54 protein-coding genes and 3 pseudogenes (1 of these 57 only partly in view) are annotated in these 54372 nt (G+C 74.8%); 29 read left to right on the forward strand and 28 right to left on the reverse strand.

Annotation, left to right across the window (positions count from 1 at the left end):
• On the forward strand, positions 1-252 hold a 252-nt coding region (locus tag ACZ7JZ_RS23605), incomplete at its 5' end, for a fasciclin domain-containing protein (protein ID WP_470942580.1).
• 117 nt (positions 253-369) lie between these two features.
• Here ACZ7JZ_RS23605 and ACZ7JZ_RS23610 read toward each other — a convergent pair.
• A complete protein-coding gene (locus ACZ7JZ_RS23610; RefSeq protein WP_470942581.1) occupies positions 370-1008 on the reverse strand; it encodes a carbonic anhydrase in 639 nt (212 codons plus the stop codon).
• Positions 1009-1277: 269 nt separating this feature from the next.
• Between ACZ7JZ_RS23610 and ACZ7JZ_RS23615 the strand changes: the two genes are divergently transcribed.
• Entirely contained in the window at positions 1278-4214 is a 2937-nt protein-coding gene (locus tag ACZ7JZ_RS23615; protein WP_470942584.1) for an alpha/beta fold hydrolase, read from the forward strand.
• Positions 4211-5125, forward strand: a complete 915-nt coding sequence (locus tag ACZ7JZ_RS23620; RefSeq protein WP_470942586.1) for an ABC transporter permease — start codon at positions 4211-4213, stop codon at positions 5123-5125. Before ACZ7JZ_RS23615 ends, ACZ7JZ_RS23620 begins: the two co-directional genes overlap by 4 nt.
• A gap of 178 nt (positions 5126-5303) precedes the next feature.
• Here ACZ7JZ_RS23620 and ACZ7JZ_RS23625 read toward each other — a convergent pair whose 3' ends face one another.
• From ACZ7JZ_RS23625 to ACZ7JZ_RS23635, 3 genes are all read right to left on the reverse strand, one after another.
• Entirely contained in the window at positions 5304-5786 is a 483-nt protein-coding gene (locus ACZ7JZ_RS23625) for a phospholipase (RefSeq protein WP_470942589.1), read from the reverse strand.
• A 137-nt stretch (positions 5787-5923) separates the two neighbouring features.
• A complete protein-coding gene (locus ACZ7JZ_RS23630) occupies positions 5924-6598 on the reverse strand; it encodes a response regulator (RefSeq protein ID WP_470942590.1) in 675 nt (224 codons plus the stop codon).
• Positions 6595-7740, reverse strand: coding sequence for a sensor histidine kinase (locus ACZ7JZ_RS23635; protein ID WP_470942592.1), 1146 nt, complete (start codon positions 7738-7740; stop codon positions 6595-6597). The genes ACZ7JZ_RS23630 and ACZ7JZ_RS23635 overlap by 4 nt, the downstream gene beginning before the upstream one ends.
• Before the next feature lie 211 nt (positions 7741-7951).
• Here ACZ7JZ_RS23635 and ACZ7JZ_RS23640 point away from each other — a divergent pair, with 211 nt between their 5' ends.
• The 4 genes from ACZ7JZ_RS23640 to ACZ7JZ_RS23655 all read left to right on the forward strand — a co-directional run bounded on the left by ACZ7JZ_RS23640 (position 7952) and on the right by ACZ7JZ_RS23655 (position 10691).
• Positions 7952-8482 (forward strand): DUF6223 family protein, encoded by a 531-nt coding sequence (locus ACZ7JZ_RS23640; protein WP_470942594.1) that lies wholly within the window; start codon positions 7952-7954, stop codon positions 8480-8482.
• An 82-nt stretch (positions 8483-8564) separates the two neighbouring features.
• Positions 8565-8843 carry a hypothetical protein gene (locus ACZ7JZ_RS23645; protein ID WP_470942597.1) on the forward strand — a complete coding sequence of 93 codons (279 nt, stop codon included), beginning with the start codon at positions 8565-8567 and terminating at the stop codon, positions 8841-8843.
• A gap of 120 nt (positions 8844-8963) precedes the next feature.
• Positions 8964-9626: a HEAT repeat domain-containing protein gene (locus tag ACZ7JZ_RS23650; RefSeq protein ID WP_470942801.1), complete on the forward strand. Its 663-nt coding sequence runs from the start codon at positions 8964-8966 to the stop codon at positions 9624-9626.
• Between the two features lie 6 nt (positions 9627-9632).
• The gene (locus tag ACZ7JZ_RS23655) at positions 9633-10691 is read left to right on the forward strand and encodes a MerR family transcriptional regulator (protein WP_470942598.1); all 1059 of its coding nucleotides are present in this window, start codon (positions 9633-9635) and stop codon (positions 10689-10691) included.
• 203 nt (positions 10692-10894) lie between these two features.
• Here ACZ7JZ_RS23655 and ACZ7JZ_RS23660 read toward each other — a convergent pair whose 3' ends face one another.
• Entirely contained in the window at positions 10895-14443 is a 3549-nt protein-coding gene (locus tag ACZ7JZ_RS23660; protein WP_470942599.1) for a S8 family serine peptidase, read from the reverse strand.
• A 48-nt stretch (positions 14444-14491) separates the two neighbouring features.
• Between ACZ7JZ_RS23660 and ACZ7JZ_RS23665 the strand changes: the two genes are divergently transcribed.
• Positions 14492-14626: a hypothetical protein gene (locus ACZ7JZ_RS23665; protein WP_470942600.1), complete on the forward strand. Its 135-nt coding sequence runs from the start codon at positions 14492-14494 to the stop codon at positions 14624-14626.
• 91 nt (positions 14627-14717) lie between these two features.
• On the opposite strand, the gene ACZ7JZ_RS23670 is transcribed toward ACZ7JZ_RS23665, so the two are convergent.
• From ACZ7JZ_RS23670 to ACZ7JZ_RS23680, 3 genes are all read right to left on the reverse strand, one after another.
• Positions 14718-14981: a hypothetical protein gene (locus ACZ7JZ_RS23670; RefSeq protein WP_470942602.1), complete on the reverse strand. Its 264-nt coding sequence runs from the start codon at positions 14979-14981 to the stop codon at positions 14718-14720.
• A 94-nt stretch (positions 14982-15075) separates the two neighbouring features.
• On the reverse strand, positions 15076-15855 hold the full coding sequence (locus tag ACZ7JZ_RS23675; RefSeq protein ID WP_470942604.1) for a response regulator transcription factor: 780 nt from the start codon (positions 15853-15855) through the stop codon (positions 15076-15078).
• 10 nt (positions 15856-15865) lie between these two features.
• Entirely contained in the window at positions 15866-17080 is a 1215-nt protein-coding gene (locus ACZ7JZ_RS23680) for a sensor histidine kinase (RefSeq protein ID WP_470942607.1), read from the reverse strand.
• 137 nt (positions 17081-17217) lie between these two features.
• On the opposite strand from ACZ7JZ_RS23680, the gene ACZ7JZ_RS23685 reads away from it, so the two are divergent.
• The 7 genes from ACZ7JZ_RS23685 to ACZ7JZ_RS23715 all read left to right on the forward strand — a co-directional run bounded on the left by ACZ7JZ_RS23685 (position 17218) and on the right by ACZ7JZ_RS23715 (position 24884).
• Positions 17218-17424 (forward strand): hypothetical protein, encoded by a 207-nt coding sequence (locus tag ACZ7JZ_RS23685; protein ID WP_470942608.1) that lies wholly within the window; start codon positions 17218-17220, stop codon positions 17422-17424.
• Positions 17425-17694: 270 nt separating this feature from the next.
• Positions 17695-18732, forward strand: a complete 1038-nt coding sequence (locus ACZ7JZ_RS23690; protein WP_470942610.1) for an acyltransferase family protein — start codon at positions 17695-17697, stop codon at positions 18730-18732.
• A 243-nt stretch (positions 18733-18975) separates the two neighbouring features.
• A complete protein-coding gene (locus ACZ7JZ_RS23695) occupies positions 18976-20190 on the forward strand; it encodes a 4-hydroxybenzoate 3-monooxygenase (protein WP_470942802.1) in 1215 nt (404 codons plus the stop codon).
• Between the two features lie 109 nt (positions 20191-20299).
• Positions 20300-22345 carry a methyltransferase gene (locus ACZ7JZ_RS23700; RefSeq protein ID WP_470942612.1) on the forward strand — a complete coding sequence of 682 codons (2046 nt, stop codon included), beginning with the start codon at positions 20300-20302 and terminating at the stop codon, positions 22343-22345.
• Positions 22346-22464: 119 nt separating this feature from the next.
• Positions 22465-23382 (forward strand): AraC family transcriptional regulator, encoded by a 918-nt coding sequence (locus ACZ7JZ_RS23705; RefSeq protein ID WP_470942614.1) that lies wholly within the window; start codon positions 22465-22467, stop codon positions 23380-23382.
• A 181-nt stretch (positions 23383-23563) separates the two neighbouring features.
• Positions 23564-24439, forward strand: a complete 876-nt coding sequence (locus ACZ7JZ_RS23710; RefSeq protein WP_470942616.1) for a dioxygenase family protein — start codon at positions 23564-23566, stop codon at positions 24437-24439.
• Positions 24440-24644: 205 nt separating this feature from the next.
• Entirely contained in the window at positions 24645-24884 is a 240-nt protein-coding gene (locus tag ACZ7JZ_RS23715; RefSeq protein WP_470942618.1) for a hypothetical protein, read from the forward strand.
• A 238-nt stretch (positions 24885-25122) separates the two neighbouring features.
• On the opposite strand, the gene ACZ7JZ_RS23720 is transcribed toward ACZ7JZ_RS23715, so the two are convergent.
• Positions 25123-25935, reverse strand: a complete 813-nt coding sequence (locus ACZ7JZ_RS23720; RefSeq protein WP_470942803.1) for a TSUP family transporter — start codon at positions 25933-25935, stop codon at positions 25123-25125.
• A gap of 215 nt (positions 25936-26150) precedes the next feature.
• Here ACZ7JZ_RS23720 and ACZ7JZ_RS23725 point away from each other — a divergent pair, with 215 nt between their 5' ends.
• A complete protein-coding gene (locus tag ACZ7JZ_RS23725) occupies positions 26151-26591 on the forward strand; it encodes a VOC family protein (RefSeq protein ID WP_470942619.1) in 441 nt (146 codons plus the stop codon).
• An 89-nt stretch (positions 26592-26680) separates the two neighbouring features.
• Positions 26681-27193 carry a GNAT family N-acetyltransferase gene (locus ACZ7JZ_RS23730; protein ID WP_470942621.1) on the forward strand — a complete coding sequence of 171 codons (513 nt, stop codon included), beginning with the start codon at positions 26681-26683 and terminating at the stop codon, positions 27191-27193.
• Positions 27194-27221: 28 nt separating this feature from the next.
• On the opposite strand, the gene ACZ7JZ_RS23735 is transcribed toward ACZ7JZ_RS23730, so the two are convergent.
• From ACZ7JZ_RS23735 to ACZ7JZ_RS23765, 7 genes and pseudogenes are all read right to left on the reverse strand, one after another.
• The gene (locus tag ACZ7JZ_RS23735) at positions 27222-27632 is read right to left on the reverse strand and encodes a hypothetical protein (protein ID WP_470942623.1); all 411 of its coding nucleotides are present in this window, start codon (positions 27630-27632) and stop codon (positions 27222-27224) included.
• Between the two features lie 43 nt (positions 27633-27675).
• Positions 27676-27831 (reverse strand): annotated as a pseudogene (locus ACZ7JZ_RS23740) (amidase domain-containing protein); the annotation flags it as partial.
• Between the two features lie 54 nt (positions 27832-27885).
• Positions 27886-29067 (reverse strand): MFS transporter, encoded by a 1182-nt coding sequence (locus ACZ7JZ_RS23745; RefSeq protein WP_470942804.1) that lies wholly within the window; start codon positions 29065-29067, stop codon positions 27886-27888.
• Positions 29068-29132: 65 nt separating this feature from the next.
• Positions 29133-29729, reverse strand: coding sequence for a Chromate resistance protein ChrB (locus ACZ7JZ_RS23750; protein ID WP_470942625.1), 597 nt, complete (start codon positions 29727-29729; stop codon positions 29133-29135).
• Between the two features lie 85 nt (positions 29730-29814).
• A complete protein-coding gene (locus ACZ7JZ_RS23755) occupies positions 29815-30147 on the reverse strand; it encodes a hypothetical protein (RefSeq protein WP_470942627.1) in 333 nt (110 codons plus the stop codon).
• A gap of 47 nt (positions 30148-30194) precedes the next feature.
• Positions 30195-30977, reverse strand: a complete 783-nt coding sequence (locus ACZ7JZ_RS23760) for a maleylpyruvate isomerase family mycothiol-dependent enzyme (protein WP_470942628.1) — start codon at positions 30975-30977, stop codon at positions 30195-30197.
• Between the two features lie 263 nt (positions 30978-31240).
• Positions 31241-31543 (reverse strand): annotated as a pseudogene (locus ACZ7JZ_RS23765) (ATP-binding protein); the annotation flags it as partial.
• Here ACZ7JZ_RS23765 and ACZ7JZ_RS23770 point away from each other — a divergent pair.
• Positions 31532-31660 (forward strand): annotated as a pseudogene (locus ACZ7JZ_RS23770) (ABC transporter permease); the annotation flags it as partial. The pseudogenes ACZ7JZ_RS23765 and ACZ7JZ_RS23770 overlap by 12 nt on opposite strands.
• A 70-nt stretch (positions 31661-31730) precedes the next feature.
• On the opposite strand, the gene ACZ7JZ_RS23775 reads toward ACZ7JZ_RS23770, so the two are convergent.
• From ACZ7JZ_RS23775 to ACZ7JZ_RS23785, 3 genes are all read right to left on the reverse strand, one after another.
• The gene (locus ACZ7JZ_RS23775) at positions 31731-32294 is read right to left on the reverse strand and encodes a GNAT family N-acetyltransferase (RefSeq protein ID WP_470942630.1); all 564 of its coding nucleotides are present in this window, start codon (positions 32292-32294) and stop codon (positions 31731-31733) included.
• A gap of 191 nt (positions 32295-32485) precedes the next feature.
• Positions 32486-33916, reverse strand: a complete 1431-nt coding sequence (locus ACZ7JZ_RS23780; protein ID WP_470942631.1) for a pyridoxal phosphate-dependent decarboxylase family protein — start codon at positions 33914-33916, stop codon at positions 32486-32488.
• An 86-nt stretch (positions 33917-34002) separates the two neighbouring features.
• A complete protein-coding gene (locus tag ACZ7JZ_RS23785) occupies positions 34003-34440 on the reverse strand; it encodes a MarR family winged helix-turn-helix transcriptional regulator (RefSeq protein WP_470942633.1) in 438 nt (145 codons plus the stop codon).
• A gap of 142 nt (positions 34441-34582) precedes the next feature.
• On the opposite strand from ACZ7JZ_RS23785, the gene ACZ7JZ_RS23790 reads away from it, so the two are divergent.
• On the forward strand, positions 34583-36103 hold the full coding sequence (locus tag ACZ7JZ_RS23790) for an MFS transporter (protein ID WP_470942635.1): 1521 nt from the start codon (positions 34583-34585) through the stop codon (positions 36101-36103).
• A gap of 9 nt (positions 36104-36112) precedes the next feature.
• Here the strand turns inward: ACZ7JZ_RS23790 and ACZ7JZ_RS23795 are convergent, their stop codons facing one another.
• Positions 36113-36544: a hypothetical protein gene (locus ACZ7JZ_RS23795; RefSeq protein ID WP_470942636.1), complete on the reverse strand. Its 432-nt coding sequence runs from the start codon at positions 36542-36544 to the stop codon at positions 36113-36115.
• 317 nt (positions 36545-36861) lie between these two features.
• Between ACZ7JZ_RS23795 and ACZ7JZ_RS23800 the strand changes: the two genes are divergently transcribed.
• Complete coding sequence (locus ACZ7JZ_RS23800) at positions 36862-37533, forward strand: helix-turn-helix domain-containing protein (RefSeq protein ID WP_470942638.1); 672 nt, start codon at positions 36862-36864, stop codon at positions 37531-37533.
• 50 nt (positions 37534-37583) lie between these two features.
• On the opposite strand, the gene ACZ7JZ_RS23805 is transcribed toward ACZ7JZ_RS23800, so the two are convergent.
• The gene (locus tag ACZ7JZ_RS23805) at positions 37584-37730 is read right to left on the reverse strand and encodes a hypothetical protein (protein ID WP_470942639.1); all 147 of its coding nucleotides are present in this window, start codon (positions 37728-37730) and stop codon (positions 37584-37586) included.
• A gap of 45 nt (positions 37731-37775) precedes the next feature.
• Positions 37776-38414, reverse strand: coding sequence for a fasciclin domain-containing protein (locus tag ACZ7JZ_RS23810; protein ID WP_470942640.1), 639 nt, complete (start codon positions 38412-38414; stop codon positions 37776-37778).
• Positions 38415-38529: 115 nt separating this feature from the next.
• On the opposite strand from ACZ7JZ_RS23810, the gene ACZ7JZ_RS23815 reads away from it, so the two are divergent.
• Entirely contained in the window at positions 38530-39573 is a 1044-nt protein-coding gene (locus tag ACZ7JZ_RS23815; RefSeq protein WP_470942641.1) for a MerR family transcriptional regulator, read from the forward strand.
• Between the two features lie 44 nt (positions 39574-39617).
• Here ACZ7JZ_RS23815 and ACZ7JZ_RS23820 read toward each other — a convergent pair whose 3' ends face one another.
• Entirely contained in the window at positions 39618-40886 is a 1269-nt protein-coding gene (locus tag ACZ7JZ_RS23820; RefSeq protein WP_470942643.1) for an MFS transporter, read from the reverse strand.
• A 365-nt stretch (positions 40887-41251) separates the two neighbouring features.
• Here ACZ7JZ_RS23820 and ACZ7JZ_RS23825 point away from each other — a divergent pair, with 365 nt between their 5' ends.
• Positions 41252-42532 carry a GTP pyrophosphokinase gene (locus ACZ7JZ_RS23825; protein ID WP_470942644.1) on the forward strand — a complete coding sequence of 427 codons (1281 nt, stop codon included), beginning with the start codon at positions 41252-41254 and terminating at the stop codon, positions 42530-42532.
• On the opposite strand, the gene ACZ7JZ_RS23830 is transcribed toward ACZ7JZ_RS23825, so the two are convergent.
• From ACZ7JZ_RS23830 to ACZ7JZ_RS23850, 5 genes are all read right to left on the reverse strand, one after another.
• Positions 42504-43742 (reverse strand): NAD(P)-dependent oxidoreductase, encoded by a 1239-nt coding sequence (locus ACZ7JZ_RS23830; RefSeq protein ID WP_470942646.1) that lies wholly within the window; start codon positions 43740-43742, stop codon positions 42504-42506. The two genes, ACZ7JZ_RS23825 and ACZ7JZ_RS23830, sit on opposite strands and share 29 nt — an antisense overlap.
• Positions 43739-45370 carry a PE-PGRS family protein gene (locus ACZ7JZ_RS23835; protein ID WP_470942647.1) on the reverse strand — a complete coding sequence of 544 codons (1632 nt, stop codon included), beginning with the start codon at positions 45368-45370 and terminating at the stop codon, positions 43739-43741. Before ACZ7JZ_RS23835 ends, ACZ7JZ_RS23830 begins: the two co-directional genes overlap by 4 nt.
• Before the next feature lie 546 nt (positions 45371-45916).
• Positions 45917-46408 (reverse strand): hypothetical protein, encoded by a 492-nt coding sequence (locus ACZ7JZ_RS23840; protein ID WP_470942649.1) that lies wholly within the window; start codon positions 46406-46408, stop codon positions 45917-45919.
• Positions 46409-46525: 117 nt separating this feature from the next.
• Positions 46526-48871 (reverse strand): thioester reductase domain-containing protein, encoded by a 2346-nt coding sequence (locus ACZ7JZ_RS23845; RefSeq protein WP_470942650.1) that lies wholly within the window; start codon positions 48869-48871, stop codon positions 46526-46528.
• 219 nt (positions 48872-49090) lie between these two features.
• Positions 49091-49600: a hypothetical protein gene (locus tag ACZ7JZ_RS23850; RefSeq protein WP_470942651.1), complete on the reverse strand. Its 510-nt coding sequence runs from the start codon at positions 49598-49600 to the stop codon at positions 49091-49093.
• 170 nt (positions 49601-49770) lie between these two features.
• Between ACZ7JZ_RS23850 and ACZ7JZ_RS23855 the strand changes: the two genes are divergently transcribed.
• The 7 genes from ACZ7JZ_RS23855 to ACZ7JZ_RS23885 all read left to right on the forward strand — a co-directional run.
• Positions 49771-50028 carry a hypothetical protein gene (locus ACZ7JZ_RS23855; RefSeq protein ID WP_470942652.1) on the forward strand — a complete coding sequence of 86 codons (258 nt, stop codon included), beginning with the start codon at positions 49771-49773 and terminating at the stop codon, positions 50026-50028.
• A complete protein-coding gene (locus ACZ7JZ_RS23860; protein ID WP_470942654.1) occupies positions 49994-50347 on the forward strand; it encodes a hypothetical protein in 354 nt (117 codons plus the stop codon). Before ACZ7JZ_RS23855 ends, ACZ7JZ_RS23860 begins: the two co-directional genes overlap by 35 nt.
• Before the next feature lie 126 nt (positions 50348-50473).
• Positions 50474-50653, forward strand: a complete 180-nt coding sequence (locus ACZ7JZ_RS23865) for a hypothetical protein (protein ID WP_470942656.1) — start codon at positions 50474-50476, stop codon at positions 50651-50653.
• Positions 50654-50658: 5 nt separating this feature from the next.
• Positions 50659-50988, forward strand: coding sequence for a DUF6233 domain-containing protein (locus ACZ7JZ_RS23870; RefSeq protein ID WP_470942657.1), 330 nt, complete (start codon positions 50659-50661; stop codon positions 50986-50988).
• Positions 50985-51215, forward strand: coding sequence for a hypothetical protein (locus ACZ7JZ_RS23875; RefSeq protein ID WP_470942658.1), 231 nt, complete (start codon positions 50985-50987; stop codon positions 51213-51215). The genes ACZ7JZ_RS23870 and ACZ7JZ_RS23875 overlap by 4 nt, the downstream gene beginning before the upstream one ends.
• A 238-nt stretch (positions 51216-51453) precedes the next feature.
• Positions 51454-51807 (forward strand): hypothetical protein, encoded by a 354-nt coding sequence (locus tag ACZ7JZ_RS23880; RefSeq protein ID WP_470942660.1) that lies wholly within the window; start codon positions 51454-51456, stop codon positions 51805-51807.
• A 43-nt stretch (positions 51808-51850) separates the two neighbouring features.
• Positions 51851-54372, forward strand: partial view of a tetratricopeptide repeat protein gene (locus tag ACZ7JZ_RS23885; RefSeq protein ID WP_470942661.1) — the 5' portion only. The gene runs 538 nt beyond the window's last position; only the first 2522 of its 3060 coding nucleotides appear in the window; it begins with the start codon at positions 51851-51853; the stop codon falls past the right edge of the window.

Here is a 54372-nt window from a genome sequence, read left to right on the forward strand (position 1 = left end):
GCCGACCTCGACAAGGTCCTCGCCGACAAGGCCACCCTCACCAAGATCCTCACCTACCACGTCGTCGGCCAGAAGCTCACCCCCCAGCAGCTCGAAAGCGGCAGCTTCGAAACCCTCCAGAAGGGCATGGTCACCACCACCGGCTCCGGCGAGGCCTACAAGGTCAACGACACCGCCAACGTCGTCTGCGGCAACGTCAAGACCGCCAACGCCAACGTCTACATCATCGACACCGTCCTGATGCCGAAGTAGCCCCACAGCGGGAGCGGCAGCGGCTGCCGCCCCGTCCTGCGCATACGCCCGTGCCCGTACGCATCGACATCTGCGTACGGGCACGGGTGGCGTCGGGGCGCCCGGCGGGCCGGTGTGTCAGGCCGCGGCCTCCTGCGGGAGGCCGCGGAGGGTGACGACGCGGGCGCTGCCGTCGGTCAGCCGGTACGACAGGCCCACCACGGCCGTCCGCCCGGCGGCGACCTGGTCGGCGAGCACGCGGGAGCGGTCGAGGAGGAGGTCGACGGTGTGCCGGATGTGCTCGGCGATGATGTCGTCCTCGTCGGTGAGACCGGCCGCGCGGGCCGCCAGGACGCTGGGCGTGACGCGCTCGATGACGTCGCGCACGTAGCCGGTCGCGGCCACACCGTCGGCCAGGGCGCCGCGGGTCGCCGCGACCGCGCCGCAGGAGTCGTGGCCGAGGACGACGACCAGGGGGGCGCCCAGCACGCTGACGCCGTACTCGATGCTGCCGAGCACCTCCGCGCCCGTCACGTGCCCGGCCGTGCGGACGACGAACAGGTCGCCGAGGCCGCGGTCGAAGATGATCTCGGCGGCGAGACGGGAGTCGGAACAGCCGAACAGCACGGCGAACGGCGTCTGGCCCGGCGCGGTCTCGGCGCGGCGGGCGGCGTCCTGATTGGGGTGCTCGGAGGTGCCGGCGACGAACCGGTGGTTGCCTGCCAGCAGGAGGGCGAGCGCCTCGGACGGGGTGGGGTGGGAGGGTTCCAGGCTCATGGCCGCAGGCTACGGCCCCCGCCCGGCGCGGCGAAGGGCGGGGTCGGCGGGTCGCGGACGGCGGGTCGGGAAGCGGGCGGGGGGACGGGGTTGGGGGCGGGTCGGCAGCGGGGGATCCGGCGCGCTGGCCGGGTGCCGGCCGGGGGTGCCGGGTGCGGGCGCGGACGGTGGCGCGACCGCGTGTGTACCGCGTCCGCGGTATGCGGGGGCGGCGGGGATCAGTCTGAGGTCGCTCGGGTGGGGGCGGGCGGGCGTCTAGGGTGCGTGACATGAAGATCCGATCACCTCTGTTCCGCTTGCGGGGGCGCCGTGCGTGGGCGGCGGGCGCCGCCGCGCTGGCCCTGGCCGCGGGGGGCGTCACGGCGACGGCCGCCACTGCCGGGTCCGGCGGCGGCTCCGGCGACGTACGGCGCGAGGACCGGCGGTTCCCGATGCCGGGGGCCTCGGTCGACGCCTCGTACTTCACCGCCGGGGACCCGGCCGGGCGCCGGCCCGCGGTCCTGCTGGCCCACGGTTTCGGCGGTTCCAAGGAGGACCTGCGGGAGCAGGCCGAGGGGCTGGCGCGCTCCGGTTACGCCGTGCTGACCTGGTCGGCGCGCGGATTCGGCCGCTCGGGCGGGTCGATCGGCCTCAACGACCCGCGCTACGAGGTCGCGGACGTGTCGCGGCTGCTCGACTGGCTCGCGAAGCGGCCGGAGGTGCGGCTGGACGGGGCGGGCGACCCCCGCGTCGGGATCGCGGGAGCCTCGTACGGCGGGGCCGTGTCGCTGCTGGCGGCCGGGTACGACCGCCGGGTGGACGCCATCGCGCCGCAGATCACGTACTGGAACCTGGCCGACGCGCTGTTCCCGCAGGACGTGTTCAAGAAGCTGTGGGCCGGGATCTTCTTCACCACCGGGTCGGCGGGCGCCGGCGCGGGCGCGGGCATGGTCCCCGGTACGGATTCCGGTACGGGTACGGGTACGGAGCCCCGAGGTGCCGGGTCCGGTGCCGGGCGGGCGGCGGGTGCCGCGCCCGGGGCCGCCGGGCCGCCCGGGTGCGGGCGCTTCCAGCCCGAGCTGTGCGCGATGTACGACCGGGTGGCGGTGGCCGGGAAGCCGGACGCCGCGGCGCGGGCGCTCCTGGAGGCGCGCAGCCCCTCGGCGGTCGCGGACCGGATCAAGGTGCCCGCGCTGATCGTGCAGGGGCAGTCGGACTCGCTCTTCCCGCTGGACCAGGCCGATGCGATGGCGCGGGCGCTGGCGGCGAACGGCGCGCCGGTGGCGGTGGACTGGGCGGCCGGCGGCCACGACGGCGGTCCGGACGAGGCGGACCGGATCGGGGGCCGGGTCGAGGCCTGGTTCGACCGGTACCTCAAGACGGACGGGGCGAGCGGGGCGAAGGGGTCTTCGCAGGCCGGTCCCGGCGCCGCGGGCCCGGTGTTCCGGGTCAGCCGTACCGGCGGCATCGACTCCACGAACGGTGCCGTCGCCCTGCGCGGGGCGAGCGGTGACCGCTACCCGGGCCTGTCCGGTGACGGGGGCCCGGCGCGTGAGCTCGCGCTCGCGGGCCGCGAGCAGACCTTCGCCAATCCCGCGGGCGGCGCGCCTCCGGCGCTGTCGGCCCTGCCCGGGATCGGCGGCCAGCTGGCCGGCTTGGGCACCGGTTTCGCCTTGGACTTCCCCGGCCAGCACGCCCGGTTCGAATCGGAGCCGCTGGCCGCGGACCTGCGGCTGACGGGCAGCCCGAGCGTCGGCGTGCGGGTGCGCTCGACGGCGCGGGACGGCTCGGCGGTGCTGTTCGCCAAGGTGTACGACGTCTCGCCGGACGGGCGGCGGCAGCTGCTGCCGCGCCAGCTCGTCGCGCCCGTGCGGGTCGAGGGCGCGGGCGGGCCGGCCGGGAAGACGGTGACGGTGCGGCTGCCGGCCGTGGACCACTCCTTCGAGGCCGGGCACCGGCTGCGGCTGGTCCTCGCGGCCACCGACCTCGGTTACGCGAGCCCGGCGGCCCCCGCCGCGTACACCGTCGCGCTCGACGGGCCGCTGGCCGTCCCGGTGGCCGCCGGCCTGGAGACCACCGGCGACGGGCTGCCCACCTGGACCTGGGCCCTGCCCGCCGGGGCCGTCCTGCTCGCGGCCGCCCTGCTCGGCGTACGCCGCCGGCCGGGACGGCGTGGACACGGAGGAGGATCCGGGGCATCCACTACACCTGGTGCATCCGGCGCATCCGGCGGTGCGGAAGCCGGAGCTCCTGCGGAGGCCGACACGGGGCCGCAGGACGCGGGGCCGCAGGATCTGGGGCCGCCGGATCCGGAACTCCCCCTGGAGATCGTCGGGCTGACGAAGCGCTACGCGAAGGCGAAGGACCGGTACGCCGTGCGGGACCTGTCCTTCCGCGTGGAGCGCGGGCAGGTCCTGGGCCTGCTCGGGCCCAACGGCGCGGGCAAGACGACCACGCTGCGGATGCTGATGGGGCTCATCACCCCGGACGCGGGCGAGATCCGGGTGTTCGGTCAGCCGATCCGGCCGGGTGCCCCGGTGCTGTCGCGGGTCGGGGCCTTCGTGGAGGGCGCGGGCTTCCTGCCGCACCTCTCGGGCCGGGCCAACCTGGACCTGTACTGGCGGGCCACGGGCCGGCCGGCCGGGGACGCGCACCTGGACGAGGCCCTGGAGATCGCGGGCCTGGGCGATGCGCTGGAGCGGGCCGTGCGCACGTACTCGCAGGGCATGAGGCAGCGGCTGGCCATCGCGCAGGCGATGCTGGGGCTGCCGGACCTGCTGATCCTGGACGAGCCGACGAACGGGCTGGACCCGCCGCAGATCCGCGAGATGCGGGACGTGATGATCCGGTACGCCGCCGCCGGGCGGACCGTGATCGTTTCCAGTCACCTGCTGTCCGAGGTCGAGCAGTCCTGTACGGACCTGGTCGTCATGGACCGGGGTCGGCGGGTGGCGGCCGGGCCGGTCGCCGAGATCATCGGCGCGGGCGACACCGTGCTGGTGGCCACGGCGGAGCCGGTGGACGAGCTGCTGGCGGCGAAGATCTCGGACCTGCCGGGCGTGGAGTCGGCGGTGCCGGCGGAGGAGGGGCTGCTCGTGCGGCTGGACGGGACCGGCCCGGAGCAGCTGATCGTGGAACTGGTGCGCCTGGAGGTGCCGGTGCGCGGTGTGGGACCGCACCGCCGTCTGGAGGACGCCTTCCTCACCCTGATCGGAGGTACGGCATGAGCACGAGCACGAGCACGAGCGCGGGCACGCGGACGGCCCCCGGGCCGGGGACGGCCGGGTCCGCCGCGCCGGGCTACCGGGCCCGGCACACCCTTCCCGTCCGGGTGGAGGCGCTGCGGCAGTGGCGGCGGCGCCGGACCCTGGTGATGGGCGGGATCCTGGCCGCGCTGCCCTTCGTACTGATCATCGCCTTCGCGGTGGGCGGGGGCCCGGACGACGACCGGGGCGGTACGGGCCGGGTGTCGCTGATCGACACGGCCACGGCCTCCGGCGCGAACTTCGCGGCCACCTGCCTGTTCGTGTCGGCGGGCTTCCTGCTGGTGATCCCGGTGGCGCTGTTCTGCGGGGACACCGTGGCCTCGGAGGCGAACTGGTCCTCCCTGCGCTACCTGCTCGCCGCGCCGGTGCCGCGGGCGCGGCTGCTGTGGAGCAAGCTGGTGGTCGCCCTCGGCTTCAGCCTGGCGGCCCTGGTGCTGCTGCCCGTGGTCGCCCTGGCCGCGGGCACGGCGGCGTACGGCTGGGGCCCCCTGCAACTGCCCACCGGCGGCGCGCTGACCGGGGCGGGAACGATCCTGCCCCGGCTCGCGATCGCCGTGGCCTTCGTCTTCGTCTCGCAGCTGGTGACGGCGGGCCTGGCGTTCTGGCTGTCGACCCGCACGGACGCACCGCTGGGCGCGGTGGGCGGGGCGGTCGGCCTGACGATCGTGGGGAACGTCCTGGACGCCGTGACCGCCCTCGGCAACTGGCGCGAGATCCTCCCGGCCCACTGGCAGTTCGCCTGGGCGGACGCCCTCCAGCCGCAGATCGAATGGACCGGCATGGTCAAGGGCACCTCGGTCTCGCTCACCTTCGCGATCATCCTCTTCGCCCTCGCCTTCCGCGGCTTCGCCCACAAGGACGTGGTCTCCTGACCCACCGGTCAAACGGCGAAGGCGACGGCGCCCCGGGGCACTCCCCCGGGGCGCCGCCGTATGCGGGGCCACCGCTTACCGCCGGGGTCCGGCCCCCGGCGAACCGGTCGGAGTCCGCGGGAGGGGCGGTCTCCGGCCGGATCCGGTCAGCCGGGGGGTGGTGCGGGGGGGCGGACCGTCAGCTGTTGACGGAGGCCGTGCCGTCGACCGCGGAGGTGAAGCCGAAGGCCTTGACGGCCTGGTAGTAGGTCCAGGCCGTGGAGTCGCAGGAGGTCTTCTTCGCGCCCGAGTAGGCGGCGCACACCCGCTTGAGGTCGGCGTAGAACGCGTCGTCGAGGCGGGCCTTGTTGGAGCTGAAGGTGCCGGCGGCCTTGTAGTTGCGGTAGCCGAAGTCGTGGCGGGCGCAGGCGGTCTGGAAGGGGAAGCCGAAGGGGTTGTCGGGGGACGAGGAGCAGTAGTCGGTCGACCAGTCGAATCCGTACGCCGACCAGGCGCCCTTGTTGTTCTTCGCCGAGACCCAGGCGTTGTAGCTGGACGCGCTGGTCTGCGTCCAGCTGCTGAGGACCTGCGGCTTGTCCGAGGGGGCGGCGGAGGCGGGGGTGGCGAGGGCGAGGAGCGCCGCGGCGGGGGCGGCCACGAGAGCGGCAAGACGACTGCGCATGGGGGAACTCCCGGTTGAGGGGCGCCGGGACGGCCCCGGCGCGGTGCCTCACAGAGTGGGAGCGCACGATATCGCGCCGCTGTAGCGCCGCTGTACCCGCGGTTACAGCGGCGTGGCGGCTGCTTCTTGAGGGGGTGTCAGGGTTCGTGGAGGGGACCGCGCGGGACCACCAGGCCGGATGCGTAGGCGAAGACGACGAGCTGGGCGCGGTCGCGGGCGCGGAGCTTGGTCATGGCACGGTTGACGTGGGTCTTCGCGGTCATGGGGGTGATGACCATGGTGCCGGCGATCTCGTCGTTGGACAGGCCGCGGGCGGCGAGGGCCACCGCTTCGCGTTCCCGTGCGGTCAGTTCCGCGAGGGCGCCCGCGGCGGGTTCGGGGAGCTGCCGGCCGACGTACCGCTCGATCAGCCTGCGGGTGATCGCCGGGGCGAGCAGGGCGTCGCCGCGGGCCGCCACCCGCACGGCGTGCAGGAAGTCCTCCGGGAGCACGTCCTTGACCAGGAAGCCGGCCGCACCGGCGCGCAGGGCGTCCAGGACGTAGGAGTCCATGCCGTAGTTGGTGAGGATGACCACGTGGACCGCGGACAGCGCGGGGTCGGCCGCGATGCGGCGGGTGGCCTCGATGCCGTCGGTGCCGGGCATCTGGATGTCGAGGAGGACGACGTCGGGCAGGTGCTGCCGTGCCAGGTCCACCGCCTGGGCCCCGTCGGAAGCCTCGGCCACCACGCGGATGTCGTCCTCGAGGTCGAGGAGCGCGCGGAATCCGCTGCGGATCAGCGCCTGGTCGTCGGCCAGCAGGACGCGGATCATCCGGCGCGCTCCACGGGCAGGTCCGCGTGGACGGTGAACCCGCCGCCGGTGCGCGGTTCGGCGCGCAGCCGGCCGCCGAGGGCGGTGACCCTCTCGCGCATGCCGAGGAGTCCGACCCCGGGGGCGGGCACCGTGTCCGCTGCGGCCGTGCCGTCGTCGTCGATCCGGACGGAGAGGGCACCGGGCCGGGAGTCGATGCGCACGGACGCGGTCGCGGCCCCGGCGTGCCGGGCGACGTTGGTGAGCGACTCCTGCACGATCCGGTACACGGTCCGGGCCACGGCGGCGGGTACGTCCGGCAGCGGCCCGTCCACCGTCAGCGTCGCGTCCAGGCCGAACGTGCGTGCCCGCGCGACCAGTTCCGGTACCTCGTCCAGTCCGCGCGGCGGCGCCGTGTCGCGGTCCTCGTCGCGCAGCGCCTCGAGGGTGGCCCGCAGCTCCCGCGCCGCCTCCCGGCCGGCCTCCTGGATGGCGAGCAGGGCTTCCGGGACCGTCTCGCCGCGCTTGCGGGCCACGTGGACCGCGACCTCGGCCTGCACTTTGATCACGGATATCTGGTGGGTGAGCGAGTCGTGCAGCTCGCGCGCGATGCGCAGGCGCTCCTCGTCGGCGCGGCGGCGAGCGGTCTCCTCGCGGGTGCGCTCGGCCTCGTCGGCGCGGCGCTCGGCCTGCCGCAGGGCCTCCCCCGCGGCCCCGGCTGCAATCAGCCACGCTATTTCGAGGGCGCCGCGCGCCTGCGCGAAGGCCTGGCCGGTGTCGTGCAGTCCGGAGACGAGGGCCGCGAGGGGCAGGCAGGCGAGCACGGCCACGCTGACGGCGACCGCGACCGTACGCCGCCCCGCCCGCACGGCCGCGTACACCGCGAAGAGGTACCCGACGGCCGGTACGTCGAACCCGGCGGCCTGGTACCCGGCCGCGCAGGCCCCGGTGACGGCCAGCACCGCGACCGGGGCGCGGCGGCGCGCGGCCAGTACGAGCCCGCCGGCGGCCAGCAGCACGTACCCGAGCAGCTCGGCGCCCGGGGCGGCGGCCTCCGGCCGGCCCCCGGACCCGCCGGTCAGCAGCAGCGCCGCGGCCACACCCGCGGCGATCACCCAGTCCACGGCACCGGCCCGGACCGCGGGCCGCCCTCCAGTAGCCATGGATGCACGGTAGCCGGATCCGCGGGAGGACGACTCCTGCCTGTGGACGGTCTGTTGGCTACTGCATCCGCGGTACCCGGCGGGCCGGCTGCCGCAGGCGCGGCAGGGCGGACTGTCCACGCCCGGGGGACGACCGGCGGGCGGTCCCGCGGCGATGCTCGGAATGCGCCGCACCCCCGGCGCCGCCGCCGTCCACCCGAAGGAGCCCGCCGTGAACCCCGCGCCTGCCGTGCCCGCCACGCCCGACGTCTCTGCCGCGCCTGCCCGTCCGGTGCTCCGGTTCCGTTCCGTCCTCGCCGCGGCCGCGGGCGCCTCCCTCCTCCTCGCGTGCGGTGCAAGTGCCGCCGCCGCAGCGGCCGTTCCGGGGACGGACGGACACGCGCAGGTCGCCGCCGCCGGCGTGTACACCATGAGCGCTGGACGCATCGGGGCCGTCGTGGCCGCGCTGGCGGCTCTGGCCGGTGCGGTCGTCGGCGCCTCGGCGCTCGCCCGGGCCACTGGCCGCACCTCCTCCGGTCCGGGCCGCCGCGCCGCGGCCCGGGGCCTGGCGGCGGCGCTGTCCGGGACCCTCCTGGGCGGCGCGGTGACGGCCACCGCCTCGGGCGGCCTCGGTACGGGCAACGGCCTGGGGGGTGCCGTGGTCGCCGTGGTCCTGGGCTTGGCGGGCACCGCCCTCTGCGGTCTCGCGCTGCACCGGTCCCGGCCCCGGACCGGGCCCCGTTCCCGTACCCGTACCACCTGACCGATGGCCGGACCGGGGGCCGCCGTTTAAGGCGGGGCTACATCGTTTCGGCGGGGCCGGGGCCGGTGGCACGGTGCTCTGCATGAAGCCGAAGAAGATGCACCAGCAGAAGCCGCACGCGGCCCGTGTCGCCGCCGCCGTCGCCCTGACCGCCGCGGCCGTCCTCCTTCCCCTGTCCACCGCCCATGCCGCAGCCGCGGCGCCGTCCCCCGCCCCGGCCGCGGGCGCCGGGTGGGACGGACCCAGCAGTGCCGGTCTGGACGACATCATCTGGAGCGGGCCCGGCCGGACCGGCCTGGACGACGTCATCTGGAACGGGCCCGGCCGGACCGGGGTCCTGGGGGACATCGTCTGGAGTTAGCAAGCCCGCAGCCGTACGCCCCGGTCCCCCGGCCCGCTCCCCTGCGGGCCGGGGCGCCGGCGCTTGACCTTGACACCGTGGCAAGGGCTTCAGTGGGGGCCGGAGGTGGTCACGGTGATCATGACGGAAGAGCAGGTCGGGCGGGCGCTGGGGGACGGGAGGGCGTCGGTGCGGCTGCGGGCGGCCATGGCCGCGGGGGCGGCGCCGGACCCGGCGTACGTGGGGGTGCTGGTCGGGCGGTGCGGTGTGGAGCCGGACTTCTCCGTGCGCGAGATGCTGACCTGGGCGCTGATCCGGCACCCCGCGGACGCGGTGCTGCCGCTGCTGGTGGCCGAGGTGCGGTCCGGGCGGGCGCAGGCCCGCAGCCAGGCGCTGCACACGCTGTCCAAGATCGGGGACCGGTCGGCCTGGCCGGCGGTCACCGCGGAGCTGCTGGCCGACCCCGACGACGAGGTGGCCCGTACGGCGTGGCGGGCGGCCGTCGCGCTCGTGCCCGAGGGCGGGGAGCGGGCGCTGGCCGTAGGGTTGGCGGCGCAGCTCGGGCGGCGCGGGGCGTACGAGACGCAGTTGAGCCTGAGCCGGGCGCTGATCGCGCTCGGGGAGGCGGCGCTCGTGCCCGTACTGGAGGCCGGGGCCGCCGATCCCGATCCCCGGGTCCGCGCGCACGCGCTGGCGACCCGGCAGCTGTGGCTGGACCCGGATTCCGGTTCCGGGTCCGCGGTGGAGGAGGCGAAGCGGGTCGCCGTCGTGCGCGGCGGGCCCGCCGACACGGAGGGGCGGTAGGGGCGGTTGCTGATCGGCGAGGTGGCCCGGCGCTCGGGGGTCAGTGCCCGGATGCTGCGGCACTACGAGTCGCTGGGGCTGCTCCGGCCCTCGGAGCGCACGGGTTCCGGTTATCGGGAGTACTCGGGCGAGGACGTGCGGCGGATCTTCCACATCGAGAGCCTGCGGTCGCTGGGGCTGCCGCTGCGGGAGGTCGGGCGGGCCCTGGACGACCCCGGGTTCGCCCCCGCCGATCTCCTCGGCGAGCTGATCCGCGGGACGCGCGAGCGCATCGCGCAGGAGTCGGAGCTGCTGGCCCGGCTGGAGCGGATCGGGTCCGCGGAGCCCGCCGGCTGGGAGGAGGTCCTGCAGATCCTGCCGCTGCTGCGCGCGCTGGGCTCGGAGAGCGCCGGGGTGCGGCAGCAGGCGGCGCTGTCGGCGGGCGAGGAGGTGCCCGTACCGGTGGAGGCGCTGGTCGAGGCCGTGCTGGGCGAGTCCGAGCCGAGCGTGGCCGGGGCCCTGCGCTGGACCCTGGCCCGGTCGGCCGGGGACACGGCGGCGGCGCTGCTGGCGCAGGCGCTGGACGCGCCGGACGCCGGGGTGCGGGTGCGGGCGGTGCGGTCGCTGGCCGAGCTCCCGGGCCCGGGGGCGACCGCGCTGCTGCGGGACGCGCTCGCGCACCCCGACCCGGTGGTCGGCGGGTACGCGGCGCTGGCGCTCGGGGCGCGGGGGGTGGCGGAGGCGGTCCCGGTGCTCATCGACATGATCGTCGAGAACCGCAACGACGCCGATGCCTCGGACGCCCTGGGCCTCCTGGCGGGCGATCCCGCCGTGGCGGAGCGGATCGCGTCCGGGCTGGCCGGCCGCGCCGCCGTTCCGGTGGACCCCGGCGCTACAGGCACTCCCGGCACTGCGGCAGCGCCCGCCGCCGGGGCGGCCGCGCGGCTGCGGCTGACGCAGGCGCTCGCGGACGTACCGGGGGAGACGGCCGCACGGGCGCTCGCCGCCCTGTCCCGTGACCAGGACCGCGCGGTCGCGCTGACGGCCGCGTACGTCCTCACCCTCCGGGAGGGGGAGGGGGGCTGACCGTGCCCCCGTTCCGGTACGACAGTCGCTTCGGTCGCTTCGGTCGCTCGGGCCGGCCCGGGGATCCCGCCGCCGGACGGGTCGGCCCCCGCCCCCGGGGTCACCGGGAGCGGGGGCGGCCCGCCTCACTGCGGAGTGCGCCTCACTGCGACGTGCACCTCGCTGTGGAAGTGCGCCTCACGTCGCGAGGCCGGACGGACGGATCAGGTCCGGTCGGGGCGCTCCGTCACGCGGAGCAGGTTGACCAGCGGCTTGCCGTATCCGCTGCGGGCCACGAAGCGGACGTTGAGGACTCCGTCGGTGACGGTGACCGTGTACGTCCGGGACAGGGCCGTGTAGGTGCCGGCCTCCAGGGAGATGTCGAGGGCGGGCAGGACCTGTACGCCCTCGGCCAGCACGTCGAAGACGCGCTTGTTGGGGCGGGTGCTGGACAGTTCCGCGAAGCCGAGCTCCACGGTGTAGGTGCCGTTGGGCACGTTGTCGAAGCGGTACTCGTACATGCCCTCGCGGGCGTTGCGGTAGAGCCGCTGCTCCTCGGTGCCGTTGATGGTGGCGCCGGTGGCCTTGGTGGACGAGGTGCCCTGGTAGCCGTAGGAGCCGGGGGTGTACTTGCGGTCCGGGGACCAGGTGTCGCCGAGGACGTCCGTACCGGAGTAGTTCGATCCGGCGTCGAGGGCGGCCTGGTAGCGCGGGACGACGACCTTGACGGGCACGGTCAGCACCGGGGTGCGGCCGCTGGCCGAGGTGATCTTCAGATCGGCGGTGAGGACCGTGCCGGGGGCCAGGCCCGCCGTGTCGACGGCGAGGGCCAGGGCGGCCTTCCCGCCGGTGGGCAGTTCGCCCGCGGCGGGGGTGACGGACAGCCAGGCCGCGTCCTCGGCGACCGTGTACGCCGTGCCGAAGCCGGGGTTGGTCAGCTCCAGGGTGCGGGTGCGCTTCTGCTCCGGCGGGGCGACGACCTCCAGGGACTGCCGGGAGGCGGTGACCTTGCCGGTCTTCAGGAAGCGGGTGACGCCGGTGACCGCGTCGGCGTCGACCTGCACCGTGACCTGCTCGCTCTGGTAGGCGGGCGCGGTGACGGCGACCTGCTGGGACCCGGACGCGCTCTGGACGACGTACCCGCCGTCGGCCGCGGTGGTCGCCGTGACGGCGCCGGTTCCGGTGCCGACGGTGACGGTGGCCCCGGCGACGCCGTTGCCGTCGTTGGCGTCGAGCACCCGGCCGGTGACGACGCCGCTGCGGGTGGTGCGGAAGGAGACGGACAGGCCGTCGGAGAGGACGGCGGTGTTGTGGGAGTACTTGAAGGCGTCCGTGCCGGTCGCGTTCTCGACGCCGATGGTGGCGCTGGAGCCGCCCTTGATGCCGGTGCCGGTGGTGCCCTTGTAGTGGTAGGTCACGCGGCCGTCCTCGCCGATGGCGGCGGAGAAGGAGAACTTGTCGCTCTGTGCGGACCAGTGGGAGACCTGCCGCCACTCGACGGTGAAGACCCGGTGCGGGGCCTGGCCGGAGACCGAGGTGAAGATGCCGGAGCCGGTGCCGGCCGCGCCGACGACGAGGTCGTCCCACATCGGGTAGAGGGCGGCGTTCGGGGTGGCGGTGGAGGGCAGGTCGCCGTTGATGTCGCCGCCGTGGGCGCCGCCGAAGCTGACGGTGCCGTTGGTGCTCACCCAGGCGGCGCCGTACGTGGTGCCGTACAGCGGTACGGGGAAGGGCAGCGGGACGCGCTCGGTGGCGTTGTCGCCGGTGAGCGCGAGCTGCCGGTCGCCGGCGGCGTACGGCTGGTCGCCGGCGGCGCAGGCGTACCCGTAGCCGTCGGTGCGGTCGGGCAGGGTCACGGCGACGGTGGTGTCGGCGGCGACGGTGACCCGGGTGCTCCCGGCGGTGACGCAGCGGGAGGTGTGGCCGGCCCGGATCTCGTACGCGCCGTGGGGCAGGACCACCTCGAAGCGGCCCTGGGCGTCGGCGGTGGCCGTGACGGGGGTGTCGGCGACGGTGATGCTCGCGCCGGCGGCCGGGCCGGCTCCGGAAGAGACCGTTCCGGTCACGGTGGCGGAGGGCGCCTGCACCAGGGTGAAGTCCCCGGTGGCGGTGGCCCCTTCGGTGACGGTGGCGGCGGCGGTCTCCTGGCCGTAGCCGAACTTGCCCGCGGTGAGGTCGTACGCACCGACGGACAGGGCCGGGAAGGTGTACGTGCCGTCCGCGGCGGTGGTGGTCGTACGGTCGATCGGGCCGTCGGCGGTGACCTTGGCACCGGCGACGGGCTCGCCGCCGGAGCGGACGGTTCCGGCGAGGGCGCCGGTGGCTCCGCGCGGGGCGTTCGTCACGGCGGCGAGGGCGTCGAGGCGGCCTTCGCCGAAGACGTTGTTGTCGGCCGCGCTGCCGCCGCAGGTGGTGTTCGCGGTGTCCACGGCCGTGCCGTCGAGCAGCGCCTCGGTCGCCGCCACGTCGCCTTCGAGGGCGGGCGCGGCGGACCACACCAGGGCCACGGTGGCGGCGGTGTGCGGGGAGGCCATGGAGGTGCCCGAGAAGGAGTCGTAGCCGCCGGGCACGGAGGAGCGCACGTTGACGCCCGGGGCCGCGATGTTCGGCTTGACCGTGCCGTTCGGGGCGGCGCCGCGCGAGGAGAACGAGGCGATGTTGTTGTTGATGTCGAACGCGCCCGAGCTGTACGAGGCCGCGTAGTCGCCCGGGGAGCCGCTGGTGGCGCATCCGGGGCCGGAGTTGCCGTTGGAGAAGGCCGGGAAGATGCCCGCCGCCCGCCAGGCGGCGACGATCTCCTGGTACCACTCGTCGTGTGCCGAGCTGCCCCAGGAGTTGTTCACGATGTGGGGGGCGAGGTCGGGGCGCGGGTTGCGGCCGGCGAGGTCGGTCGGGGCGATGATCCACTGCCCGGAGGCCAGCAGGGAGGACTCGGAGCAGGAGCTGGACTCGCAGCCCTTGGCCGCGATCCACTTCGCGCCGGGGGCGACGCCCGTCTTGTTGGCCCCGCCGTCGTCGCCGACCATCGTGCCCATGGTGTGGGTGCCGTGGTCGTTGTTGTCGCAGGGCGCGGCGCCGGAGCAGACCCCGGCCGGGTCGAACCAGCTGTAGTTGTGGTCCAGCGAGCCGTCCGCGGCGCGGCCGCGGTACGCGGCGGCGAGCGCGGGGTGCGTGTGGTCGACGCCGCTGTCGATGTTGGCGACGACGATGCCCTCGCCGCGGACCCCGTACTGCTCCCACACCCGGGGGGCGTTGATGCGGTCGACGTTCCACTCGACGGCGTCGGCCGCGGCCTCCCGGCTGCCCTCCTTGGGCTTGGGCAGGCTCAGCTTGTCGTCGGTCTGGATGGTCGCGACCTCGGGGCGCTTGGCGAGGTTCTCGGCGAGCTTGCCGCTGCCGACGACGCGTACGGCGTTGACGATCCAGTACGAGGTGTGGTCGGCGCCGGCCCCTTCGAGGGCCTTGAGCAGCCCGGCCTGGGTGCGGGCGGCGTGGTCCTTCTTGGCCCTCATGACCGCCTCGGCCTTGCCGGCGCGGCTGCGCTGGCGGGTGGCGGAGGTCAGGTCGGCCTTGGTGTCGAGGTAGACCCAGAAGGCCGTCTTGCCCTCGTCCTCGAACTCGGCGCGCAGCTCGGCCTCGATCTTGAGCTGGGCCGCGGTGGGGGTCGGTCCGGGCTCGGGGGCGGCGGCCGCGACCCCGGCGCCGAGGGGTAAGAGGGCCGCGCTGGTGAGCGCGGCCAGGGTGGTGCGTAGTGCGGTTCTGCGTCGTGCCACGGGGTCTCCTCGTGCTTGGTGCGCGGGAAGGACAGGCGAGGTGCGGGGGTGCGGGTGGGACGAGAGCTGGTGGGACTGGTGGCGCGGGTGGGACTGGTGAGGCTGGTGGCGCCGGAGTGCTCGGGCGTGCGGGTGCTGTGCGTGAACGCCGCGGATGCCGTGGATGCTGTGGGGCACCTGTGAGCACGCGCCATGGTGAATCACCCGGTCGGGCCCTCACAAGACCGCCTCGGGGGAAGGGCGTCCGGCGGGCCGCGCGGGCGATCGTTTCCGGTCAGCCCTGGTACGGGCCGTCGTTCCCGCCCGCGAGGGCGCCGCGGCGCACGCCCGGGAGGCGCGAACCGAGGCGGCCGCGGAGCCGGCGGGCCGCGTCGCGGAGCTCGTCCGGCTGCCCGGCCACGTCCAGCTCCGCCAGCAGCACCATCACGGCCCGGGCCTCCCCCTCGCTCAGGAGCGCGTGGCGCGGCTGCCCGGTACCGGCTTCTTGGAGACCGTCCAGCAGCCCGTCGAGCAGTCCGTCCATCCTGTACGTGTCCATGCCGTACCAACCGTGCCGGGGGGCGCGACGTCACATCCGCACGTCGGAGGGCCGTCCGCGCGCCGGATCCGCCCCCTCCCGCAGGCGCGTCGCCCTACGGCGCCGACCCGTCCGCGCCGACCCTGCCGGGAGGATCCGCGTCGTGCACCACGAGGGCGATCTGCACCCGGTTGTTGAGGCCCAGCTTGGCCAGGATCCGCGAGACGTGCGTCTTGACCGTCGGTACGGACAGGTAGAGCGCGGCCGCGATCTCGGCATTGGTGCGGCCCTCGCCCACCGCGAGGGCCACCTCGCGCTCGCGGTCGCCGAGGAGGGCCAGTTGGGCGCGGGCCCGCTCGGCCCGGGGCGCCCGGCCCGCCGCCCCCTCCGTCCCCTGCGCGACCCGGGCGATCAACTGCCGTGCCACGGTGGGCGAGAGCACCGGCTCCCCCGCCACCACCTTGCGCACCGCGGCCACGATCTCCCCGGGCGGGGTGTCCTTCAGCAGGAAGCCGGCGGCGCCCGCGCGCAGGGCCCGCAGGACGTGCTCGTCGGTGTTGAAGGTGGTCAGGACCAGCACCTCGGGCGGGCCCTGGGGGGCAGGGCCCGCGGCAGATGCGGAACCGGACCCGGAGTCGGATGCGGAACCGGGTGATGGCGGGGATCCGGAGGCGGCGGAACGGCCGCGCAGGGCCTCCGTCGCGGCGAGGCCGTCCGTACCCGGCATCCGGATGTCCATGAGGACGACGTCGGGTGCGTGCGCGGCCACCAGCGCCGGCACCTCGGCCCCGTCCGCGGCCTCGGCGACCACCTCGATGTCCGGCGCCCCGCCCAGCATCAGCCGCAGTCCGGAGCGCACGAGCGGGTCGTCGTCGACCAGGAGTACTCGGATCATGCCGGCCACGTTAGCCGCCCGCCCGCGCCCCGGTGCCGCCCCGGGGCAGCCAGGCGTACAGGACGAAGGAGCCGTCGCGGGGCCCGTGCTCCAGCCGCCCGCCGGCCAGCGCGGCCCGTTCGGCGAGCCCGATCAGGCCCTGGCCGGAACCCGGAATGCCACTGCCGGAGGTACCGGAACCAGCGGAACCCGTCCCGCCGGGAAGGGGGTTGGCGACCGTGACCGACAGTCCCCCGCCCGGTCCCCCGGCGACCGTGACGGTGATGGCGGCGCCGGGCGCGTGCTTGCGGGCGTTCGTCAGGCCCTCCTGCACGATGCGGTAGGCGGTACGGCCGGCAGCGGCGGGGAGCCCGGCTCCCGCAGCCCCCGCCTCCTGCCGGTACGCGACCTCCATCCCCGCCTCCCGCGATTCCGCCACCAGCCGCTCCACGTCCGCCAGCGTCGGCTGCGGGCGCACCCCCTCGGCCACCGCCTCAGCCGCCCCCGCGACACCCCCCGCCTCCGCGGCCCCGACCGGCGCCCGCAGTACGCCGATCACCTCGCGCAGGTCCTGGAGCGCCTGGTGGGCGCTGTCGCGGATCACCCCGGCCGTCCGCCGCACGTCCGCCGGGGAGGCGCCCGGGTTGAACTCCAGCGCGCCCGCGTGGACGCTCAGCAGCGACAGCCGGTGCGCGAGCACGTCGTGCATCTCCCGGGCGATCTCCTCGCGCGCCTGCCGCCGCGCCTCCTGCGCGGCCCGCGCCGCCCGGTCCTCCAGGGAGGCGATCAGCGCCCGGCGGGAGCGCACGTACAGCCCCCAGCCGATGGCGCAGGCCACCAGCGCGAAGTAGGTGAGGGCCGAACCGGTGGCCTCGGGCCCGGCGCCGGTCCCGAGGACCAGGGCCACCAGGAAGACCAGGAACTGGACGAGGGCGACGCCCGCCACCCAGGCCGTGACCCGGCGCCTGCGGTGCACGGCGACCGTGAACAGCGCGACCAGCGTGGCCCCGGTCAGGAAGTGGAAGTACGAGCCGGCGAGCATGAGGCCGACGGCCAGCGGCACCGGCCGCCTCCGCCGCAGGAACACCGTGCCGCAGGCCAGGCCGCCGGCCACCTGCTCGGCGATCTGCCGCCCGGGGGACAGCTCCCCTTCGTCGATGTACACGGAGTTCGCCGTGGCCACGGTGAAGAGCACAGCGAAGAGGAAGAAGCAGAGGTCGACAAGCCAGTCGCGGCGGCTGCGCATACGGCCGAATCTACGCGCGCGGGAGCCCGGCCGGCCCGCGCGGGCCCGGGACCGATACTTTCGGACGACAAGCCGGACGCGTCCGTATACCGATGCCCGATCCCGGCGCTCGGCCCGCGCTTCCTACCGTGGGACCAATGAAGGCACTTCTCGGGTTCATCAGTTTCACCCTCATCGTCGGCGGCCTCCAGGGCCTGGTCCACGAATCCTTCGGCACGTGGATCCCGCTCATGGGCTTCATGAGGCACGTGTACGTCGACGGATATGAGATCTACATCGCAATCACGCTGGTCGTCCTCGGTATCGCCGCGGCCTCGGCTGCACAGAAGGCACCGAACTCGTAGCAGGCGCGCAACCACCGGATTCGGCAATTCGGCAGCTTCTCCCAGGAGTTCCCACACCTTCTCCCCAAAGGGCTGAACAGGCAGCTTTCGACGGAAGTGACGATTCCATCACACAGGGTATGCGCAATCGTTACCGAGGTGCGTACAACCGTTTGTCACGGGAAATTCCCGGGCTATGGTCCTCGAATGTTTTCCGTGGCGCACCAATTCAGAACGAGCCCTCCCGCGGCGGAGGGAGCGGCTCCGCCGCCGTCCGCCCCCGCCGCACCGGTGCAGCAGCGTTCCGCCTCGGCCGGGCGCCGGGACCCGTACTTCGACAACGCCAAGTACCTGGCCGTCCTGCTGGTGGCCCTCGGGCACGCCTGGCCCCTGGTGATCGAGGGCAGCCGGGCCACCCGGGCCCTCTACATGCTCGTGTACACCTTCCACATGCCGGTGTTCGTCCTCGTGTCCGGCTACCTCTCGCGCAGCTACACCGGCCGGCCCGACCAGGTGCGCCGGCTGCTGACCACGGTGGCGGTCCCGTACGTCGTCTTCGAGGTCGCCTACACGCTGTTCCACTGGTACGGGATCGACTACACGGGCCTGCCGATCAGCCTGCTCCAGCCCTTCTACCTGATGTGGTTCCTGCTCGCGCTGTTCATATGGCGGCTGACCACCCCGGTGTGGCACGCCCTGCGCAACCCGCTCGCCGTCTCCCTGGCGGTCGCGGCGCTCGCGCTGGTCACGCCGGGGCTGGGGGCGACGCTGAACCTCGTACGGGTGCTCCAGCTGCTGCCGTTCTTCGTACTGGGCCTGTGCATGAAGCCCGGGCACTTCGCACTCCTGCGCCGGCGCGGACCGCGCGCGCTGGCGGTGCTCGTCCTCGCCGGTGCGCTCCCCTTCACGTACTGGGTCACGCCCAGCATCCCGATGAACTGGGTCTACCGGTCGCGGAGCGTGCAGGAGATGGGGCACGCGTGGCTGCCGGGGCTGCTGCGGGCGGCGGTGCTCTTCGGCTGCACGCTGGTGCTGGTCGCGGCCTTCCTCGCGCTGGTGCCGCGGCGGAAGTACTGGTTCACGGTGCTCGGCTCCGGGACGATCTGCGGGTACCTGCTGCACGGGTTCGTGATCCGCACGGCGCAGTACAGCGGGTTCGTCGACAGCCACCCGTCGCTGGGCACGCCCGTCGGCCGGATCGCGGTGACGGTGGCGGTGCTCGTGCTGATGACCCTGCTGTGCGCCCCTCCCGTGCGCCGGGTCATGAAATGCGTGACGGAACCGGAACTCCGGTGGGCCTTCCGCCGGGACCCCGTCCGCCGCGCCTGAGGCGCATTCCGGTTCGTCCGGCCGTCAACCAGCGGCGGGCGGCGGGCACCCGGCCGCTGGCATGTGCCTGGGGAAAAGTACCGCCAGAGGGCTTGCGGAAGCCCGGATGACCTCAGCAGAATCCTTTTCGCGGAGCGAGCGCGCATACGGGTGATCTTCGGCCATTCGGAGTCTCGACGGTCTCTATGATCCTCCCTTGTGACAGAGAGTCAGTATGCCCGGGTCGTTGAAGACTCGGCCGATGTGGTGATCCTCGGCGCCGGTCCGGCGGGCCTCGTGCTGGGGAATCTCTTACTCCGTTCCGGGGTGGATTGCGTGATCCTGGAGCGCGCAGGGCGCGAGCGCCTTGTGAACCGGGCGCGCGCCGGATTCCTCGCGCCCCACACCGTACGGGTCCTGGCCCGCAACGGGCTCGACGGCGGACTGCGCCGCCGGGGGCGGGAGCACGGGATCTGCGAGTTCCGCAGCACCGAGGGGCGGTTCCGCCTCGAGTACCGGGACCTCGGCCGCGGCGAGCCGCACACCGTCTTCCCGCAGCACGAGCTGGTCGCCGACCTGCTGGAGCAGTACCTCGCCGGAGGGGGCCGGATCCGCTTCGGCACGGAGGCCACGGCCGTCACCGGCATCGACGGCCCGGACCCCACCGTGGCCGTACGGGAGCTGCCCGAGGCGCACGGGGGCCCGGCGGACCAGGCGGGGCCGGAGGGCGGGGAAGGCCGCCCCGGGCTCTGGCGGGCCCGGTACGTGGCCGCCTGCGACGGCCGGCACGGCGCGGGCCGGCGCTCGCTGCCCGCCGGAGCCGTCCGCCGCCACCACCGCGACCACGGGGTCTCCTGGCTCGGCCTGCTCGCCGAGGCCCCGCCCAGCATGGACGCCGTGGGCTACGCCCTCCACCCGCGCGGATTCGCCGGGCACATGGCCCGCTCGCCCGAGACCACCCGGTACTACCTCCAGTGCCCGCGGGGGCACCGGGCCGGGGAGTGGAGCGAGGAGCAGATCTGGGAGGAACTGGCCACGCGGATGGACGCGGCCGAGTACGGGGCCCTGGTGCCCGGCCGGATCGTCCAGCGGAGCATCGTCGACCTGGAGTCCGACGTGCTCGAACCGCTGCGGCACGGCTCGCTGTTCCTCGTCGGCGACGCCGCCGCGCTGATCAGCCCCGCCGCCGCCAAGGGCGCCAACCTGGCGGTGCTCGGCGCCGAGGTCCTGGGCCTCGCCCTGACCGCGGCCCTGCTCCGCGGGGACATTGGGGGCCTCGACCGGTACTCGGAGCAGTGCCTGGTCCACATCTGGCGGGCGCAGGAGTTCTCGCACTGGATGATCCGCCTGCTGCACGGCTCCGGGGAGCCCGGTGAGGAGGGCCGCTTCCAGGAGGGCATGCGGCGCTCCCGCATCGCCTCGCTGCGCGATTCACGCGCCACGCAGGACTGGTTCGCCGAGCACTACGTCGGGATCTGACCCGCGGGGCCCGACTGCCCCGGCATCCCCCGAACCCCCTCCCCTATCCACCGCCATATCCCCATATTTCCTTATCCCCATCCTCCTCCCCCACTCGTTAGGGAAACGAATGCGACCAGAGGACTGCTTCACCCTGCCCTCTCCCAGCCCCGATCCGACTCCCGGCACACCTGCCGGCTCAGCTCCCGGCCCCGCCGCCGCACCCGTCCCCCACCCCGCCCGCGCCGTGCCCGACGACGCCGGACGCCTCGCCGCCGCGGCCGGGTTCGTGCGCGCGGGCGAGGACTCCGTCCTGCTGTCGCACGTGCTGCCCGGACTCGACGGGCCCGAGCTGCGGGCCCTGAGCGAACGCTGCCGGTTCGCCCACGCCGCCGTGCTGGTCTTCCCGGCCGACGAGTCCGCCCTGCGGGCGCAGCTCGCGGCCTGCGGGCTGGCGGACGAGGCGCCCTCGCGGCCGAGCGTGGTGGTGCGCGACCGCCTGGCCGCCCGGCACGGCCACCGGCCGGCCGATCTTGACGTAAGGATTCTCCGTCCGCCGGTCCACGGCCCGCACGGGGAGCGCCGGTCGGTGGAGGTGTTCGCACTGGCCGTCCCCGGGGGCACGGACCCCCGGGAGCACGCCCGGGACGCCCGGAACCGCGCCCGGGACCACGCCCGGATCGCCGCCGTGGAGCGCGCGCACGCGCACGAGGCGCACGTGGCCTTCGAGGTCGTACGGCCCGATCCGCTGGTGCTGCGCGGTCTCCTGGCGACCTTCGCGCGGTACGGGGCGGCGGCCGACGGCGGGGGCTACAACCCGCACGAGGACGGCACCGTCTTCTACTTCGCGGCCCCGGACGGGACCAAGACGGACTACCGGCGCGTCGAGTTATACGCGGCCGGCGACCACCGCGAGATCCTCGCCGAGCACCTCTCGCAGCCGGGCGCGCAGCGGGCGGCAACGGCGAACGCCCCGTCGGCCGGGCTTCCGGAAAGCGCTGCCGGGCCGGCCTCACCCCCGGCCGCGGACCGGGATACGGAAGCGGAACCGGGCGTTGCCCTGCTGCGGCTGCTGACCGGCGCCTGGACCACCCAGGCCCTGGCGGCCTGCGCCGAGCTGCGGCTCGCGGAGGCGCTGCGCCTGCACCCCGGTGCGGACGCCCGGGAGCTGGCGCGGGAGGCGGGAGCCGATCCGCGGAGCCTGGCGACCCTGCTGCGGTACCTCGCCATGCTGGGGGTCGTCACCGCCGAGGACCGCGGCGGCGACCGGCAGGGCTACCGGCTGACCCCGGTCGGCGCCCTGCTCGACTCCCGCGCCCCGTACTCGATGCGGGCCCTGGCACTGATGTACGGCGGGGCCTTCTACCAGTCCTTCGCGCGGCTCTCGCACACCGTGCGGACCGGCCGGCCGGGCTTCGACGAGCTGTTCGGCGAGAACCACTTCGACCACTTCGCCCGCGATCCCGAACTGCTCGCGCTCTTCGACCAGTCCATGGCGGCCTCGGCCGCGATGTTCGACCCGCTGCCGGACCACCCGGTGCTCACGGCGGCGGCCGCGGCCGGGCGGACGGGCACCGTCGTGGACGTCGCGGGCGGTACGGGGGAGCTCCTGGGACGGGTGCTGTCCGCCCACCCGGCCCTGCGGGGCGTACTCCTCGAACGCCCCCAGGTCCTGGCCACGGCCCGCACCCGCCTGGCCGCACGGCCCGGCGGTGCGGCGGAGCGCTGCGAGTTCCGGGCGGGCGACTTCGCGGACGTGCCGGCGGGCGGTGACGTGTACCTGCTGTCCCGGGTGCTGCACGACTGGGACGACGAGCGCTGCCGGAGCATCCTGCGGTACTGCGCCGGGGCCATGCCGCAGGACGCCGACCTGCTGATCGTCGAGCGCCTGCTGCCCCCGCCCCGGGCGGCGGACGGCCGCACGGGCACGGTTACGGGTGCCCGTACGGACGCGGGTGCGGATGCCCGTACGGACGCGGGTGCGGGTACGGGCGCAGGGGCCGGCTCCGGTGCCGCGCTCGCCACCGCCTGGGACCTCCACATGATGTGCAACACGGGCGGGCAGGAGCGCACCGCGGAGCACTACGCCCGGCTGCTGGCCGACTGCGGCCTGCGGCTGGTCGGGCAGAGCCCCCTGCCGCTGGGGGCGCACACCCTGCACGCCCGGCGGGCCTGACCCCGCGGGGGCGGGCCGGTCGGCGGGGACCCCGGGGCGGTGACGAGCGCACGCGAAGCCGCCCCGGACTGACCGTGATTGGTCTGTACCGGGCGGGAGGCGGCCCGGAGACTGCCGGTATGGACCGGCTTCGGAACCCCCGCCTCCCCGAACTCCCCCTGCACCGGTTGCAGGTCCCCCTCCCCCACCTGCTGCCCTTCGCCATCGGCACCTTCGACACGATCGGCCCGCTGTCGCGCGCCGCCTTCCCGCACCGGCACACCTTCTACGAGATCGTCTACGTGACCGGCGGCAGCGGTGCGCACGTACTGGACCTGGTCCGCCAGCCCGTCGAGCCCCCGCAGCTGTGCGTCATCGCCCCCGGCCAGGTGCACCACTGGGCGGACGCGGAGGAGCTGACCGGGCACGTGGTGCTGTTCAACGAGGACTTCCTCCTCCCCCACACGGACGACGCGGCCGCCCTGCGCACCCTCGCGGGCCGCCCCGGCCACCCGGCGGGCGACCAGGCCGGTCCCATCGCCGCCCTGCTGGCCGATATGGCCGGCGAGCACCGCGAGGTGCCGCCCGGGTACCAGGGGGTGCTGCGCGCCGCCCTGCACATCCTCATCGCCCGCGCCCTGCGCACCCGTACCGCGGGCCCGCCCGCCGCGGCCCGCGACCGGGCGGCGGAACTGGCCGCGGCCTTCGGTCGGCTGCTGTGCGCGCCCGGCGGGGCGCAGCGGACCGTCGGCTGGTACGCGCGGGAGCTGGGCGTGTCCGCGGGGCACTTCCAGACCCTCGTACGGCAGGCGACGGGGCGCCCGCCGGGCAGTCTGATCCGCCAGCAGCAGACCCTGGAGGCGAAGCGGCTGCTGTCGGGAACGGACCTGAGCGTGCGCCAGGTCGCGGCGGCGGCCGGGTTCGCGGACCCGGCGTACTTCTGCCGCTTCTTCCGCCGGGAGACCGGGATGTCGCCGGGGGAGTTCCGCGGCTGGGCCGGTGGAAATCACCACGATCCCCGGACCGGGTCCATCGCCGCCCATCCGGACGGCCCGTAGTTTGGCTGCTGGCCGCAGGCGGTCCGGCCGGGGCGGCAGCCCGGACCGGGCCGGCCGACCGGCCCGGTCCCCGCCCTGACGACGCGCAGCGCCGTCGTGCCCGCGCCGACAGCGGGTCCTGCCCCACCAGCACGGCGAGGACCGCCCCCCACACCCTCCACCCCCACACGAGGAGGCCCGTATGCCCATGCCCGAAGACCCCGCCGCAGCGGCCGCGACCCCGCACGAGGACGGCCCCGGAGCAGCCCCGCACCTGAGCCGCAAGGCGGTGCTGCGCGCGGCGGCCGCGATCGGCGCCGCGCCCCTCCTGATCGGCGGCGGCGTGGCGCTGGCCCGCGACCGCCTGTCCGCCGGCGGCCCGGTGTCGCTGGCGCCGACCCCGGACTGCCACGACGGCGACGAGCCGACCATCGAGCAGATGGAGGGCCCGTACTTCAAGCCGAACTCCCCGCTGCGGACCTCGCTCGTCACGGCCGGCACCCCGGGCACCCGGCTGACCGTCAGCGGGTACGTCTTCGGGCGGGCCTGCCGCCCGATCCCCGGCGTGCTGATCGACTTCTGGCAGGCCGACCACAACGGCGCGTACGACAACAGCGGCTACCGCTTCCGCGGGCACCAGTTCACCACGGCGCAGGGCGCGTTCAGCCTGACGACGATCGTGCCGGGGCTCTACCCCGGCCGGACCAGGCACCTGCACGTCAAGCTCCAGGCGCCGGGCCGCCGGGTGGTGACGACCCAGCTGTACTTCCCGAACGAGCCGCGCAACAGCACGGACTCCATCTTCGACGCGCGCCTGCTGATGAACGTCCGCCAGTCCGGGCCGGGCCGCGAGGCCACCTTCGACTTCGTACTGGACGTGCCCCAGGACCCGACGACCCCGCCGACCTCTCCCCCGCCGACCACCGCTCCCCCCACCGGCACCTGGACCGCGGGCCGCGCCTACCGCGCGGGCGACGGGGTGACGTACGGGGGGCTGTCGTACCGCTGCCTCCAGGCGCACACGGCCGTCGCCGGCTGGGAGCCGCCGAACGTACCGGCCCTCTGGCAGCGCATCTGAGCCCCCTACAACCTGGAGGGGGCCGGAGGGGCGCGGGGCGGCGGAGTTCCGGCGTCCGGCGGGTGTCGAAACGATACTGCCGCGGCATTGGGGTGAACGGCCGAATCGCATATGCCCTGCGCACGTTGGACAGTCGACGCGCCGGCGACCGCCCGGGGCGCCCTTCCATCGCGATCTTTGGAGAGTCATGCGTATTCGTTCTGCTGTGACCGCTTCCGTCCTGGCTGCCGGCATCCTGCTCGGCGGGGCCGGAGCCGCCGCGGCCACCGACGACGGTGTGGAGATCGACTACTTCAACGGCGGCAAGGGCAGCTTCTCCTCCTCCTGTTCCTCGATCGCCGGCGTGCCGCACATGCTCCCGGCGTTCAACGGCCCGATCTACGGCTCCAACTGCACCGCCGGCGGCGAGCTGGAGTGGGCGAAGGGCTGGCACCTGGGTTCCTGACCCGGCACCGCGCTCATCGGGCCGTGGCCCGGCCGACCGTCCCGTCGGCCGGGCCACGGCCTGTTTGCGACCCGGCGCGCGGGGCGGTGCGCAGTTCCCCACCTGCCACCTGCCACCTGCCATCTGCCGCCCGGCTCTCGGCTCCCGGCTCCCGGCTCCCGGCTCCCGGCTCCCGGCTCCCGGCTCCCGGCTCCCGGCTCCCGGCTCCCGGCTCCCGGCTCCCGGCGCAAGGATCCGCTCAGGCCACCGCCCGGACCGCGTAAGCGAGGCCGAGGGCCGCGGCGAGGGTGCCGAGGAGCAGCCGCAGGGCCCGCTCCGGCAGCCGCGGCTGGAGCCGCGCCCCGAGGTAGCCGCCGACGAGGCCGCCGAGCCCGCAGGCCAGCCCGAGCCCCCACTCCGGGACGACCGCGCTGCCGCCCGCACCGGTCAGGGACAGCAGGACGTACGCGGCGGCCCCGACGGCCGAGGTCGCGAAGGTGGCCGCGAGGGCGGCGGGCGCCACCCGGGCCATGGGCAGCCCGCGGGCGGCGAGGACCGGGCCGAGCAGCGAACCGCCGCCGATCCCGTAGATCCCGCCGACGGTCCCGACCGCGAGGGCAAGCACGGTGAGCGCCGCGGGACCGGGCCCGGCCGGCTCCAGCGGCGCGGCGGCAGACCCGGCCGGCCTTCGCGGCGGGCGGAGCGTGCGGGCGCACAGCCACAGCCCCAGCGGCAGCAGCAGGGCGGCGGTCAGCACCCGGAACACCCCGGGCCCGGGCAGCGCGTACACGCGGATCGCGGCCCCGGCGACCACCCCGGGGAGGGTGCCCGCGACCAGCCGCCGGACCAGCGGGTCGCGCAGGGCGCCGCCGCGACGGTAGCGCCACAGGGCGCCCGGCCCGGCGACGACGTTGTAGAGCAGGTTCGTCGGGGTGACCGCGGGGCTCGGCACCCCGAACACGCTCAGGTGCACCGGCAGCAGGAACACCGCCCCGGACACCCCGACGGGCGCGGTCACCACCGCGATCAGCAGCCCGGCCGCCGCCCCGGCCGCCCACAGGCCCCACTCCACCGCGCCCACCGCCCCGAATTGCAGCGCCGCGGCTCGTTCGCGCCCCGGCTGGTCCCGCCCGCCGCCGTGCTCCGGCGGGCCCGGACAGTCTCTCCGGGGCCCAGGCCCCCGGCCGGAACCGCAACGCGATGTTCACGAACGGCGTGGCGGCAGCGCACCGGCGGCGCCCGGGCCCACCGTGGACGGGTACGCGTACCCAGGCGAAGGAGGCCCGGATGGCGATCCGGCGGATGGACAACGTGCTCGTCGTGGTCGAAGACCTCGACGCCGCCCTCGCGTTCTTCCTCGAACTCGGCATGCGGCTGGAGGGGCGCTCACCGGTCGAAGGGCGGTGGGTGGAACAGGTCATCGGCCTGGACGGCGTACGGCAGGAGGTCGCGATGCTGCGCACCCCCGACGGGCACGGGCGGGTCGAACTCGCGTCGTTCCAGCAGCCGGCGGCCCTGCCCGGCGTACCGCGGGACGCGCCCGCGAACACCCTGGGCATCCGCCGCATTATGTTCGCCGTCGACGACCTGGAGGACCTCCTCGCCCGGCTGCGTGCGCACGGCGCTGAACTCGTCGGCGAGGTGGCGGAGTACGAGGACCTGTACCGGCTCTGCTACGTCCGCGGCCCGGAGGGCATCGTCGTCGGACTGGCCCAGGAGCTCGGCTGAGGGCAGGCGGGGAGCAGTCGGGGCCGGCCCGCGCACGCGGCGGAAATCGGGCGGCCGATGACCGTACCGGTGCCCTACGCTTCCGGTCCATGACCGTCGTACTGCGGGGCGAGGCCCTGGAACTGACCGCGGCCGGACCCGGCGACGTACCCGACCTGGCCGCCATCCGGGCCACGCCGGAGGTGCTGGAGCGCTGGCGCGGCGGACCCGACCTGGCATCCGAGATCGCCGAGGACCTGTCCGACCCGGACACGCACTGCCTGGTGATCCGCAGCGGGGGCCGGACCGTCGGCATGATCCAGTGGTACGCGGAGGAGGACCCCGACTACCGGCACGCGGGCATCGACCTGTTCCTCGACCCGTCCGTACACGGCCGCGGACTCGGCACCGACGCCGTCCGCACCCTCGCCCGCCACCTCGTCCACGACCTCGGCTTCCACCGCCTGGTGATCGACCCGGCCGCCGACAACACCCCCGCGATCCGCTGCTACACGAAGGCGGGCTTCCGCCCGGTGGGCGTGATGCGGCAGTACGAGCGCGGCGCCGACGGCACCTGGCACGACGGCCTCCTGATGGACCTGCTGGCGGAGGAGCTGGCCTGAGGCCGTCGGCGGCCCGTCGCCGCCGGGCCTACCCCGGTGGCTCGGTCCCCGCCGCGTTCGACGGCACCGGTACGACGCCCGGCAGCGGGGCCATCACCCACCGCCCGTCCTCCCAGGTGATTGTCTCGGTGAACCGGACGGGCTTGTCCAGGGCGCGCGCCGTGCCCGTCAGGTCTACGCTCCACACGTTCTCGAACTCCGACGTACGGCTCCAGCGGACATCCCACCCCTGGCCGCCGTACAGCTTGATCCGGGCACGGGCGTCCTCGTCGCCCTGAGGATGGGCGCCGAGGAGCCGGGCCAGACCGGTCTCGTCCGACTCGTTGAGGAACTCCACGTAGTCCTGCAGGAAACGGTCCTGGTCCGCCAGGTCCGGGGACTTAGCCCCGCTGCCGCCTCCCCCGCACGCGGTGACCAGCACGGCGCAGAGCACAGCCACGAGCAGGCCGACGCGACGCCGCCACGGACGGCGTCCGCCGCCGTCACGTGCGGAAGGCGTAGTACGTGGCGTTCGGGAACTGGGCCACAAGGCTCCTCACCGACTTCCGGTAGGTATTGGCCGAATGGTAGGTGAGGTAGGGAACCCCGCTGGTCTTGTACGTGGTGATCATGGAGTGGTCCTTGGACCCGTTGCCGTTGCCGTTGCCGTTGCCGTTGAACAGGCACAGCACAGAGCCTTGCTCACGTACCGGCTAGTCGGCGGCGGGCGCGGACTGCGGGCCCTGACGGGGGTCCGGGCGGCGGGCGGTGCGGCGGGCCGTTGCCAGAACGAGGAGCGGGCCCGCGGCGCAGAGGGCGGCGAGGGCTCCGTAGCCGGTGGTGAGGGTGGAGACGGTGGCCACGGCCGCGACGAGGAGCGGCCCTCCGGCGTCGCCGAGTTCGCGGCCGAGTTCGGCGGAACCCATGGTCTGGCCCATCCGTTCCTCGGGTGTGGCGGCGGCGAGGGCGGCGAAGCCGAGGGGGGTGATCAGCCCGGTTCCGGTGCCGATGAGGGCTGCGGCGAGGAGGATCCCCACCAGCCCGGGGAGCATGGCGGCGGCGAGTCCGGCGGCGGTGACGAGGAGTCCGGCCAGCAGTCCCGTACGGGTGCTCAGGCGCCCGGCGTCCAGGGCGCGGCCCGCCTTGGGCTGGACGAGGGCTGCGGTGGCGGCGAGTACGGAGACGGCGGCGCCGGTGGCGACGGTGCCGAGGCCCGCTGCGGCGCCGGTGACGGGGAGGAAGCCGACGCCGACGGACAGGGCGGCGGTGGCGGCGGCGAGCGCGGCGGTGGGCGCGAGGAAGGAGCGGTCGGCGAGGCGGCGCGCGAGGTCGGCGACGGTCTGGCGCCTGCGCGGCAGCGGCGGTACGGCGGGCACGGTGAGCGCGGCCCACAGGGCGACGGCCGCGGCGCACAGCGCCATGACCGTGAACAGGAGGCGCAGTCCGCCGGCCCAGACGAGCACGCCGCCGAGCAGCGGGCCGAGGGTGTAGCCGATGGACTTGTAGAAGCCGTAGCTGCCGAAGGCGCGGCCCCGCTTGGCGGAGGGGTTGAGCCGGGCGACCATCGCAGAGGCCGAGGGGGAGAACGCGGAGGCGGCGGCGCCCTGCCCGAGGCGGGCGGCCCACAGCCAGCCGGGGCTGTCGGCTATGGCGTACAGCGCGGAGGCGGTAGCGAAGGCGACCAGCCCGCCGAGGAGCACGGGCTTCGCGCCGATCCGGTCGGCGAGGGAGCCGAAGACGGGCTTGAGGAGCACCTCTGCGCCGTCGTACAGGGCGAGGAGCCCGCCGAGGACGAGGAGCGAGGTGACGGCGTCGTCGGAGAAGCCGCCGAGGTTGGCGGCGATGCCGTGGGCGCCGAAGGCGGTGGTGAACCCGGCTGCGTACAGGGGCCACATGGATCCGCGGGGCGCGGCGGGCGGGGTGGCGGCGCCCGGCTTCGGGGTGGCCGGCGGGGTGGCGGTCACGAGGTCTCCTCGTCGGCGGGGTGGTCGGCGGGGTGGTGGTCGGCGGCGTGGAGCGCGGTGAACACGCGCTCGGCGTAGTCCTCGCAGACGGCGGTGCAGCGCTGGAGGCGGTCGGCGGCGGCGGGGGCCTCCGGAGCTCCGAAGACGTCCCGTGCGGTCAGGTCCCGGTGCCAGCGGCGCAGCCGCTCCAGGCTCTGTTCCTCTTCTTCCAGTTCGGCCAGGGTGAACTTGCCGATCCGGATCTCCTTGGCGATCTCCTCCTCGAACTTGCCGCAGTCCGCGAGGAACTCCGCCCAGTCCGCGGAGCGGGCGGCGGTGAACATCTCCCGGAACCGCTCCGCGTCCTCGCGCGAGCGCCCGGCCGCCTGAAGGGTCACGCCCTGCCCGCCGGCCCCCTCGGTCAGTTCGAGCGCCCGCCGGACCCCGTCGGCGAACACGGGCACGTCGGGAACGGTCCACACGCCCTGCCCCAGCGAGAGCGCCCCGATCCTGCGCAGTTCCCGCCAGACCGCGACCCGGTGCCGGGAGGGGTCGGCGGGCAGTTTGACCACGAGGACCAGCCAGCGCTGGTTCTGCTGTTCGGATGTCGTCACGCGGGCGAATGTAGCAACCGTTACATCGGCCGAGGCGACGGCTGTGCGATGGGCGTCCACGGACGCCAAGGGGGGCCAGGGTTCGCTAGCAGTACTCCTCGACGTACAGCAGGCGGCGATCAGGCTCGGCGCGGAACTCGTGAGCCAGGAAGCGGCCGTGCTCGGGAGCGTTCCCGCCGGGTCCGCGGTACTCGTCCTTGACCAGGCCCCAGAGACCCGGCCGCTCGCCCTCGGTGGTCAGCCGGGGAGCGATCCCGCCCGCATCCCCCCACACCACCGGTACGGAAGGGTTTTTGAGGAGCCGCCGTACGATGCGCAGGTCGATGCGCCTGCGGTGGAGCACCCAGCGGGTCCGCTGCTCGTCGAGCAGGGTCACGGGGTCCGGCAGCCCGCCGGGATCGGCGGGAAACGGCTGCATGGGACGGTCGGCACCAGCGGCTGGTACCGGGTCCGAGTCCGGGGCGGTCACTCTTCGGGTTCCCAGGCGCGGAGCAGGTCGATCAGTCCGGCGTCCCCACGGATGTCGAGGGCGCCGCCGGTTGCCGGGATCCGGTCGTAGATGAACAGCACGAGATCACTGGCCGTACCGTGCACGGAGACCCCCGGCGCCTCAGCACCCTCCCCCGGGAGGGGCGCGACACGGGCGCCGTCACCGTCGACGGTGAGCCGCCAGGCGCGGCCCTCGGCGGCGTGGAACTCGAACGCGGCGGGCGTGTGCGGCCAGGGCGAGGTCGTGGCGACGCAGGTGCTCAGGAACTCCTCGACCCCGTCGAGCGCCACCTCGGCGGGCAGCGGCTGCGGCGCGCCGAGCGCCGCCTGGGCGTCGTACGTGTGGACCGCGATCTCCTGGAGCTGGTGCCGGGCGACGGCGCCGCTGGTCCGCGGCGACTGCGACGGGCCCCACCAGGTCCAGCACCCGCCGTCCGGCCCGGCCGCGCGCAGCGCGTCGAGCAGCAGCCGCGGCGACTCGGCGAGCCAGTCCCGCAGCTCTTCGCGCCCCTCGGGCGCCGGGGCGGCCCGCACGGCCACGGCCTCGGCACCCGGCCCGTCCGCCGGCCCCGCACCCACGACGGCCGCCCAGAACCGCCGCCCCTGCCCGATGTGCTGCGCCAGCTCGAACAGCGTCCACTCCGGACAGGTGGGCACCCGCACATCGAGCCCGGACGCAGCATCCACGGCCGCCCTAAAGGCGGCAGCCCGCTCGTCAATCAGCCGGAGCACCTCAGAAAACCCAAGAGTCGTCACCACCCCGCCTCTCTACCAGCCCACCCACCCGACCAGCACCTGAATTCCCAGCCCACGAGCCCAGCACGGCAACGGCGAAGCCCCATCCCCGGGTACGCGGGGAGGTTGGCTGTCGGGGAGGCGGTCGGCCGTGGTGGCGAGGGAGGCTCACGGGGAGGTGAGGGTGACGCGGTCCGCGGTGGCTTCGACTTCGAAGGAGGGGAGGTCGACCAGGTTGACCAGGCCTCGTTCCTGTTCCGCGTCCGTCGGGCCGGCTGCGAAGAGTTTCAGGGCGCCGTCCAGGTTCTCGATGGGGTGAGGGTGCCTCCGTGGAGCCGTACGTTCTCCAGGGCGATCGCCGTGCCCAGACCGCTGCCCTCGGAGCGGGTCCGGGCCGCCTCCGCCTTGTAGAAGCGGTCGAAGACGTGGGCGAGGGCTTCGGGTGGCAGGCCCGGGCCCCGGTCCGCTACTTCGAGGGTGGCGGTCCGGGCGGTCGCCGTGAGGGTGACCGTGACGGGCGGGGCGCCGTGGCGCAGGGCGTTGCCCACGAGGTTCGCCACCGACACGTCGAAGCGGCGGCGGTCGAGCCGGCGTGGTCCCTGGCGGGCGGGCTCGCCGCGACCCTGGCCGTCGGGGTCCTGGCCGGCCTGTACCCGGCGGCCCGCGCCGCCCGCCTGCACCCGACGGTGGCGCTCAACTCCGCCTGACGGCAGGGTGGGGGCAGGCGGCGGGGGCCGCCGGGACCGGGGTACGGCCGCCCGGATACGGCACTCCCGGTCAGGCCGCGGCCGGCGCCCGCCAGTCCGCCTTCGACAGGCCCATCTGGAGGGCCGACCAGGACTGGCCGTCGACGCGTTCCACGTCGCGGAGTACGTGCAGCACGCGGAAGCCGAGGTTCTCGTAGAGGCGTACGGCGCTGTCGTTGTGGGTGAAGACGCCGAGTTCGACGTGCTCCAGGCCCAGTTCCCCGAATCCCCGCCGCAGGATCTGCGTCAGCAGGGCGGCTCCGTAGCCGCGGCCGCGGGCGTGCGGGGAGACGAGTACGCGGCCGAGCCGGGCGGAGCGCCCGTCGGCGGCCACGCGCAGGGAGGCGTGCCCGACCGGGCGGCCGTCGGGGTCGACCCCCATCCAGGTGTGCCGGTCGGGCTCGGTCGCGTACCCGGCGAGCTGCCCTTCGTCCAGGGGCCAGCTGAACCCGGGGCCCGACCAGACGCGCATCTCGACCGGGCCGGGTATCCACGTGAGGATCACGCCGACGTCGGCGAGGGTGAAGGGACGCAGTTCGACCACGGTGCTGCTCCCGTTCTTGTGCGTTCGTGCATCAGAGGTCACAGAAGTCATGCCGGTCATTTTTCATGCCAATCCGGTGGATCGGCGGCGAGCCCGGCGGAACGGCCGGGATGCGTCCACTACTCAGGCAGCTCGGCCGAGAGGGCGCGCCGGTACCGCATTTTCGAAGAAGTCCGAGGTCAGGGTGGGCGGCAGGGCAGGCGGACAGGGAGTCTGAGGTGCGCGGCCACCGGAGTGCCGGGCTAACCGGCCGCGGCCCGGCGGATCGCGTCGAGGCTGCGGGCCACGTCCTCGTCCGTCGTGGACCAGTTGCTCACCGAGATCCGCATGACGCGCCGGCCCCGCCAGGTGGACCCGCTGATCCAGGCGGTGCCCTCGTCCAGGAGCCGGGCGAGCACCCGGTCGGTGCGCTCGTCCGAGCCGAATGCGGCGCAGACCTGGGTGAAGACCACCTCGTTGAGTACGGACGCCCCTGCGATCCCCTCCCGGTCCGGACCGCCGCCGATTCCGGCGGCGAAGGCGCGGGCGTGGCGGCACAGCCGGTCGACGAGGTCGGCCGTGCCGGACCGGCCGAGGGACCTGAGGGCCGCCCACACGGTGAAGGCCCGGCCGCGGCGGGAGAGTTCGGGGACCTTGTCGACGGGGTCGCCGTGCTCGTGCTGGATGAGGTACTCGCCGCGCATCCCCATGGCCGCCCGGAGGGCGAGCGGGTCGCGTACGGCGGCCAGCCCGCAGTCGTAGGGCACGTTGAGGGTCTTGTGGGCGTCCGTGGCCCAGGAGTCGGCGTCGCGGCAGCCCTCGGTGAGGTGCGCGTGGACCGGTGAGGCGGCCGCCCAGAGGCCGAAGGCGCCGTCGACGTGCACCCACGCGCCCGCCTCGTGCGCGGCCCGGACGGCCTCGGGGAAGGGGTCGAAGGCCCCGGAGTGGATGTCCCCGGCCTGGAGCACCACGATCACGGGGCCCGCGGAGCTCGCGGGCCCCCCGGAGCCGGCCGGCAGCGCGGAGGCCGTCCGGGGCGGGGCGGCGAGGGCGGTGCGCAGGGCGTCCGGGTCGATGCGGCCCTGGTCGTCGGCCCGTACCGGCTCGGGGCGGCCGAGGCCCAGGTAGCGGAGGGCGAGGTCCACGGCCATGTGCCGGTCCGCGCCCGCGAGGACGCGGACGCGCGGGGCGCCCGCGAGCCCGTCGGCTGCGGCGTTCCAGCCGGCCCGCCGGAGCACCTCGTCGCGGGCGGCGCAGAGGCAGGTGAAGTTGGCGGTCGTGGCGCCCGTGGTGAAGCCGACGGCGCTCTCGGCCGGCAGGTCGAGCAGGTCGAGGAGCCAGGCGGTGGCGATGTCCTCGACGGCGGAGTACGCGGGGGAGGCGGCCCGCATCACGCAGTTCTGGTCCCAGGCGCCGGTGAGCCAGTCGGCGGCGAGGGCGGCGGGCTCGGTGCCGCCGACGACGAATCCGTAGAAGCGGCCGCTGGGGAAGGCGGTGAGGCCCGGTTCACAGGCCGCCGCGAGCAGGTCGACGACCTCGGCGGGATCGCTGGGGCCGGCGGGGAGTGCGGTGCCGAGCGCGGCTGCGACCTCGTCGACCGAGGCGCGGGCGGGTACGCGCCGGTCGGCGAGGCTGGAGAGCCAGCGGACGGCGTGCTCGTGGGCCCGCTGGAGCGCCGCCTCGCGCGCGTCCATACCTCGGACTATGCGCCGGGCGGGCGGGGCCCGCAATCGGGGGGCCCTGCTGCCGCGGCGTCCCCGGCGCCGGGGACGCCCGCCGCTCAGGCGTCCTGCTCCAGCGTGGGCCGCAGGCGCTCCAGGAGGGCGTAGAGCGTGGCGCTCTCGGTGGCGTCGAGGTTGTCCAGGGCGCTGTGCGTGGCCTGCATCTCCTCGCGGACGGTACGGATGATCTCGCGGCCGGCCTCGGTGGCGACCACGTTCTTGACCCGGCGGTCGGCGGGGTCGGGCTCGCGGCGGACGAGCTCGCGGGCCTCCAGGCGGTCCACGATCCCGGTGACGTTCGACGCGTCGCAGACGAGCAGGGTGGCGAGGCCGCGCATGGGCAGCGGGCTGTCGAGCTGGGCGAGGGCCTTGGCCTGGGTGGAGGTGAGCCCGTAGCGCGCGGCGGCGGCCGCGAAATCGCGCCACTGGGCCGTGCCGATGGCGGCCAGCAGCTCCAGGAGCTGGAGCTTGGTCGGGGCCTGGGAGGTGGTGCTCATGCCTGGAAGCCTACTCAAGATCCTTAACATTATCAACTATTTACTTGACCACCTTAACTATCGACATCTACCGTCTGTCGGGTCGAGTTACTTGAAGTCCTCAATCATCTGCTGCCTAAAGCATCGAGAAGGTCCCCCCGCCATGAGCAACACCCCGCCCGCCGCCGGGCGCCGCAGCGAGACGGCCGTGATCCTCGCCCTGAGCCTGGCCGCCATGGTCGTGTCGATGATGCAGACCCTGCCCGTCCCGATCCTGGGCCTGATCCAGAAGGACCTCGGGACCTCGGCGGCGAACGTCAGCTGGGTCACGACCGCCACCCTGCTCTCCGCCGCCGTCTTCACCCCGCTGCTCGGCCGCTTCGGCGACCAGCGCGGCAAGAAGCCCACGCTCGTGGCCGTCCTCGTCGTCATGGTCATCGGCTCGGTCATCGCGGCCCTCGCGAGCTCCCTGCCCCTGCTGATCCTCGGCCGGGTGCTCCAGGGCGCCGCCACCGCGATCTTCCCGCTGGCCCTGTCCGTCCTGCGCGAGGAGGTGCGCCCGCAGAAACTGCCCGGAGCGATGGCCCTGGTCAGCGGCACCCTCGCCTTCGGCAGCGGACTGGCGCTCGTCGCCACCGGCCTGCTCACCTCCGGCGAGGGCGCCGACTACCGCAGCGCGTTCTGGATGGCCACCGGCTTCGCCGTCCTCGCCCTGCTCGCCGTACTCCTCCTCGTCCCGGCCACCCGCCACAAGACGGGCGGCCGCACGGACCTGCTCGGCGCGCTGACCCTCGGCCTCGCCCTGCTGCTGCTCCTCCTGCCGGTCTCGCAGGGCCACGAGTGGGGCTGGGCCTCCGCCCGTACGCTGGGCAGCTTCGCCGGCGCCGCCGTGATGGCCGCCGTCTGGGTGTTCACCGAGCTCAAGGTCCGCGAACCGCTCGTCGACATGCGGATGTTCGTCCACCGGCCGGTCCTCATGGCCAACCTGGCCGGCCTCCTCGTCGGCTTCGGCATGTTCGCGAACTTCCTCGGCGTCTCCTACCTCGTCCAGATGCCCGAAGCCCTCACCGGCTACGGGTTCGACGCCTCGGTCCTGCGGGCCTCGGTGCAGTTCCTGCTGCCCGGCGCCGTCGTCTCCCTGCTGGCCTCCCCGATCGGCGGGCGGCTCGTCCACCAGCGCGGCCCGCGGTACGTGCTCGCGCTGGCGGCGGCCTTCGGCGCGGTCGGCTTCGGCTGGCTCGCCGTCGACCACTCCCACGCCGCCTCGGTGATCGGGGCCGGCCTGATCGTCGGCGCTGCCGTGAGCTTCGGGTACGCGGCCATGCCCGCAGTGATCATGTCGAGCGTCCCGCACCACCAGAGCGGTATCGCCAACGGCATCAACTCGATCTCCCGGTCCACCGGAAGCGCGATCGGCAGCGCCGTGGTGACCACGATCCTGGCCTCGCAGACCATCGCGAGCCCGGCACCGGGGCTTCCCGCCCTGCCCGCCGAATCGGGCTTCACCGTCACCTTCGCCATCGGGGCGGCGGCCTTCGCCCTGGTCGCGGTGATCGGACGGTTCGGCCTGCGGGCCTCCCGGCAGGGGCACGTACAGCAGGACCACGGACAGCAGGACCACGTACAGGACCGGGAGCCCTCGGCCCCGGCGGGTGCTGGTGCGGCGGCCTCCGCGGCGCAGTGACCGTGCGGCTCACCGGGCCGCCGCCGGAGTGAGGGGGGAGCGGCCCGCCCGGGTCAGCAGGGCCGTGACGGTCAGCCGGCGGTGGGCGCTCTGCCACTGCTGGAGCAGCGAGTCCAGACCGGGCGGGCAGGACTGGAGGCCCGTGACGTCCACTTCGAGGTGGTCGTACCCGTAGACCGCGGCCACGGTCAGCACCACCCGCAGGGGGCGCAGGCTGCTGTCGGGATCCGGGTCCGGGCCGGTGCCGGGGGCCGGACCGGGGAACCCGAGCCGCAGGCGGAGGGTGTTCTCGCTGGTCCGGACCCGTATGGCGGGCGGGCCGTCCTCCGCGGCGGGGGCCGGGGCGGGCGCGGGGGAAGCCGGGGCGACGGGGACGGAGGCGGCGCCGGCGGGGACGGAGTCCGCGGCCGGGGTCGCCGGGGTCGTATGTCGGGGGTTCATGCCCGCATCAACCCCCACCCGGCGGACGGGGGCACGAGGTGGGACCGGCATTCACCCTGCACCGGGCCCGGAATGACGCCTGGGAGTGCATTCCGGGTCCATGAGCGTGGCTTTTCGTGCCGGGCGCATCCGGGCTCCGGCATCCGGTTGGCCGCCCAACTTCCCGGGCCCGGACCCGCAGCTCCGCATCCCCGTCACAGGCATCCTCTGAAGGAACGGGACCGGGCCACGAGGACAGCCCCGGGAAGTTACGCGGCCGACCGGGTGAATTCCGCCGATCCCGCGGAACGAACCGACGAACGGCTTGTCCTACAGACATGACTCCATCCAAGCCCACCGCCACCACCCCCGCCCCCACCGCAAGCACCCCCGCCTCCCCCGCTCCCCTCCCCGCCCCCACTCCCCCCACCGGCACGGCCGTCCCCCACCGCCGGCACCGCCGCCCGACCCGCCACCAGGCCCGCTGCCCCCTCCCCGAACCCGCCGAGCGGCGCCGCCTGCGCGAGTCCTGGACCCTGGAGATCGCCCAGCTGGCCGTGGCCTTCGGGGTCACGGAGAACACCGTCCGCTCCTGGGAGAGCGGACGCACCTCCCCGCGGGGCGCCCGCCGCACGGCCTACGCCCGCTTCCTGACCGGCCTCTCCCAGCCGGCCCCCCTGCCGACCGCCCGAACGGTCCGCCCCCGTCAACCGGCCGCGGACCCCCGCACGGTCCGCCCCACCCACCCCGACCACCGCACGAGCATCCCCGACCCCCGCAGAAACCCCTGCCACCCCCTCCGTCCCCCGACCCCCGAACCCGTACCGTCCCCGGCCCGCACCAAAGCGACCCCCCGCCCGGCCCCGGCCGCACCCGCCCTCCTCCTCACCCCCCACCGCCCCGCCGTCCCCGCCGACCGCCGCAGACGCTGGCGCATGGCCGCCGCAGCCTGGGCCACCTGGTCCCTGGCCCTCTACCTGCTCTGGAGCACGCCCCTGACCGGGCGGTAGCCGGCGCGGTGGTCGGCGAAGCCGAGGGCCCCACGGGGAGGGCAGCGAGCTCAGGAGGCCGCCAGGTGCAGGGGGAGGTGTACGACACCGGAGGTCGGTCCCGTGAGCCCGCCCAGCGAGACGGGCAGACGGCGGGCGTCGCGGTGACGCAGGACGACCGCCGTCGCCGTGGGTGCCTGGTGGTGCTGCGGGGACATGCCGTCACCATCCGTTCGGATGGGACGCCTGCTTTCGCCGATCACCTACTTCGGCATCAGGACCGTGTCGATCAGGTGGACGGTGCCGTTCGAGGTCTCCACGTCGCCGCAGACGATGTTCGCGGTGTCGTTCACGCGGTAGGTGTCGCCGGAGCCTTCGGTGGTGAGGGTTCCGCCTTCCAGGGACTTGAAGGACCCGTCGGCGAGGTCGGCCTTCTGGACCGGCTCGCCCACCACGTGGTACGTGAGGATCTTCGTCAGCTGCGCCTTGTCGGCGAGGACCTTGTCCAGGTCCGCCTTCGGGATCTTGGCGAAGGCGTCGTTGGTCGGCGCGAAGACGGTGATGTCCTCGGTGGTGTTCAGGGTGTCTGCGAGGCCGGCGCGCTGGACCGCGGCGACCAGGGTGGACAGGGCCGGGTTCTCGGAGGCGGCGGTGGCCACGGGCTTGTCGGCCATCGAGTCCGCGGAGCCCCGGCCCTCCGCCGGCAGGCTCGCGCAGGCCGGACCGAAGGGTTCCGCCACGGCCGCAGCGGCCTGCGGGGCCGCGGCCAGGGCCAGCGGCAGCAGGGCGGCGGCGGCCGCGGCCGCGCGGCCCCGGTGGCGGCGGACGCGGGACGGGGCCTGGGGTTGGGTGTCGGGGTGGGGAGCGGAGTGGACGGGGTGGGAAGACGCTGAAGTGTTCATGATGGTCTCTCCTCCGGCGGGCCGGGCTGGGCCCGTAGTGCCGTACTGGGGATTCGGCCCGGGCGGGCGGCACGGATGCAGGACGGGAGTCTTCCGGCCCGGCGATACTTGCCCCATGTCGGAGGTGGAGGCGGGGTACGGCGTGAGCACGGGGACGGTGGCCCGGCGGCTCGGGGTCTCGCCCACCACCCTGCGCTCCTGGGAGCGCCGCTACGGCATCGGGCCCGCGGTGCGCCGGGCCGGGCACCACCGCCGCTGGAGCCCGGACGACGTGGCGATGCTGGAGGAGATGTGCCGGCTGACGGCCGCGGGCGTCCCGCCCGCCGAGGCGGCCCGGGCCGCACAGGACCGTACGGCCGCGGGGGCTGCGGGGGTGGCCGCAGTCTCCGATGCGGCCGCGCCTGCTGGCCCCGCGGCCGGCGGCACCGCAGGGGAGCAGGCGGGCGACGAGGTCGCGGCGGCCGGTGCGGGCGCCGCCTACGCCGGTGCGGACCGGGACCTGCGGGGCCTGGCGCGGGCGGCCGTGCGCCTCGACAGCGAGGCGCTGGAGGCGCTGCTGCACCGGGTGGTCGCCGAGCGGGGGCTGGTGGAGGCCTGGGAGGGCGTGATCGTGCCCGCCCTGCACGCGGTGGGGCGGAAGTGGGAGACGGCGGGCGACCGCTACGTCGAGGTGGAGCACCTGCTGTCCTGGCACGTGTCGACCGCGCTGCGCCGCTCCGCCGCCCCGGTGCCCGGCAGCACGGGCAGCGGCCGGGCCGGGGGCGGGGAGGGGGCCGTACCCCCGGTCGTGCTGGCCTGCGTACCGGGGGAGCAGCACACCCTCCCGCTGGAGGCCCTGGCCGCCGGGCTCGCCGAACGAGGCGTGCCCACCCGCATGTTCGGCGCCGCGGTGCCGATCGAGGGGCTGGAGTCCGCGGTACGGCGGCTGGGCCCGGCGGCGGTCGTGCTGTGGTCGCAGGCCCGCTCGACGGCGAGCCATCCGCTGGCGCAGCACGTGGCGCAGATGTCCTTCGGCGTGAAGGGCGCCCGCAGCCATCCGCTGGTGGTCCTGGCGGGCCCCGGGTGGGCGGGCCGGACCCCGGGCCCGGGCATGAGCCGCCCGGCGGGCCTGCGCGAGGCCCTCCAGGTACTGGCGGGCAGCGGGCGCGCGCGGGGCTGATCCCCGTACCCGCGGCAAACCGCACGGCCCCGCCCACGGCCGTGTCAGGCGTCGGGTGCGACCCGGTGGGCGCGGGTGACGGCGGGGCGGGTGAGGACGGTCAGGGTGAGGGAGAGGGCTGCGGCGGCGGTGATGGCGGTGGCCGGGCCGGTGTGCTGGGCCAGGGCTCCGGCGAGGGCGGCGCCGATGCCCTGCCAGGTCATGCGGCCGGCGGATTCGACGCCCTGGACCTGGCCGCGGACCGGTTCCGGGGTGAGGGCGAGGAGCTGTTCCTGGAGGGGGAGGGTGGCGGCGAAGCCCGCGCCGGCGGCGAACACCGCGACGGCGGCGAGGACCGTCGGCGGTTCGGCGGCGAACAGCAGGAACGGTACGGCGAGCAGCAGGCGGAGTGCGAAGGCGCAGCGGCGGCGGCGTTCCGCGGTGAGGAGCCGGCCGACCGCCAGGTCGCCGAGGAGCATTCCGGCCGATCCGGCGGCGAGGAGGAGCCCGGCGTGCTGGGGGTCGTAGGAGATGAACAGCGCCTCGCAGCCGACGATCAGGCCGTTGGGGACCCAGAGGTTCAGTAGGAGGGCCCGGTTTCCGGGCCGGGAGAAGAGGGCGGCGTTGGTGTCCCAGGTCTGGCGCAGGCCGGGGCGCCGGGTGAGGCGGATGGAGTGCTCGCGGACGGTCGCGGCGGTGACGGCGAGGGCGAGTGCGGTGAGGGCGGCGGCGAGTGCGAACAGCTGCTGCGGGCTCAGGTGGCGCAGGAGTGCGGCGCCCAGCGCGAAGCCGAGGATCGCCACGCCTCCCGAGGTCACGTTCATCAGGGAGCGCGCGGGCACGTACGCGGAGGCCGGTACGACCTCGGCGAGCAGCCCCATCCGGGTGCCGGTGCCCAGGGACTGGAAGAACCCGAGGACGAGGAGCAGTCCGAAGCGCGCGGCCAGCGGCAGCCCGGGGACGGCCTGCGCGGCGACGCCCGCCAGGGAGACGGTCTGGAGGGCGAGGAGGGTCCGCCGGGGGCGGCGGCCGTCGGCGACGGACATGAGGGTGAGGGCGCCGAGCACGGTGGCGAAGGTGGCGCCGTACATGCTGATCGCCGTCAGGAAGGGCGAGCGGGTCTGCTGGTTGACCAGGGTGCCGAGCGCGAAGCCGGACAGGGTGGTGGCGGCGACGGTCAGGGCGAAGCCGAGGTAGAGGCCTGCGAACTCGCGGGTGCGAAGGAGGGCGCGGTAGCCGGGGGGTGGGGATGCGGGTGCGGATGCGGATGCGACTTCGGGGGCGGGGGTGGGTGCAGGGTGGGGTGCAGGGGTGCGGTGGTGGTGTGAAGGCATGAAAAAAGCCTCCGAACGCACCGGGTGGGAGCGCCGAAGGCCAACGTGGTGATTATAGCACTGATTTCGGGGGCGAGGGGGTGGGGTGCTGGCGGAGGGGGGACGGTCGGGGCGCCGTCCCGACGGCTGTATCCGTTCTTGCGGACTTCTGCGGACTTCCGTCAAGTCCTGTGAATACCCGGCCGATGTCAGACCCGTCTCCTATCCTGATCACGTCGCACCAGTACAGCTTCTCGCAAGGAGTCAAGGTGGGGGATTCCTCGTTCACGTACGACGAATTTCGGACTTGGTACGAAGAGCACGCGAAGAAATTCCTCGAGCCCGCGAAAGACGCGGCCATCAATGCCTTGAACGAGCATTTGAACATGGAGATGCGGGAGGTGGAGCGGGTCCGCGTACGGGTCTCCGGCGGGCGGGTGAAGAGCCGTGAGCGGGTCTGGCGCAAGCTCGAACTGCCGAAATACCGGGACCGGATCAGCTCCCTCGCCGATATCCCGGCCGTCATCGACGACCTGGTCGGCGTCCGGGTGACGTGCAACAACAAGTCCGATGCGCAGCGGGTCATGGAAATCATGCGTTCGCTGGAGGTCCACGCGGGAGACACCGAGCCCGTACTGGAACAGCAAGCGGATTCCTACCGCGATTATGCGAAGGATCCCAAGGAGAGCGGCTACCGCGCCCTCCACATCAATCTGTGCACGTCCGTGCCGTGCGGCCTCAAGCGCAAGGTCGTGACCTGCGAGCTCCAGGTGCGCACGATCCTCCAGGACGGCTGGGGCGAGCTGACGCACGAGGACACGTACAAGCCCGGGAGTACGCCGCCGGCCCTGGTCGAGACCCTCAGCCGCCGCATGGCCGACCTGCTGGCGACGGTGGACGATATCGCGCAGGACCTGCGCGAGGCCCTCGACAGCTTTTCGAGCGAGAACCTCGACTCGGCCCCGGCCGGGGAGGCGGACGCCGAGGAGCGGGAGGCCCCGTCCACAGGCGAGGTCGCCGTGCGCGACGCAGCGGCGGAGTACCTGCGCGACCGCGTCGACAATCTGCTGCGCCCGATCGACCTCGCCAGCCTGGCGTGGGAATTGACGCGCGAATTCGGCCAGGAAGTCAGCCAGGGATGGCTCGGATTCGGTTCCTTCAAATCGCTGCTGGCGGCCGCGGTCCCGGCTGCCCGGGTGAGTTCCGCCCCTCCGTCGTACGTGCTCCCGAAGGATTTCGACGCCTCGGCGATGGCGGCGGAGGCGAAGCCCGCGCAGGGGGTGCCGGAGGCGGCGCTGGCCCTGAAGCAGGTCGACCGGGGGTTCCCCCTCATTCCGGGCGATTGCCTGGTGTCCGCGTACCGGCAGCTGGCCGAGGCCTCCCTGGCCCTGGACTGGGGGGACCGGACGCTCACCAAGATGGGCCGGGTCAACGAGCTCGTACGGCGGGCCCGCGAACTCGGCAGCGAGGAGCGGCCGGTGTCCCGCTCGCACCTCGACTACATCGCCAAGTCGCTCCTGCTCTCCGGAAAGCTGACGGGCCCGCTCACCGCCGGGGAGATCCGCGATACGTACACGGAGGGGACGTTGAAGAGGATCCAGGGCGTGCTCACACCGAGCCCCGAGCAGGAGCAGGCCGTCAGGGAGTGGCTCGCCCCGCCCGCGTGACGGCCGGACCGGCTGAGCGGAGGGGGGAGCCGCCTTCGAAGGGGCCGTGATCGGCGGCGAAGCGGGCGAACTCCTCCAGCAGCCGGGCCGAGGCCGTCCGCATGGCGGCCCGGGTCATTCCGGCCACGTGCGGGGACAGGGTGCAGTACGGATTGCCGGCCAGCGGTGAGGAGAACTGCGGCCCCTCCCTGTCGAAGACGTCGACCGCCGCCCGCGCGGGCCCCCGGCCGGGCTCGCGCAGGGCGGCGTCGAGTGCGTCCTCGCGTACGACGCTGGCGCGCGAGGTGTTGACGAGCACCGAGCCCGGCAGCATCAGGCGCAGTTCGGCGGCCCCGATGAGACCGGCGGTCTCGGGGGTCGCCGGGACGTGCACGGAGACGACCTCGCAGGTGGCGAGCAGTTCGCCGAGGGAGTCGACCCGTCGGGCGGGCCAGCCGGCGGCGCGCTCCGGGGTGAACCGCGGGGAGCCGAGGACCCGTACGTCGGCTCCGAAGGCCCGGACGAGCCCGGCCGTACGGCGGGCGACGGCGCCGGAGCCGATCAGTCCGACGCGCGCCCCCTCCAGGGTGCCGGCCGGTAGGTCCGCGAGGGCGGAGCCCCACGTTCCGGTGCGCAGGGCGCGGTCGCGGGCGGTGATCCCGCGCAGGGCGTCGAGCATGAGGGCGACGGTCAGTTCGGCGACGGCGGAGGCGTTGGCACCGGGTGTGGTGCGCAGGGCGACGCCGAGGCGCTCGGCGGCGCCGTGGTCGAAGGTGTCGGATCCGGCGGCGGCCCGTCCGGCCAGGACCAGGCGTCTTTCCAGGTGGGGAGCGGTGGCCCGGTCGAGGACGGCGCGGGTGAGGGGGATCCCGGCCCGGCATTTCAGGGCGTGGTGGCCACGGCCCCCGTCCTCGAGGTGGCGGGCGATTTCCGCTTCGCTGAACCCGTCGAAGTCCACGGTGTGCCAGGCCGCCCCGATCCGGGCGCGCAGGGCCGGGTCCGCGACCCGGCGCAGGTTGACCGTCGGCTCCAGACCGAGGCGGGCGAGCGCGGACAGCTCCGCGAGCGCCTGCTCCTCCCCGAGGGCCGGATCCACGACGAGGACCCGGCCGGGGGCGGGCGCGGAGGTGCGGGCGGGGGCATGGACCGGGTCCGGTGCAGGGGCCGGGTCGGGTGCAGGGGCCGGGTCGGGTGCAGGGGCCGGGCGGCGGTCGGGGTCGGCCGTGCTCACGCGTTGCGCCACCCGTCGAGGACGCGGTCGGCCAGGGCCCGGGCGACGTACGCGGGGACGGCGGGGTTGCGTACGGCTCGGGCGGCTTCCTCGGGGTCGAGGAGGCAGGCGGTCAGGACCGCTGCGGGCAGCGGCCGGTCGGACAGGACGGTGGCGCGGACGGTGCTGTCCGGGTCCTCGGCCAGGCGGGCCGCGTCGGCGGCGGTCAGGCGCGGGTCGGCGGCGGCGCGGCGGCGTACCTCGGGGTCGCGGTCGCGGGAGAAGCGGGCGACGAGCTCCGGGGTGGACTCCGGATCGTCGAGGGCGAGCTGCCGCATCCGGCCGTGGAGGTCTTCGGCGTACCGGAGCAGGCCGGTCCGGGGAAAGTTGGGGTGCGTGCGGGGGCGGCCCGGAGAGGAGAGGCTGCCCGTCCACCAGGTCCACACCCGCAGCAGCATCTCCGCCGGCGCGTCCTCGCAGGACTCCGCGAGGAACAGCTGCACCACCCGGTCGGGATCCCAGGCCAGCCGCTGGACGGCCTCGGGCGGCAGCCGACGGGCGCGGGCCACGCTGCGGCGGACGAGCACGTGGGCGGAGCGGGACAGGCGGCGCATCGCCTCGGGATCGCCGTGCAGCTCCTCGACCCAGGGGAGGGTGCGGAACCTCGTACGGGGGTCCACGTCCACGGGTATCGCGGCCCGCTGCTCCTCGGTGAGGTCGGGCCGCAGGGCGGTGACTTGGCGTACGCCGGGGTCGGCGTCGGCGGCGAGCCGGGCCACGGCCCCGGGTGCGAGGCGCGGGTTCCCGGCGAGGGCGGTGCGGATCGGGGCCCCGCCGGTGCCGAGGAGGTGGTCGACGAGCTCGGGGGCGAGGAGGCAGGACTCCGCGGCGCGTTCGAGAGCGGAGGCGGGGTCGGCGCCCTGCTCCCGGAGTGCGGCGAAGGCGTCGAGGCTCAGGGGCTCGGTCTCGTGGTGGCGCAGGAGGGCCTCGGCCCGTACGGCGGGCTGCGGATCGGCGAGCAGGGCCTGCCGGAGTACGCCGGGCAGGACCGGCCAGCCGCGGTGGCAGGCGGAGGCGCGGACGCGGGTCTCGGGGTCGCGGGCCAGGGCGTGGAGGACGGACTCGGGCAGGCCCAGGATCCGGACCGCTTCGGCGCGGACGCGGGCGGAGGGGTCGGCGGCGAGCGCGGCCGCGGCCGGTCCTTCGAGGCGGGCCCGGGTGTCGACGGCGAGGGTGGCGAGGAGCCAGCGCTCGCGTTCGGTGGCTGCGGTGCCGAGGAGCAGGGTCCACTGGGCGGGACTGAGCTCGGCGCCGCGCTCGGCCACGTGCAGCCGGGTCTTCGCGTCCGGCGCGGCCAGCGCGAGCGCGAGGGCCTGGTCCGGCGGAAGGAGGTGCAGCAGCTTGGGACAGCCGTGCAGCAGGGCTTCGCGTACGGGCCGGGGGGTGGCGGCGGGGCTGAGGATCAGCCCTTCGGCCCAGGCCTGGTGCAGGGCGGCGGCGGAGCGGGGACCACTGCCCGCAGGCGCAGGCGCGCCCGCATCTGCGCCCTCCTCTGCGGCCATGGCGAGGAAGGCGGCCCACACACCCGCCCGCTCCTCCGCGGTCTCCCGCGCCGCAGCCTCCGCCGAGGCGTCGATCCAGGCACTCACCCCACCGACAAGGCGAACCTGCCCGTCCCCGTCCCCCTCCGCCCTCTGCACGGAGACGACGCACTCGCCATCGGCCGAGGCCAGCAACGGTTCGGCAATACGGGGATCGCTGAGCAGACCACCGACCACCCGAACCGCATCAAGCCCCGTACCCGTACCAGCCCCCTCACCCGCACCCGCACACCGGACCCGCCGCCAGCCCCGCCCACCGGAGGCGAACAGGAACTCCCCGCCGCCGTCAGCCCCGAGAACCCTCCGAGCCGCCTCCTCAACGGATACGACGTACCCCCCGCCGCCCCCACCGCCTCCGTCACCGACGCGCTCGAAGAGCCGCCGTACCACCCGGGTCCCCCGCACTCCGGGAACCCACCACGTACCCAGCGCCTCCAGCCCCCACCCGGCGAGCTGCGCCCCGTAGTCCACATGCTCGCAGCCGCCCCCACTACCCCCGCTACGGCACATCTCCGCCCCCGCCCCTCCCCCGACCGGCCGATTCCCGCCCCGGCTCCGACCTTCATGATCGCCCAACGGGCGGCGGGCCCGGCGTCAGGGGGCGACCGGGTCGCCGGTGCCGAGTTGGAGGTACCAGATGCCGTCCGCCCGGGACAGTTCCATGCGCTGCATGCGGCCGTCGCTGAAGCGGAGTTCGGCGGCTGCGAGGTGGGTGGCGACCGGGTCGGCGACCAGGACCTCGACCGGCGCGGTCGCGACCTCGCCGCCGTAGCGGGCCACGAGGCCGTGGGCGGCCGGGCCGCGGCCCTTGAACCAGGGCGCGCCCAGTTCGGCCAGGCCCTCCGCGTCCCGGGCGGCGAGGCGCTGGACGTACGCCTTGAGGAGGAGTTCGGCCTCGTCGGCCAGCGCGCGGGCGTCGGGGTACTGGGAACGGGCGGCGCTGACGGCGACCGTGACCTGCGGTGAGCCGTGCAGCTCGTACGGCACGGGGTCGTGGAGCGCCCACCAGGTCAGACCGCCGGCGGCCGCGCACGCGGCGAGGGCCGCCGGCAGCACCCGCCGGGCGTTCAGGGAAGTCCTCGGCATACCGGTACCTGTCTTTCGCGCGGGGCGGGGCGGGCAGGCGCAGCAGCCTGAGGTCGGCATCTTCACATGATCAACCGGTGGCGTCCACGCCTGGCTCACGGACCGGGCCGTGCGGGGCTACCGCTGGTTCACGGGGGAGTCCGTCGCATCGGTCGCGCCGGTTAAGTCGGTTGAAAGGTCTGTGCGTTCCGCCTGTCGTCGCCAGAAGTCCCGGATCATGCGGTCGTCGATGTCGGGTACGGGCACGCCGAGGCGGTCCAGGGCGCGCAGGGTCGAGTCGTTGCGGTAGGCGGGGGGCTGCGGGGGCGCCGGGGGGCGGTGCGCGGTGGCCGGGTCGTCGGGCTGGTCGACGTACTGCTGGAACACGTCGAGGTACGGGAGGAACGGCAGGTCCGGCAGGGCGGTCCGGCTCCCGGTGCCCGCGTCGCTCGCCCGGCGGAGGCGGCGCAGCCACTCTCCGAGGCCGACCGCCTCCGACCGGGTCCCGCGCAGCGCGTCGAGTACGTCGAGGAAGTCGCGTGCGGAGTGGTGGCGGGGGTGGTGCAGGTGGTGGATTCGGCAGGGGGTGTGAGGATTCCGGGGGTCCTGGGGGTCCTGGGGCTGGGCACCTGCGTCCGTGCGGGTGTCGCCGACGAGGGCGAGGGATACGAGGGCGCGGGCGGCGGTGTCGGCGGGGAGCAGGTCCGCCCCGAGTCCGTTCCCCTGCGGGTGGCAGCCGAGGGCGGCGCTGGTGAGGAGGAGGCGGCAGAACATGTCGTCGGCGTTGACGGCCCCCCGCTGCGAGTCCGCCCAGATGCGGCCCAGCCGGTAGATGCGGACTGCCGCGCCGCGGGCGGCGGCCTCCTGGACCATCAGGTCGGCGACCCACTTGCTCGCTACGTAGCCGTCGGAGGCCTCGTGGCGGGAGGCGGAGGCGGGCGAGTGCTCGGTCAGTTCGGGCGGGGCGGGCGGGGTGGTTGGGGTCGTTGAGGTGGCTGGGGTGGTTGGGGTGGCTGCCGTGTTGAGGACGGCGAGGGTGGAGACGTGGTGGAAGCGCTTCGGGCGGCCCTCGGACGCGAGCTGCAGCAGGGTGCGGGTGCCGCCGACGTTGGCCGGCTTCAGGCGCTCGTACGGGGAGAGGTGGTGGACGTGCGCGCCCGCGTGGACGATCGTGTCCACCTCCTCGCGCAGCGCCTCCCAGCGCGCGGCTCCGATGCCGAGCCCCTCGCGCGCCAGGTCGCCGGGCACGATGTGCACGCGCTCCCGCCAGTCCGCGGCCTCCCGCTCCCCCCAGCAGCCGGCGCCGGGGCCGATTCCGTACGAGTCGAGCACGGCGTACAGGCGGGCGCGCCCGGACCGCTCCCCGGCCGCCCCCTCCCCGTCCGCCCGCACCAGGCAGTGGACGTGCGCCCCGGTGCGGGCCAGGAGTTCGCGCAGCAGGAAGGCGCCGACGAAGCCGGTGGCCCCGGTGAGCAGCACGTGCTGCGGCGGCGGTCCGAAGTCCGCGGTGACGGGGAAGTGCAGTGCGGGTCCGAGGTCCGCCTCCGAGGCGGGGACCAGGGGGCGGTGCGCGGCGCTGGCGCCGTGCCCGGCGGCGGGGAGGAGCAGCCGGGCCAGGGCGGCCGGGCGGGGTGCGGTGAGGAAGTCGCCGACGGCGGGGCGTACGCCGAGTTCGGCGTGGACGCGGGCCAGGAGGCGGACCGTCAGCAGGGAGTGGCCGCCGAGGGCGAAGAAGTCGTCTTCGGCGCCCACCGGTTCCGTGGTGCCGAGGACTTCTGCGAAGAGGGTGCAGAGGAGTTCCTCGTGGGAGGTGCGCGGGGCCCGGTAGGTGCCGGAAGGGCTGGGTGCGGGTGCCGGGAGGGCGGCGCGGTCCAGTTTGCCGTTGGGCGTGAGGGGGAGGCGGTCCAGGGGTACGAAGGCTGCGGGGACCATGTAGGCGGGGAGCCGGGCGGCGAGGAAGGCCCGCAGGTCGGCGGCGGTGCCGGCGGTGGTTGCGTCGCTGTCGGGCCGCCCTCCCGTCACGTAGGCGACCAGGTGCCGTCCGCCCGGGGCGTCCCGGGTGAGGACGGCGGCGCGGTCCACGTGCGGGTGGGCGGTGAGGGCGGCTTCGACCTCGCCCGGTTCCACGCGGAAGCCGCGGATCTTGACCTGGGTGTCGGTGCGGCCCCCGTACTCCAGCTGGCCCCGGGCGTTCCAGCGGGCGAGGTCCCCGGTGCGGTACATCCGGGCACCGGGCGGGCCGTACGGGTCGGCGACGAACCGCTCGGCGGTGAGCGCCGGCCGCCCGAGGTATCCGCGGGCCTCCTGCCCGCCGACGTACAGCTCGCCGAGGACCCCGACCGGGACGGGCTGCAGCCAGAGGTCGAGCAGGTAGGTCCGCACCCCGGGCAGGGCGCTGCCGATGGGCGTGGAGCGGGCGGGTGTGGAACCGGCGGGCGCGGGGCGGGCGGGCGCCGGGCCGGGACTCGTGTGATCGGGTAACACTCGGACCATCCCCCTCGGTGAGCGCGTCGCCCGCCAGTCAACGGACCGGGGCACAAGGCGTCCAGAGGGATACAAGCCACCCCCAACCGCCCAAGTCGTTCCCCGGCCGCCCTCAAGCCCCGCACCCGCTTTCCCGATCGGCTCGATGCCGTACGCGCCGCCCGCTGGTCTCCTCTCTCCGCTACAGCGGCGTGGCGCGGCCCGTTCGCCTCATGCGATTCATTCGATGACGATGCCGCTGACGGCGCTGGAGCCCGGCCCGATGGCCTCCGCATTGCCGGTGTGCGCTGCCCGCGTCGGCCCCGCCCGGTGACCGCCGGTGCGCTTGACCCCGGTGACTGCGCTGCCCCCGTCACGGGCGACCGCCTCGCCGGTCGCGACGGCCGCATCACCGGCCGAGGCGGCGACGAAGGCCAGCAACTCGCGCAGTTCCCCGGCCGCGCGCTCCCGCCCGGCCTCGTCGAGACCCTCCAGCAGGGCCTCGAACCGTCCGGCCCACACGCCTTCCTGCCGGATCCGCTGGGCGGCGGTGTCGGCCGAGGCACCCGGAACAAGGACCCGCGCGGTCTGGTCCAGGCGCTCGAGCTCGGCCGCCGCCCGCGCCCCGGTACCCCGGCCGAAGATCACGCCCACCCGCTGCCGCAGCCCCGTCCATGCGTCGGTGCCCGCGGCCTGGACGACCGCCCCGCCACCCGCCGCCGCCAGCTCCGTCAGCCCCTGTACCGGCATTCCCCACCCCTTCTCGCCCAACTGACGGCGACCACGCACCGCTCATGAACCTCTACGCCTGGTAGCTGTCAGAAGTTCCGGCCGGCACAGGAGGGCGGTTGTGACCGAGCGGCGATGATTGATACGTGCGGGATGGGCAGGTCGGTCGGCGGTTTCTCCAGGGTGGGGCATTGATCGAGGTAGGACGGCCCGGCACGAACGGACTCGCCGAGGAGTTCCTGGTACTGGACCGCGACCTCCTGCCCCGGCTACTCGACGGCACCTGGTCGCCGTACGAGCTGACCCTGATCGACGTGCCCGCCGACGTGACCCCGGAGCAGCTCGACGAGCTCGCCCTCATGCTCGGCACGACCGGCATGGACGAGCCGCTCCTGAGCCGTTCGGGAGACTCCCGTGTCTGGTCTCGGGCCACGACGACTGCTACGTGATGTTGGAGACCCGCGACTCCGCCTACCTGCCGCGGTCCTGGCGCGGCTGCTGGCCCTGCTGGCCGGCACCGCCCTGGCCGAACTCGTCGAGGAGCCCTCCTCGCGCGTTCCCGAGCCCGAGACCTGGCTGCCCGAGCAGCTGATCAGCACCGCGCCCCACTGGATCGGAGCCCTGGTCAACACCACCGGGGATCTGGTCACCATCGGGCTGGCCGCCCTGCCCGACCCGTGGCGGCTGGGCGTCCCGTTCCCACGCGCCGACCTCACCGCCACGCTCGACGTACGACACGGCACCTGGCGGCTCACGCCCGCGGAGTAGCGCGACAGGCTCAAGGGCCACCTTTCGCGCTCAGTCACAGCGGTGTGCCGAAGCCGTCCGTCCAGGTCTGGCAGAAAAAATCGAACATATGCTTGAGTGGAGGGGTCCAAGGCAAGGAGCACCGCCATGACCTCCCCCGCATCCCCCGCCCCGGCCCCCGCCGTCCCTCCGCAGCCCGCCGCCCCGGGGGCGCACCGGATGGGGCCGTGCGTGCGCTGCCGCACGCGGTGCCACCGCTACGGGCCGGGCGCCTCGCCGCTGTGCGAGGCCTGCAAGGCCTGGCACCGGAACACGTACGGCTGCTGATCCCGATGTCCGTACTGCCGCCCGACCGATCCCGCCTCCAGACGCTGGTGAACTACCTCCGGGGAGAGCTGGGCCGCGCCGAGAACGCCCTGGCGGAGGCCGCGGCCCGCGAGAGCGACGCCCGTCGCCCCGTCGTACGGGAGGCTCCCGCGTGGGTGGTCGAGCGGGGCATCGGCGCGGGCCGGCCCGTCGTCAGCGTGCACGCAGGCGACTGCTGGGACCTCGGCAGGCACCCCGCCCCCGTCGACGCCGCTGAGGCCCGCCGACTGCTGGCAGCAGGGGTGCGGGCCTGTGTCCACTGCCGTCCGGACACCGCCCTCGGGATCCTGGAGTGACCGGCCGCCCGCACGTCGTCGTCCAGCCGCCCGACGCCGGGGGCGGCCGGCGCGTCCGGGTCGGCGGCGCTTACCTCGGCCGTGCCCACGGCCCCGCCGACCTCCTGGAGTTCCTGCGCCGCGCGGGGCTGGACCCCGACGACGTACGGCTGGACGACCCGCTGCTGATCGAGTGGCGCGGCGGCGGCCCCGCGGTCTGGTCCCCGCACGGCAGCGGCCCCGCCTGAACCGGCGTTCCTGCGGATCCCGCCGGAGAGGAGACGCAGGACCGACGAGTACGAGGACGACGGCTGCGTACGTGAGGAGGCAGCGCTCGTCTCCCTCGGCTCGGTGGCCGGGCAGGGGAACGAGGACGGCGGGATGCTGCGTTCACCTGGTGCCGGGTGAGGGCTGCGCGAGAATTCAAGATGGCTGGCCGTCAGATGAGCTGGCGGGCGGGTGTTTTGCGGACGAGGGGGTTCTGCTGTGTCGCGGGGATGGAAGACCACGGTGATCGTGGTGGCGGTGGTGCTGGTGGTCTCGACGCCGTTGCTCTGGCTGCTGGACGGGCCCAACGCGGGGCAGCTGACCGGGGCCACCGTGCAGGCCGCGGCCGGTGTCGCCGCCCTGGTCTGGGCTCTGTTCCAGCAGGCGGCGAACCGCGCCGACGACAGCGCGACCGGGACCGGGGACGCGGAGGCCACCGCCGGAGGCACGGCCCGCACCGGCGTCACGCGCCCCGGGGGCCGGGGCAGCGGCTCGGCGAAGGCGGAGAACACCGGCAGGGCCAGGGCCGACGGGGCCGGCAGCAGTGCGAGCACAGGCGTCGACTACAGCTGACGTCCGCACCGACAGCGGGCAGGGACAGGGGGAGACAGACCGCGTGGGCAGGAAAGACAACGACCGGCGGGCACCGGCACGAACCGCCGGTCCGGCGATCAGCGCGACCGGCACCGGGGACGCCACCGCCGCGTCCGCGGCCACCGCGACGACCGGTTACCGGGGCCCCGTACCCGGAGGCGGCAGCGCCCCGAGCACCGTGCAGGTGTCCGGAACCGGGGACGCCACCGGCGCGGACGGCGCGCTCGTCAACACCGGCTACGTCCACCAGATGAACATCGACACGCTCACCGTGCAGCAGGGCCCCGCGTATGAGCCGGCGCCCTGGCCGCACCAGGTGGGTGTGGTCCCGTCCACGGCACGGTCGTTCCAGCACCGGGTCGAGGCCGACCGGCTGCGGGCGGCGGTCGACAGCGGGGGTACGGCGGTGCTGTCGCAGGTGCTGGTCGGGATGGGCGGGGTCGGGAAGACCCAGCTGGCCGCCGACTACGCCCGCGCGGCCTGGGCCGACGGCGGTCTGGACGTGCTGGTGTGGGTGACGGCGAGTGCCCGGTCGGCGGTGGTGAGCGGTTTCGCGCAGGCGGGGGTCGAGTTGTGCCGGGCCGATCCGGAGGATCCTGAGCGGGCGGCCAGGCAGTTCCTGGCGTGGCTGGCTCCCAAGTCCGGGCAGCGGCCGTGCCGGTGGCTGATCGTCCTCGACGACGTCGCCGACCCGGGCGACCTGGTGCTCAACCCCGGTGACCCCGCCCGCCGCTGCAGCCTGTGGCCTCCGGCCAGCCCGGACGGCCGGACGCTCGTGACCACCCACCGCCGCGACGCGGCGCTCTTCGGGGAGGGGCGGCGCCGGATCGAGGTCGGCCTGTTCACCCCGGCGGAGTCCCTGGCCTACCTCACCGCCGCCCTCACCGCCCAGGGCCGCACCGAGCCCGACCGCGAGCTCACCGCCCTCGCCCACGACCTCGGGCACCTCCCCCTGGCCCTGGCACAGGCCGCCGCGTACCTCGTCGACTCCGGTGACACCGCGGCCGCCTACCGGCAGCTGCTGGCCGACCGCGCCACCACGCTCGACCACCTCACCCCCGAAGCCCTCCCCGACGAACAGGCCACCGCACTGGCCGCCGCCTGGTCCCTCTCCGTGGACCGCGCCGACGCCCTCCGCCCGGCCGGCCTGGCCCGCCCCATGCTCCACCTCACCGCCCTCCTCGACGCCAACGGCATCCCCCAGGACGTCCTCACCAGCCCGGCAGTCCTCGACCACCTCTCCGCCCACCGCACCACAGCGGCCGACCCGCAGCAGGCCAGAGCGCAGCCGGCCCCCGACTCCCCCGACACCCCCGTCTCCCCCGTCTCCCCCGCAGACGCCGTACGGGCCCTGCGCGCCCTGGACAGGCTGAGCCTCGTCGACCACCAGCCCGGTACCCCCCGCAAAGCCGTCCGCGTCCACCAGCTGATCCAGCGGGCCACCCGCGACACCCTCACCCCCGACCAGCTCCACCACACCGCCCGCACCGCCGCCGACGCCCTCTCGACCGCCTGGCCCGCCATCGAACGCGACACCGACCTCGGACAGACGCTGCGTACCAACACCGACGCCGTCACCCGCCACGCCCAAGGCGCCCTGCACTTCCCCGACGTCCACGGGGTGCTCCACCTCTACGGCCGCAGCCTCGGCGAATCCGGACAGGTTGCCGCCGCGATCACCCACTTCCGCCAGCTCACTGCCGCCACGGGCAGCAGCCTGGGCGAAGACCACCCGGACGCCCTCACGGCCCAGGCGAACCTCGCCTACTGGCAAGGGGAGGCAGGGGACGCGGCCGGAGCCGCACAGGCCTTCGCCGACCTCCTGAAGTCCGCGGTACGGGTCCTGGGCGAAGACCACCCCAACACCTTCGCCACCCGGAACAACCTCGCCGTCTGGCGGGGACGGGCAGGGGATACGGCCGGCGCCGCCCAAGCCCTCACCGACCTCCTCCAGTCCATGGTGAGGGCTCTGGGCAGAGACCACCCCACGACCCTGACCACCCGGAACAACGTCGCCAACTGGCAGGGCGAAGCCGGGGACGCGGCCGGAGCCGTACTCGCCCTCAGCGAGCTCTTGGCAGACCGGATCCGGGTACTGGGTGCAGACCACCCCGACACCCTCACCACCCGGAACAACCTCGCCTCCTGGCAGGGCCGGGCCGGGGACCCGGCCGCAGCCGTACGGGCCCTCACCGACCTCCTGCACTCCATGGTGCGGGTACTGGGCGAGGACCACCCCACGACCCTGACCACCCGGGGCAACCTGGCCTCCTGGCTGGGAGAGGCCGGGGACGCGGCCGCAGCAGCACAGGCCTTCGCCGACCTCCTCGAGCCCACCGTGCGGGTACTGGGTGAAGACCACCCCACCACCCTCACCACCCGGGGCAACCTGGCCTCCTGGCTGGGAGAGGCCGGGGACGCAGCCGCAGCAGCACAGGCCTTCGCCGACCTCCTCGAGCCCACCGTGCGGGTACTGGGCCCCGACCACCCCGACACCCTGACCACCCGGGGCAACCTCGCCACCTGGCAGGCCGAGGCCGGGAA

It is taken from the genome of Streptomyces sp. NPDC038213, assembly GCF_055600495.1.

Excerpts from the sequence above, each read along its gene's own strand:
- ACZ7JZ_RS23610 (WP_470942581.1), bottom strand. The coding sequence starts at position 1,008 with ATGAGCCTGGAACCCTCCCACCCCACCCCGTCCGAGGCGCTCGCCCTC.
- ACZ7JZ_RS23615 (WP_470942584.1), top strand. The coding sequence starts at position 1,278 with ATGAAGATCCGATCACCTCTGTTCCGCTTGCGGGGGCGCCGTGCGTGG.
- ACZ7JZ_RS23620 (WP_470942586.1), top strand. The coding sequence starts at position 4,211 with ATGAGCACGAGCACGAGCACGAGCGCGGGCACGCGGACGGCCCCCGGG.
- ACZ7JZ_RS23625 (WP_470942589.1), bottom strand. The coding sequence starts at position 5,786 with ATGCGCAGTCGTCTTGCCGCTCTCGTGGCCGCCCCCGCCGCGGCGCTC.
- ACZ7JZ_RS23630 (WP_470942590.1), bottom strand. The coding sequence starts at position 6,598 with ATGATCCGCGTCCTGCTGGCCGACGACCAGGCGCTGATCCGCAGCGGA.
- ACZ7JZ_RS23635 (WP_470942592.1), bottom strand. The coding sequence starts at position 7,740 with ATGGCTACTGGAGGGCGGCCCGCGGTCCGGGCCGGTGCCGTGGACTGG.
- ACZ7JZ_RS23645 (WP_470942597.1), top strand. The coding sequence starts at position 8,565 with ATGAAGCCGAAGAAGATGCACCAGCAGAAGCCGCACGCGGCCCGTGTC.
- ACZ7JZ_RS23650 (WP_470942801.1), top strand. The coding sequence starts at position 8,964 with ATGACGGAAGAGCAGGTCGGGCGGGCGCTGGGGGACGGGAGGGCGTCG.
- ACZ7JZ_RS23670 (WP_470942602.1), bottom strand. The coding sequence starts at position 14,981 with ATGGACACGTACAGGATGGACGGACTGCTCGACGGGCTGCTGGACGGT.
- ACZ7JZ_RS23675 (WP_470942604.1), bottom strand. The coding sequence starts at position 15,855 with ATGATCCGAGTACTCCTGGTCGACGACGACCCGCTCGTGCGCTCCGGA.
- ACZ7JZ_RS23680 (WP_470942607.1), bottom strand. The coding sequence starts at position 17,080 with ATGCGCAGCCGCCGCGACTGGCTTGTCGACCTCTGCTTCTTCCTCTTC.
- ACZ7JZ_RS23685 (WP_470942608.1), top strand. The coding sequence starts at position 17,218 with ATGAAGGCACTTCTCGGGTTCATCAGTTTCACCCTCATCGTCGGCGGC.
- ACZ7JZ_RS23700 (WP_470942612.1), top strand. The coding sequence starts at position 20,300 with ATGCGACCAGAGGACTGCTTCACCCTGCCCTCTCCCAGCCCCGATCCG.
- ACZ7JZ_RS23705 (WP_470942614.1), top strand. The coding sequence starts at position 22,465 with ATGGACCGGCTTCGGAACCCCCGCCTCCCCGAACTCCCCCTGCACCGG.
- ACZ7JZ_RS23710 (WP_470942616.1), top strand. The coding sequence starts at position 23,564 with ATGCCCATGCCCGAAGACCCCGCCGCAGCGGCCGCGACCCCGCACGAG.
- ACZ7JZ_RS23725 (WP_470942619.1), top strand. The coding sequence starts at position 26,151 with ATGGCGATCCGGCGGATGGACAACGTGCTCGTCGTGGTCGAAGACCTC.
- ACZ7JZ_RS23730 (WP_470942621.1), top strand. The coding sequence starts at position 26,681 with ATGACCGTCGTACTGCGGGGCGAGGCCCTGGAACTGACCGCGGCCGGA.
- ACZ7JZ_RS23745 (WP_470942804.1), bottom strand. The coding sequence starts at position 29,067 with ATGTGGCCCCTGTACGCAGCCGGGTTCACCACCGCCTTCGGCGCCCAC.
- ACZ7JZ_RS23755 (WP_470942627.1), bottom strand. The coding sequence starts at position 30,147 with ATGCAGCCGTTTCCCGCCGATCCCGGCGGGCTGCCGGACCCCGTGACC.
- ACZ7JZ_RS23775 (WP_470942630.1), bottom strand. The coding sequence starts at position 32,294 with ATGACTTCTGTGACCTCTGATGCACGAACGCACAAGAACGGGAGCAGC.
- ACZ7JZ_RS23780 (WP_470942631.1), bottom strand. The coding sequence starts at position 33,916 with ATGGACGCGCGCGAGGCGGCGCTCCAGCGGGCCCACGAGCACGCCGTC.
- ACZ7JZ_RS23785 (WP_470942633.1), bottom strand. The coding sequence starts at position 34,440 with ATGAGCACCACCTCCCAGGCCCCGACCAAGCTCCAGCTCCTGGAGCTG.
- ACZ7JZ_RS23790 (WP_470942635.1), top strand. The coding sequence starts at position 34,583 with ATGAGCAACACCCCGCCCGCCGCCGGGCGCCGCAGCGAGACGGCCGTG.
- ACZ7JZ_RS23795 (WP_470942636.1), bottom strand. The coding sequence starts at position 36,544 with ATGAACCCCCGACATACGACCCCGGCGACCCCGGCCGCGGACTCCGTC.
- ACZ7JZ_RS23800 (WP_470942638.1), top strand. The coding sequence starts at position 36,862 with ATGACTCCATCCAAGCCCACCGCCACCACCCCCGCCCCCACCGCAAGC.
- ACZ7JZ_RS23805 (WP_470942639.1), bottom strand. The coding sequence starts at position 37,730 with ATGTCCCCGCAGCACCACCAGGCACCCACGGCGACGGCGGTCGTCCTG.
- ACZ7JZ_RS23810 (WP_470942640.1), bottom strand. The coding sequence starts at position 38,414 with ATGAACACTTCAGCGTCTTCCCACCCCGTCCACTCCGCTCCCCACCCC.
- ACZ7JZ_RS23815 (WP_470942641.1), top strand. The coding sequence starts at position 38,530 with ATGTCGGAGGTGGAGGCGGGGTACGGCGTGAGCACGGGGACGGTGGCC.
- ACZ7JZ_RS23820 (WP_470942643.1), bottom strand. The coding sequence starts at position 40,886 with ATGCCTTCACACCACCACCGCACCCCTGCACCCCACCCTGCACCCACC.
- ACZ7JZ_RS23825 (WP_470942644.1), top strand. The coding sequence starts at position 41,252 with ATGGAGATGCGGGAGGTGGAGCGGGTCCGCGTACGGGTCTCCGGCGGG.
- ACZ7JZ_RS23840 (WP_470942649.1), bottom strand. The coding sequence starts at position 46,408 with ATGCCGAGGACTTCCCTGAACGCCCGGCGGGTGCTGCCGGCGGCCCTC.
- ACZ7JZ_RS23850 (WP_470942651.1), bottom strand. The coding sequence starts at position 49,600 with ATGCCGGTACAGGGGCTGACGGAGCTGGCGGCGGCGGGTGGCGGGGCG.
- ACZ7JZ_RS23865 (WP_470942656.1), top strand. The coding sequence starts at position 50,474 with ATGACCTCCCCCGCATCCCCCGCCCCGGCCCCCGCCGTCCCTCCGCAG.
- ACZ7JZ_RS23870 (WP_470942657.1), top strand. The coding sequence starts at position 50,659 with ATGTCCGTACTGCCGCCCGACCGATCCCGCCTCCAGACGCTGGTGAAC.